Origin of the sequence: Methylobacterium sp. J-048 (assembly GCF_022829515.1) — a bacterium.
In the GTDB taxonomy this organism is placed as follows: Bacteria; Pseudomonadota; Alphaproteobacteria; order Rhizobiales; family Beijerinckiaceae; genus Methylobacterium.
Map to the genome: position 1 here is coordinate 1 of NZ_JAKSYL010000306.1, position 41,621 is coordinate 41,621.

The 41,621-nt window shown below is 64.9% G+C and carries 35 protein-coding genes and 2 pseudogenes; 11 read left to right on the top strand and 26 right to left on the bottom strand.

Annotated elements, in window-relative coordinates; all coding sequences use genetic code 11:
- Nucleotides 1-422 precede the first annotated feature (422 nt).
- From MKL09_RS31480 to MKL09_RS31505, 6 genes are all read right to left on the bottom strand, one after another.
- On the bottom strand, nt 423-1,172 hold the full coding sequence (locus tag MKL09_RS31480) for a hypothetical protein (protein ID WP_243962918.1): 750 nt from the start codon (nt 1,170-1,172) through the stop codon (nt 423-425).
- Between the two features lie 54 nt (nt 1,173-1,226).
- Nucleotides 1,227-1,652 carry a cupin domain-containing protein gene (locus MKL09_RS31485; protein WP_243962919.1) on the bottom strand — a complete coding sequence of 142 codons (426 nt, stop codon included), beginning with the start codon at nt 1,650-1,652 and terminating at the stop codon, nt 1,227-1,229.
- A 10-nt stretch (nt 1,653-1,662) separates the two neighbouring features.
- Complete coding sequence (locus MKL09_RS31490; RefSeq protein ID WP_244025876.1) at nt 1,663-3,174, bottom strand: FAD-dependent monooxygenase; 1,512 nt, start codon at nt 3,172-3,174, stop codon at nt 1,663-1,665.
- A gap of 48 nt (nt 3,175-3,222) precedes the next feature.
- Nucleotides 3,223-3,834, bottom strand: a complete 612-nt coding sequence (locus MKL09_RS31495; RefSeq protein WP_244025877.1) for a TetR/AcrR family transcriptional regulator — start codon at nt 3,832-3,834, stop codon at nt 3,223-3,225.
- Between the two features lie 520 nt (nt 3,835-4,354).
- Nucleotides 4,355-4,927: a Shedu anti-phage system protein SduA domain-containing protein gene (locus MKL09_RS31500; RefSeq protein WP_244025878.1), complete on the bottom strand. Its 573-nt coding sequence runs from the start codon at nt 4,925-4,927 to the stop codon at nt 4,355-4,357.
- Nucleotides 4,924-6,225 (bottom strand): Fic family protein, encoded by a 1,302-nt coding sequence (locus MKL09_RS31505; protein WP_244025879.1) that lies wholly within the window; start codon nt 6,223-6,225, stop codon nt 4,924-4,926. The genes MKL09_RS31500 and MKL09_RS31505 overlap by 4 nt, the downstream gene beginning before the upstream one ends.
- 505 nt (nt 6,226-6,730) lie before the next feature.
- Here MKL09_RS31505 and MKL09_RS31510 point away from each other — a divergent pair.
- Nucleotides 6,731-7,933, top strand: a pseudogene (locus MKL09_RS31510) (IS3 family transposase).
- Here the strand turns inward: MKL09_RS31510 and MKL09_RS31515 are convergent.
- The gene (locus MKL09_RS31515) at nt 7,901-8,356 is read right to left on the bottom strand and encodes a hypothetical protein (protein WP_244025880.1); all 456 of its coding nucleotides are present in this window, start codon (nt 8,354-8,356) and stop codon (nt 7,901-7,903) included. The pseudogene MKL09_RS31510 and the gene MKL09_RS31515 overlap by 33 nt on opposite strands.
- A 189-nt stretch (nt 8,357-8,545) precedes the next feature.
- On the opposite strand from MKL09_RS31515, the gene MKL09_RS31520 reads away from it, so the two are divergent.
- Both MKL09_RS31520 and MKL09_RS31525 read left to right on the top strand, forming a co-directional pair.
- The gene (locus MKL09_RS31520; protein WP_244025881.1) at nt 8,546-9,121 is read left to right on the top strand and encodes a hypothetical protein; all 576 of its coding nucleotides are present in this window, start codon (nt 8,546-8,548) and stop codon (nt 9,119-9,121) included.
- A 255-nt stretch (nt 9,122-9,376) separates the two neighbouring features.
- Nucleotides 9,377-10,132: an SDR family NAD(P)-dependent oxidoreductase gene (locus MKL09_RS31525; protein WP_244025882.1), complete on the top strand. Its 756-nt coding sequence runs from the start codon at nt 9,377-9,379 to the stop codon at nt 10,130-10,132.
- 101 nt (nt 10,133-10,233) lie between these two features.
- On the opposite strand, the gene MKL09_RS31530 is transcribed toward MKL09_RS31525, so the two are convergent.
- The 3 genes from MKL09_RS31530 to MKL09_RS31540 form a co-directional block, all read right to left on the bottom strand.
- Entirely contained in the window at nt 10,234-10,680 is a 447-nt protein-coding gene (locus MKL09_RS31530) for a hypothetical protein (RefSeq protein ID WP_244025883.1), read from the bottom strand.
- 61 nt (nt 10,681-10,741) lie between these two features.
- Nucleotides 10,742-11,920: a glutathionylspermidine synthase family protein gene (locus tag MKL09_RS31535; RefSeq protein ID WP_244025884.1), complete on the bottom strand. Its 1,179-nt coding sequence runs from the start codon at nt 11,918-11,920 to the stop codon at nt 10,742-10,744.
- Complete coding sequence (locus tag MKL09_RS31540; RefSeq protein WP_244025885.1) at nt 11,920-12,345, bottom strand: hypothetical protein; 426 nt, start codon at nt 12,343-12,345, stop codon at nt 11,920-11,922. Before MKL09_RS31540 ends, MKL09_RS31535 begins: the two co-directional genes overlap by 1 nt.
- Nucleotides 12,346-12,695: 350 nt before the next feature.
- On the opposite strand from MKL09_RS31540, the gene MKL09_RS31545 reads away from it, so the two are divergent.
- From MKL09_RS31545 to MKL09_RS31555, 3 genes are all read left to right on the top strand, one after another.
- Nucleotides 12,696-14,372, top strand: coding sequence for a methyl-accepting chemotaxis protein (locus MKL09_RS31545; RefSeq protein WP_409567029.1), 1,677 nt, complete (start codon nt 12,696-12,698; stop codon nt 14,370-14,372).
- Between the two features lie 211 nt (nt 14,373-14,583).
- Nucleotides 14,584-14,745, top strand: a complete 162-nt coding sequence (locus MKL09_RS31550; RefSeq protein WP_244025887.1) for a hypothetical protein — start codon at nt 14,584-14,586, stop codon at nt 14,743-14,745.
- 1,274 nt (nt 14,746-16,019) lie between these two features.
- Nucleotides 16,020-16,490, top strand: a complete 471-nt coding sequence (locus MKL09_RS31555) for a hypothetical protein (protein WP_244025888.1) — start codon at nt 16,020-16,022, stop codon at nt 16,488-16,490.
- Nucleotides 16,491-16,910: 420 nt separating this feature from the next.
- On the opposite strand, the gene MKL09_RS31560 is transcribed toward MKL09_RS31555, so the two are convergent.
- From MKL09_RS31560 to MKL09_RS31580, 5 genes are all read right to left on the bottom strand, one after another.
- Entirely contained in the window at nt 16,911-17,633 is a 723-nt protein-coding gene (locus MKL09_RS31560; RefSeq protein WP_244025889.1) for a sulfite exporter TauE/SafE family protein, read from the bottom strand.
- A 282-nt stretch (nt 17,634-17,915) separates the two neighbouring features.
- The gene (locus MKL09_RS31565) at nt 17,916-18,632 is read right to left on the bottom strand and encodes an acid phosphatase (protein ID WP_244025890.1); all 717 of its coding nucleotides are present in this window, start codon (nt 18,630-18,632) and stop codon (nt 17,916-17,918) included.
- 21 nt (nt 18,633-18,653) lie between these two features.
- Nucleotides 18,654-20,162, bottom strand: coding sequence for an MFS transporter (locus tag MKL09_RS31570; protein WP_244025891.1), 1,509 nt, complete (start codon nt 20,160-20,162; stop codon nt 18,654-18,656).
- Between the two features lie 92 nt (nt 20,163-20,254).
- A complete protein-coding gene (locus tag MKL09_RS31575; protein ID WP_244025892.1) occupies nt 20,255-22,123 on the bottom strand; it encodes an AAA family ATPase in 1,869 nt (622 codons plus the stop codon).
- Between the two features lie 699 nt (nt 22,124-22,822).
- Nucleotides 22,823-23,092 (bottom strand): hypothetical protein, encoded by a 270-nt coding sequence (locus MKL09_RS31580; protein WP_244025893.1) that lies wholly within the window; start codon nt 23,090-23,092, stop codon nt 22,823-22,825.
- Between the two features lie 232 nt (nt 23,093-23,324).
- On the opposite strand from MKL09_RS31580, the gene MKL09_RS31585 reads away from it, so the two are divergent.
- Nucleotides 23,325-23,807 carry a hypothetical protein gene (locus MKL09_RS31585; protein WP_244025894.1) on the top strand — a complete coding sequence of 161 codons (483 nt, stop codon included), beginning with the start codon at nt 23,325-23,327 and terminating at the stop codon, nt 23,805-23,807.
- A 1,080-nt stretch (nt 23,808-24,887) separates the two neighbouring features.
- On the top strand, nt 24,888-25,685 hold the full coding sequence (locus tag MKL09_RS31590; protein WP_244025895.1) for a hypothetical protein: 798 nt from the start codon (nt 24,888-24,890) through the stop codon (nt 25,683-25,685).
- A 521-nt stretch (nt 25,686-26,206) separates the two neighbouring features.
- On the opposite strand, the gene MKL09_RS31595 is transcribed toward MKL09_RS31590, so the two are convergent.
- The 4 genes from MKL09_RS31595 to MKL09_RS31610 form a co-directional block, all read right to left on the bottom strand.
- Nucleotides 26,207-27,832 carry a recombinase family protein gene (locus MKL09_RS31595; protein WP_244025896.1) on the bottom strand — a complete coding sequence of 542 codons (1,626 nt, stop codon included), beginning with the start codon at nt 27,830-27,832 and terminating at the stop codon, nt 26,207-26,209.
- Nucleotides 27,829-28,431 carry a DUF2924 domain-containing protein gene (locus MKL09_RS31600; protein WP_244025897.1) on the bottom strand — a complete coding sequence of 201 codons (603 nt, stop codon included), beginning with the start codon at nt 28,429-28,431 and terminating at the stop codon, nt 27,829-27,831. Before MKL09_RS31600 ends, MKL09_RS31595 begins: the two co-directional genes overlap by 4 nt.
- Entirely contained in the window at nt 28,431-29,030 is a 600-nt protein-coding gene (locus MKL09_RS31605) for a DUF3489 domain-containing protein (protein WP_244025898.1), read from the bottom strand. The genes MKL09_RS31600 and MKL09_RS31605 overlap by 1 nt, the downstream gene beginning before the upstream one ends.
- Before the next feature lie 123 nt (nt 29,031-29,153).
- Entirely contained in the window at nt 29,154-29,426 is a 273-nt protein-coding gene (locus tag MKL09_RS31610; RefSeq protein ID WP_244025899.1) for a hypothetical protein, read from the bottom strand.
- Nucleotides 29,427-29,930: 504 nt separating this feature from the next.
- Here MKL09_RS31610 and MKL09_RS31615 point away from each other — a divergent pair.
- Nucleotides 29,931-33,035: an SIR2 family protein gene (locus tag MKL09_RS31615; RefSeq protein ID WP_244025908.1), complete on the top strand. Its 3,105-nt coding sequence runs from the start codon at nt 29,931-29,933 to the stop codon at nt 33,033-33,035.
- Nucleotides 32,923-33,453, top strand: a pseudogene (locus MKL09_RS31620) (tyrosine-type recombinase/integrase); the annotation flags it as partial. The gene MKL09_RS31615 and the pseudogene MKL09_RS31620, both read left to right, overlap by 113 nt.
- Nucleotides 33,454-33,593: 140 nt before the next feature.
- Here the strand turns inward: MKL09_RS31620 and MKL09_RS31625 are convergent.
- Entirely contained in the window at nt 33,594-34,562 is a 969-nt protein-coding gene (locus MKL09_RS31625; protein WP_244025900.1) for an alpha/beta fold hydrolase, read from the bottom strand.
- A 271-nt stretch (nt 34,563-34,833) separates the two neighbouring features.
- Between MKL09_RS31625 and MKL09_RS31630 the strand changes: the two genes are divergently transcribed.
- The gene (locus tag MKL09_RS31630; RefSeq protein ID WP_244025901.1) at nt 34,834-35,454 is read left to right on the top strand and encodes a tyrosine-type recombinase/integrase; all 621 of its coding nucleotides are present in this window, start codon (nt 34,834-34,836) and stop codon (nt 35,452-35,454) included.
- 147 nt (nt 35,455-35,601) lie between these two features.
- Here MKL09_RS31630 and MKL09_RS31635 read toward each other — a convergent pair whose 3' ends face one another.
- The 6 genes from MKL09_RS31635 to MKL09_RS31660 form a co-directional block, all read right to left on the bottom strand.
- Nucleotides 35,602-36,288, bottom strand: a complete 687-nt coding sequence (locus tag MKL09_RS31635) for a zinc metallopeptidase (protein WP_244025902.1) — start codon at nt 36,286-36,288, stop codon at nt 35,602-35,604.
- Between the two features lie 376 nt (nt 36,289-36,664).
- Nucleotides 36,665-38,425: an ATP-binding protein gene (locus tag MKL09_RS31640; protein WP_409567030.1), complete on the bottom strand. Its 1,761-nt coding sequence runs from the start codon at nt 38,423-38,425 to the stop codon at nt 36,665-36,667.
- On the bottom strand, nt 38,406-38,738 hold the full coding sequence (locus tag MKL09_RS31645; RefSeq protein WP_244025904.1) for a circadian clock KaiB family protein: 333 nt from the start codon (nt 38,736-38,738) through the stop codon (nt 38,406-38,408). The genes MKL09_RS31640 and MKL09_RS31645 overlap by 20 nt, the downstream gene beginning before the upstream one ends.
- Nucleotides 38,735-39,088: a circadian clock KaiB family protein gene (locus tag MKL09_RS31650; protein WP_244025905.1), complete on the bottom strand. Its 354-nt coding sequence runs from the start codon at nt 39,086-39,088 to the stop codon at nt 38,735-38,737. The genes MKL09_RS31645 and MKL09_RS31650 overlap by 4 nt, the downstream gene beginning before the upstream one ends.
- A complete protein-coding gene (gene kaiC / locus MKL09_RS31655) occupies nt 39,085-40,776 on the bottom strand; it encodes a circadian clock protein KaiC (RefSeq protein WP_244025906.1) in 1,692 nt (563 codons plus the stop codon). Before kaiC ends, MKL09_RS31650 begins: the two co-directional genes overlap by 4 nt.
- Nucleotides 40,766-40,960, bottom strand: a complete 195-nt coding sequence (locus MKL09_RS31660) for a DUF6364 family protein (protein WP_244025907.1) — start codon at nt 40,958-40,960, stop codon at nt 40,766-40,768. Before MKL09_RS31660 ends, kaiC begins: the two co-directional genes overlap by 11 nt.
- Nucleotides 40,961-41,621: the final 661 nt, after the last annotated feature.

Here is a 41,621-nt window from a genome sequence, read left to right on the forward strand (position 1 = left end):
ATCACTGTTCACGGATCGTTGATCAAGCCGAAAACGTGTTGTATTTCACACACTTACAACGGTTCAAATCTGAAGAAATTCTAAGCTGGAGCTTTCCGATCACCCTCTGGTCATGCGCGAGACCAAGCTGCCCCAAAATGGAGCCCGGCCCTGGGCAATTCTTATAATACTAATTGCATTACCCCGAACAACGGAGCCAGGGGCGGAGCTGAAGATCCGCTTCCAAGCGTTGAGTTAATTTCCGCTTCCCACCCTTCACAAACCCTTGGAAGGTCCGCTTCCCGGCAGTTTGACGGACGGCGACTGAAGACCGGGCTGGGTGGGTTGTGACCACCTGCTTTTGATCGGAGAGTTGATGCTGCAGACGTTCGACGTCGATCAGACGGCTGGACCACATCTTCGGTCCGTCCGGTCTCCTCTCATCAGCCTCCGATCGTCTCGATGGCATGGCGCAGCGGTTCGACCGACAAGCGCAGGAGCCCGTCCAACGGCTGATCGAGTTCGAGGACCAGGAACACCGCCCCCGCCACCGACAAGGCGCCACACAGCAGCGCTGCAACTACAATTGCGTTCGCCCGCGCGAACAAGCCGAAGCTCAAGAACATCGCCGCCAGCCACGACACGAGCACAATCAGGAATGCGGGTGGGATCGACCCGCCGGGATCCTGGGTCATGAGCACGCGCGTGGCAGCGATGCCGTCGGCAAGTTGGCCTGCCCGATCCCGGGCAGAACGTTGCCCCTCGCTCTGCACGGTGAGCGCTTGGATGCGGTCCGGAAGACCGAGCAACCGGGCGTCACGCACGGGACGGGCGAGGCTCCCGTCCTCGTTCGGCTCTGCCGCCGCGCGATGTTGCAGTTCGTCGATCAGGGCCGCACGCAACTGGTCACGGATCTCTCGCGCGTCCACGCCGTAGCGGCCAAGCGCGCGGTCGAGCGCGACGACATCGGCGGCGATGCGGCGCAGCTGTCCGCTGCGCTCATCATAGTTCGACTTCGCCGCGGCGATCATCAGGCCGAGCACCAGCGCGGACAGGGTCGAGAGGAAGGCGGCCACAAGCCGGACGGTGTCGCGGGATTGCCCATCGATCTGCCCGGCCGGGAGGCGTTGGCCGAGGACGAGGCCGACGAGGCTTGCTGCACCGATGGCCGAGAAGACGATAACCGCGGTCACCAAAGCCCCCACGAGCCCGTTCCTCCGCCACTCCGGACCGATCTCGGATGATCCTCAGGTCGGCATCACCGGCACGAGGCCGTGGCGCAGCATCACCGCGCGCATGGCCTCGGGGTTGGCATGGCCCCCGTTCACGAGTGCGGCGGTCTCCTCGAAGTATGCTCGGCCAAGGACGCCAGGCGTTAGGATGCTGAGGAAGACCGCGGCTTGGTCCAAGCGGTTGGCAAAGCCATGCACGACTCCCCGGGGGATAAAGATGGACGCCCCTGGATCGACGGCGACATCCCGACCGGCGACCGTCCACGTCGTCGTCCCGGATAGGCCGTAAACGGTCTCGTCCCAGCTCTCATGGTAGTGAGCGATGGGCATGCCGGCGCCGGGTTGCACGGCGGTCGTGAACAGATCGAGACCGCCGCCAGTCCCCTGGCCATCTTGGAGGAAGCATAGCTCCAGGCCCCCGAAGCGAATGGGTGTCGGCATGGCGGCCTCCTCAGGCATGCTGTGCGCGCTTCGCAACTGGCGCTCGGTCAGCGTGCGTCGCGATCCGGGCGAGATAGGCTGCAATCGCTTCCGGCTTCGCGGCCGAGCAAGCGAGGTAGCCGTCAGGGCGCACAAGGGAGATCGTCCCCGCGTGCAGCGCCGGTCGAACGTCGGCCTCGACGAGGTCGCCGAACTCGGTGACGATGTCGTCGATCGCCGCGCTCGGTTCCGCGAAGAGAGCGAACTGTGGCGCCACCCCGGCTCCGACCGGCACCTGTCCGGCGACCGGGGGCACGCGCTCGCCCGGCCGCACGCCCTCGCGCGCACTCGGACCGTTGAGCGGGCTGTTGGCGTAGTGGATCGCCACCTCCGACATCGTGTCGGCCACGCCGTGCGAGACGCTCGGTAGGCCGAGCAGCAGACGCCCGACCGCGTTGCGAACGCCCTGCGCAACGGGGTTCTTCAGGGTGGCTACGCTCGTGAGCCGTTCGGCCGCCTTAAGTACCTCGTCGCCGACCGCGCTGCGCTCTGAGCTATAGCTGTCGAGCAGGGCTTCCTCCGCTCGACCGTGCACCACAAGCGCCAGCTTCCAGGCGAGGTTCACGGCGTCCTGCATACCCGTGTTCATGCCTTGGCCGCCCGCGGGGCTGTGGACGTGTGCGGCGTCGCCCGCGAGGAAGGCCCGCCCCTGGCGGTAGGCGGCGACCTTGCGGCCGTTGATGCGGAAGCCAGACAGCCAGACCGGGTCGAACAGCGTCGTGCCGGCGGGGCCACGTCGGTCGACGAGGGCTTGCACCTGTTCGAGCGTCGGCACCGGGGCGGTCTTTGCATCGGTGTAGGGCAGGTCCCCGATGATGCGGTAGCGGCCGGCCTGGATCGGAAAAATCAGGAGGACGCCGTCACTGTGCCAATGGATCGAAGCGTCCGTGTCGGTACGAGGATAGCCCGTCATGTGCACGTCGGCGAGGAACCAGTCGCTCAAGAGCGTCTCGCCTGCGAACGGCATGTCGAGCGCGTGGCGCACGGCGCTGTGGGCACCGTCGCAGCCGACCAGCCAGTCCGCCCAGACCGTCTCCTGCGTGCCATCGGCGCGCTGCAACGTGGCTTCGACGCCATCGGCACCCATCGTGAATGACGTCGCCTGCGTGCTACGCTCAACGGTGAGACCCTGCTCGACGAGACGCTCCTCCAACAGCCGTTCGGTCTCGGACTGAGGTATGGCCAGCGCGTAGGCATGAACGCTCGGGATGGCGTCCATGGCTACGCGACCAACGACTTCGTTGCCGGCCACGAACGTGACCCCCTCGACCTTGAACCCTGCGTCAACGAAGGACGCCGCACCTTGAGTACCGCCGCGGTCGAGGAGTTCGAGCGTGCGGCTCCACAGCACCATAGCCTTCGACTTGTCGGTGCGCTGCGCCGCCTGATCGACGATGCGCACGCCGACACCGTAGCGTGTCAGCTCGGACGCGAGCGTCATGCCGACGGGGCCGCCGCCGACGATGAGAACGGAAGGCGTCATGGGCTTCTCCAGATCGCAGTATCGCAGGAGTGCGCCCTGGGACGACCGCTAAGCGGGTCCGGAGCCTCCGACGATGAGGTGCAGCGCGGTCTTGATCATGCCGGCGGCGCGCTGCTTGCCGTCCGGACGTCCGGTTGCGAGGCTGACGACGGAGAGCCCCACAGACAGGGCGTGTAGGAACCGAGCTGACTCCTCGGCCACGGGTGAGCCGCTGATGCGGCTGAGGAACGCCGTCACATGGGAGGCGATACCGTCGACCAGTTCGCCGAAGAGTTGGCGCAGCTGCGGCTCCTCATCGCTGGCCTGAACGAGCGCCATGAGCACGCGGGTGTTTTCGTAGCGGGTGACGAGTTCGGCGATGGCGCCGGCTGCTTCATCGAGCGTGGTGAGGGAACCCAGCGTGGCATCGACCGCCGCGAGCTGGCGGTCCACCGCAGCGCGACCGACCGCGGCGAGCAGGTCGAGGCGGGTCGGGTGATAGTAGGTGATGTGGCTCTGGCGCAGGCCGGCGCGGGCAGCGACGCGCGGCTGGGTGAAGCCGACGTAGCCGTGCTCGCGCAGGGTGGCGAGGCCCGCTTCGAGGATCTGCTGTCTGCGCTCATTCACCGACTCGCCTTGGTTGGTAGACATACCAAACACCGATCCGCAGTACGACGTCAATGGCATTCCTGCGAGGCATGTACCCGAATGGCGGTGGGCAGGAACAGTTCGTCAGTGCGGTGGATGAGGTGACAGCGATATTTGCTGAGGAGGAGCGTTCGGACACGTCCCAATGGCCAACTGGGTTGAATGCTGAAGGTCCGCTTCGGGGCGAAAGGCCGAGGTCCGGTTCCCAACCGGAGCCGAAGTTGCCAGAGGGCTGGCGAACGGTTCCTTTGGAGAAACGCTGACGGCAGCTCAGGCGGCTGGGTTGGGTCGAGATCGGAAGGGCTGCTCGGGGTGGGTTTCTGCCGATCTGCTTTCGGGCGTCGAGGCAGGAAAGCGGACGTAGTTACTCCGCCCGCTCCCGATCCACCTAGGAGCTCAGAGGGCCCGATCTGCGGCAACTCGATACGGCTCGACGACATGTTCTGGCAGCAAAGCGACCTTTAGTTCAACGCGCTCTGCCTCGCCTAGGATATGTCTGCCGTACGATCTACTGCAGGACACGGTCATATTCCTTCCGAACTAGTGAGCCTCTTCAGGGCCGGACGTAATCAGAAATACGGTCCCAAGTCAAAACACGTAATTTTCTATTTGGATAGAAGTATTTCTCCCGCACTCTCAAAGCAGTTCGGGCAGCTGGCAAATTTCCCCCACCCCTGAGCAGGCGCCCAAGCGTTCCTATAATCACACCGCCAATGTGGATGTTGTCCTGATCAACGATATTCATGCGTTGACGGAACCGCGCATTTCCAACAGCCTCATCATAGTAATGCAATAATTGATTCTCGGCAGCTATAAAATCGCGGGTCGGCTGGCAACGATTTGCGGTGACCGTCTCAAAGAGGTGGCATTGAGGCGCTTTTAGCTCAAATATATAGGCATGACGAGAATTTTGATTTGTGTCATCAAGAATATCCGCCGCAATGATGAAGTCAGTGCGTCCAAAGAAATTACGTTCTTCCGTTGCTGCAACTATGCTCGAGGGATCACCGGGCAGGAGAAGACCAGCAGCGTGAATTAAATACGCTTGACACTCCAATTCCTTATGGTCGACTGGCTCGTCGATGAGCGCACGAAATGATGCCCATTCTGCAGTAGTCAACGTCACGACTTTAAGCTCGCGAGGTGGCGGGTAAGCAGAAGGTCGAATACGTCTCCGGCGGTGCTCGACGTCAGCTCCCGTCCAAATCGCAGGATGTATAGCGCGCCAACTGCTGACCAACCTTGCGCGGTTGACGCTTCCTCCCACCGTACGACCGGGTGCTCGACGGTCGCAGCAGCGTTATGCTCCAGCCCAAGTGCGAACTGTTCGCCTGAGAGAGAAAACTGATCGCGTAGAATGATCCCTCTTTGGTGTGCACCTACTTGGACAACTGCCCGACTTGAATGTGACGCGAGCAATCTCGGAAAGGCATTGTCATGTTCCCGGTGTCGACGTTCGGCGTCAGCTATCGCCGCCTCAGGCCCAAGTTGCAGTACAACATAGTCGTCGATCGTCCAGAGACGTTGCATGACGTCGTCGCCAAACACTGACGATGCAACGGCGTTCCTCCCACCTCGCAATCGCCGCTCGACGATGTCGTCGATCTGATGGAGTTCGTCCGCAGCGAACGCGGGAAAGGCTTCGAGTTGTCGTTGCAACATAGAACCAACGAGATCGCGAAGATTGGTTAGGTCCACATGCCCCGATTTTGCAGTGATATCTGCCCTTGCAAGTGCATCCAAATATTCAGCGCGTCGGTGTAGGAGTTGCTCGGGGATTGTTGGAGTCCCCGGCAGTACTCCGCCCAATTTGATATTAAGGACAAGATAACTAAGGGCGCGGGCAGTTCGGCCGTTGCCGTCTACAAAAGGATGGATCCAGTTTAGACGCCAAAGAGCGAAAGCCGCAAGTTCTAGCGCATCAAGCGTCCCCCATTCCGAATTTATTACATCACACATGCTATCTAGCTCACGGCGGAGCAGATTGGGGGCAGGTGGACCAAAGTTGCTGCCGCGAATCGTTACTTCTTCAGTGCGGATGCCACCGGTATCGCCCCGCGTGAGAAGCGCACTGTGCAGAACCTCAATGATTGAAGGATCGAGCATAAATTTGGGCGCGCCAGGCTCAGTAAAGCGACGAATCAAATCTAGGGTGGCATCAAACTGTCGAACGGCACCCTCTGCCTCGTGCCGGTGAGTGACAGAATTCGGCGTGAAGGTTGCTCCGATATTGGTCCCACCTACGTCGGTGATAGCCGGAACCACCACAGACATTGTCGCCCGTGAGAAGCCCTCTCCGTCGATGTTACCGTTTCCATAAGCGAAACTGATCCGTTGCTCTTGCACCTCATCAAGGTCAATCGCTCGCTGATTTCTTGCGGTGAGCAGACGCGCTACGGCAGGAATCAGTTCATCTCCGGCCATGTTTGAGCATCCTAAAAGGCCTCTATCGGTCTACCATCGGCGGCAAATTTCGCTGCGTTCATAGGCGAAACGCAGTTGGCTGGCACCTCGCAATTGCGCAACTGCCAACCAACGTAGCACGCCGTGGTCTAACATGCATCGGGACTGCCTATGGATGCCGCTGTGGCAGCGATTGACCGCAACCACAGACTGCACCGAACTCATTGGTCGTTGGATGGACACCGACAACAATGGAGACGCCATGTAGGCTATCGGCCTACCCGCGCCGTAGAGCTGGGTGGGGCAGGCAACCGATGCACTGGATCGAACGATACGCACGCTGAGCTGAATGGCGGCCTTCGGGAAGAATGCTAATGGTGGCAATTCACCCCGGGCCGAAGTTGCCGAGCAGTCGACGAGTGTCTGCTTCTGGGATGTGCCAATATTCGTCCGTATGGCGGCTGGTCAGCCCCCATTGAATTGGTCCGCCCTTTGGTATGGCTTTTGAGCCTGGAGGACGGACGAGATGGCAAAACACCCGAAGCCCGAGGAGATCGTCGCGAAGCTACGTCAGGCGGACGTGCTGATCTCACAGGGCCAGAGCGTGGCCGATGCGATCCGCGCGCTCGGTGTGAGTTCGGTGACGTACTACCGGTGGCGACGTGAGTTTGGCGGGCTGAAGTCAGATCAAGTTCGACGGATGAAGAGTCTGGAGACCGAGAATGCTCGGCTTCGAAAAGCCATCGCCGATTTGACGCTGGACAAGCTGATCTTGCAGGAGGCGTCCCGGGGAAACTTCTGAGCCCTGCGCGCCGACGCGCCTGTGTCGAGCACATCATGCGGACGATGACCGTCTCCGAGCGCCGCGCTTGTCGGGCGCTCGGACAGCATCCCTCATCCTGAGCCTGTCGAAGGATCGACACAGCGCAAGGTACCGCGGGGCCGCGATGATGAAGAGGCGCTGACGGCCGATCTCGTGGCGTTGGCCGAGAAGTACGGACGCTATGGCTACCGCAAGATCAGCGCATTGCTGAAGGCGGCCGGTTGGTTCGTCAACGACAAGCGCGTCGAGCGCATTTGGCGGCGTGAGGGTCTGAAGGTCCCAGCTAAGCAGCCCAAGCGGGGGCGGATCTGGGACAACGACGGCTCCTGCGTCCGTCTTCGCCCGGAACATCCCAAACACGTGTGGTCGTATGACTTCGTCGAGGCCCGCACGCATGATGGACGCAAGATCCGGATGCTCAACGTGGTCGATGAGTTCACGCACGAATGCCTGGCGATCCGGGTCGCCCGCAAGCTGAAGGCAACCGACGTCATCGACGTGCTCTCGGATCTGTTCATCCTGCGTGGCGTACCTAGCCATGTCCGTTCGGATAACGGCCCGGAGTTCGTTGCGAAGATCGTACAAGCTTGGATCACCGGCGTCGGAGCAGAGACGGCCTACATCACGCCAGGCTCACCGTGGGAGAATGGCTACGTCGAAAGCTTCAACGCACGGCTTCGCGACGAACTCCTCAACGGCGAGATCTTCTACACACTCAGGGAAGCGCAGGTCGTCATCGAAAGCTGGCGACGTCACTACAACGGCGTGCGCCCGCATGCATCGCTGAGATACCGGCCGCCGGCCCCGGAGGTGTTCGTGCCAGCCTTCACCGCTTGGCCGGCTGCGCTCGCCCGATCAGCTCCGCCGGCCAAGCTACCCGTGGCGGAGCGGCCCACCGTGCACTAACTTTACCCTTGGACCACCTCGTGGGGGCCGATCAACAACAAGGCGGGTGACCTCATCATGTTGAGGGATACCTATCGCAAAGAGCGCGCTCACTTCGAGTGTCGTCTGGACGACGGTTTTCTTGGCTTTCACGGTCGCCCGTCCAAGGCTTGGACCATGTTTCGCGAAGTCGCACAGATCGCGAATGATCCCAAGATCGGGATGCATCGCAGTGACCTGACTGCGATAGCTCGTGTGGTCGGGCTGGCTGTACACCTTCGACGGTACGGTGCCGTCGTATGTGCTGAACACGATCTCTGACAGGTGGTTAGTCCAGACACAGCAATTAACTTCAAGACGGATGCTGTCGATATTTTGTCGATATAGATTGCGCTCCTCAATGAGGATTTCGAGGTGTTGTCGTGGGGCCAGACCGAAGCTCATAGAACGATTGCCATCATCTCAGGTGACCGAATTAGCCTCGTAGAAATACCGTCTTAGCTGATCGCCCTATGTAGTGTAAGCCACTGATCTCACTACTCGGAGCGACCGATGCCAAGCCCGCTCAGAAAATCTGCTCTGGCACCTAGGCCCAGCCGTCGAGCGATGGCGGCTAAATCCGTGTCCGCGACCATGCAGAGGGTTCACGCCCCGCCGGATGCCACGATCCCGGCCGGCGCCGACAAGGAGCTGCGGGCGGAGCAAGACGTCAGCCGCGTCGAGATGCTGATGCTGAAGGGCGTGGTCCGGCCGGACATCATCGCCACCATGCTCGGGCTCGGGACCCGACAGGTGCAGCGGTATCAGGAACGCGTAGAGGCGCGCTGGACCATCACCGGGGGAGGGCGGAACATAGCCCGGTTCCGCGGCGAAGCCCTGGCGCGGCTCGATCTCGTGGAGAGCCAAGCCTGGGCGGCCTATGGCGCGATCGACAACCAGCGGGATCCTAGCGTCCGAGACCGCGTGAAGGTGCTCGCGCTGATCGCCAGCCTTCAGGATCAGCGGTCGGCCCTCCTAGGCTTGTCGCCCAAGGTCATCGAGCGGATCGGCACGCTGCCGGAGGCGTCGTCCGAGGTGGTGTCCCGGATGTCAGCGCAACGGGACCTCGCCACCATGGCGGCCCGGCTGTTTGAGATCCTGGCGGAGCGCCGGGCAGCCCTAGGCGACGTGATCAATGCGGAACCGGCTGACGCCGAGACTGCGAAGTGATCGTGCCGACCATTGAACCGGGGTTCAAATTCTGGTTCCGGCCGGTGTCTGCTTCGGGTGGCTTCCCGTCATTCTGCTTTCGGGCAGTGATCGATGGAAGCGGACATCGCCTACGCGCCCGCTCACGACCCGGAGCAGCCGCCCTGAATGTCTGCCTCTGGGCACGCTAACTCTGGTATCCGACGCCGACGACGACGACGCCGCGCTTTCGCCATTGGGTCCGAGGCCACATCGCCGCAGAATGGAGGATAGCCCTTGAGCCAAGCCCCTGATGATGAGCCGCCCGTCGCCCTTGTGACCGGGTCCACCTCCGGCATCGGAGCGGCAATAGCTCGTCGGCTGTCCAGCGATGGCTACGCGATCGTGTTGCACTCGCGCAATTCTGCGGACACGGGACACGCGCTCGCCGCCGAACTCGGGAAGGCCGCCTACGTCCAGGCCGATCTTGCCGATGACACCGACAGGGTCAGGCTGGTGCGGCAGGCCATCGCCCGCTGGGGTCGTCTCGATGTTCTGGTCAACAACGCCGGCATCAGCCGGGTCATCCCTCACGCCGACCTCAAAGCCGCTTCGCCGGCGGTCTGGCACGAGCTGTACGAGGTCAACGTGGTGGCACCGTTCCGCCTCGTGGCAGAAGCCGAAACCGCCTTGCGGGATGCCGCCCGGCGCGGTCGGCCGGCCTGCGTCGTCAACGTCAGTTCGCATGCTGGGGTCAGACCCAAAGGCGCATCGATCCCCTATGCTGCATCGAAGGCGGCGTTGAACCACATGACCCGTCTGCTCGCCGTATCGTTAGCCCCGGACATCCGTGTGAATGCCGTCGCCCCAGGCTTGGTGGACACCCCCCTGACGGCGGATTGGACGGCTGCCCAGACGCTGTGGCGGGAGCGTTCGCCCATGCGCCGGGCTGCCAAGCCGGAGGACATCGCCCAGGCCGTCGCACTGCTGGCGGCGTCGGACTATCTCACCGGAGAGATCTTGCTCTCGGATGGAGGTTTGAACCTCACGTAGTGGGAGTGGAGCCAAGGTCCGCTTTCCGGCCATGAGGTGAAGACCGCTCACCACCCGTTGCGGACTTCACGGGTGGGTTATCTAGCGTCAGATTTCGACCACTAGGGTCCAACCGGTTCGCTTTCGCCGGCCCGGGCCAGCGGAGCAGACGAAGCGAACTCGGCGGCAACCGCATGCAATCGGGCGAGGTCGTCCTGCAGCTGTTGCCAGATCACGGGCGCCTTCTCCTTGAGGCGGTCCGCTCCGGTCTCAAGTCCATCGACGGGCAGAACCACGATGCCACCCTTGCGGAGGCGGCCAACCAGGCGCTGAAACGCGGCCCGGCTCTCGGTGTAATAAGCGTCGAGGTCATCGTCGCTGAAGAAGGCGTCGACGAGCTGACTGGGAGATCGCCTCGTCGGGATGCCGACCGCGTTCGGCTCACCCCGCATCTCGTCCGGCCGGCCGCGCAAGCCACGACGCTCAAGATTGTCTGCGAACACATAGAGCCGATCTCGCTGGTCGCGGAGCATCATCCGCGTGACGCGCCCTCCCATGTAGATCGGCATTCCCGAGCGCCTCCTCCGTTCTCCCCTCGTTCGATAGGGGTTTTCATTCGTCTGCCACCGTTTATGGCTCGATGAAATGCGGCACGAGCTGCGCGGTGTCGTTGGAGATCGGCCCGGCACTCTCGCGCAGAATGATCCCGGCCGGCTCGTCGCCGACCACCCAGGAGCCGATCACGACGCGCCGGCCGTCGAATTCGGGGATCGGCGCCAAAGCCTGACGCACGTAGCCGCTCTCTGCATACGGCCCGTCCTCCGTCGCGGCGACCTGGCCGTCGGTGACGATCGTCACATTGGCGCCCTCGCGGCCGAGCAGCGGTTTGCGGGCGAAGCTCTTGCCGAGCTCGAACTTGCGCGGGTCGTCCTCGAAGTAGGCCGGCAGCAGGTTTGGATGGCCCGGGTGGCGCTCCCAGAGCAGAGGCAGGATGCCCTTGTTGCTCAGCACCATCTTCCAGGCCGGCTCGATGAACGTGGTGCCGGTGGCGGCGATCGCTGGTCCGAAGCCATCGCGCAGCATCCACTCCCACGGGTAGAGCTTGAACAGCAGGTGCACCGGCGCGTCGCTCCTGTCGACGAAGGACGACCGGTCGCCTTCCTGGTGCAGGCCGATGTCCGACACGTCGATCAGGCGTACCTGAAGGCCGGCTTGGGCAGCGCAGTCGGCGAGGTAGCCGACGGTCCCGCGGTCCTCCGGAAACTCCGTCATGCAGGTCAGGTGCAGCACGTCGCCGACCCGGCTTCGGATCAGGCAGAGTTGGGCCACCAGGCGCTCGTGGACCGAGTTGAACTGATCGGCGTCCGCCGGCAGTGCGCCGCTCGCGCGCAGGTCCTCCAGCCACCGCCACTGGAACACCGCCGTCTCAAACAGGGCGGTGGGGGTGTCGGCGTTGTACTCCAGCATCTTCGCCGGACCGGTGCCATCGTAGGCCAAGTCGAAGCGGCCGTAGAGGTGCGCGTCGCGGGCGCGGACGCTGCGCGTCACTAGGGCGTGCGCCCAATCCGGGATGCCGAGGCGGGTCATCAGCGCTGGGCTCTCGGAGATCTCGGCAGCCAAATCGAGGCAGAGCTGGTGCAGCGCGGCGGTGGGCGCCTCAAGGTCCTCCTCGATCTGCGCGAGGGTGAAGCTGTAGGCAGCCGACTCGGACCAGACCGCGTGCCCGTCCTCATCGGTGTGAAAGTGGAAGCCGCTCTTGTCGGCGAGCGCGCGCCAGCCCGGCCGAGGCGTGAAGCTGTGGCGCCGCATCACGAACCTCCACCGAACCTCGCCATGGCCCGTCCGATCGAGCCGAAGCCGCCGAACGACGTCGTGCCAGCTGGCGCTGCAGCACGCACCGCAGGTCCAGCCGCGGCATAGGCATGGGCTGCCGGCGTCGCCGGCCCGTAGGACGAGCCGCCGCCGTGAAAGAACCAGAAGATCCCAGCCCCGCCATGGCCACCTGAGGACGAGGCGTGCCCGGTGCTGGCCGCGGCGACCGGCGCTTGCGGGTCGTGGCATTCCGGACGCGGGAAATCCTCCGGACGGTCGCAATGGGGCTTCGGGACCGGAAGGGCGAGGCTCTCGGCGAACTGCTGCGGCGTCGGCTGGGGTGGGGCTGACCGATCGTCCTGACACCCGGCGAGCGCCGTCGTGCCGAGGAGGACGAGGGTGACGTGGCGGGAGCGCTTCATGATGCGGTTATTGTATCCGCGTGCCGCCCTCTTCACAAAGAAGTCAGCCGCATCAGACCGACGTCAGTCGGGGCCGAATGCTTGTGGGGCGGTAGGCCGTCTCGACGTGGCGCGGATGCCCTTCCGCCCGTCTTGCAAGCCGCGAAGTAGCGCCACCGACTGCGGAAGGGCAGCTCTCGGCCGGCGTATCCCGTCAGTGCCCGCTTCGGCGACCTATGGCAGAACGGCCTCGTCTGTCATTATCTTTCCTGGTCGAGTAGACCGCCGCCGAAGCGGATATAGCGATCGTCATAAGCATAATCTTAATCGTTACTTGAGATCAGACAGCAGCGGTAAGGGAGTTGGTCTTGTTGTCGAACCTCACCATCCGGGCCCGTCTCATCGGGGCGCTATCCCTGCTGTTCGTGTTGTCAGCTGGGCTCGGTGCCTTCTGCTATGCGAAGCTACAGCAGTTGAGCGTCGCCACCGACAGCCTTGGTGGCAATACGCTACCATCGGTTCGCATTCTCGGCCGACTCGGCGCCGATTTCGAGGCCCTTCGCAGCCGGCAGCTCGCTTACCTCGTGTCCAATCCAGAACGCCGACCACAGTCCCTGACGCGCCTGCGCGCAAGTCTGTCCGACGTCGCCAAGGATCTTGCGGAGTACGTGCCCTTCGTCAGTGCTGGCGAAGAAGCTCTCTGGAAGGCGGTTGCGACCACGGTTCCGGCTTATACGGCCATGACTGACGAGTATCTCAGGTACTTGGACGCCGGCGACGCCAAGGGTGCAAGCGACTACCTGTTGGACGGCATGCTGCCTGCCCTAAATGCCGCCCGCGCGGCGCTCAAGGCCGATGTCAGCTTCAATGAAGCCGCAGGAAAGCAGGAAGCCACTATAGCGGCCGAGCTTGGACGGAGCGGCCAGTTCGCGATCTTGGTCGTCCTCGGCCTGGTCGCTGCGATCACTCTCGCGGTCGGCTGGATGTCCGTGACCACGATCTCCGTCCCGATCCGCAGGATGGCGGGCGCGATGAGCAAGGTCGCGGATGGCGATACGGCGACCGACGTGCCGCACACGGGTGAGCGAAGCGAGATCGGCGCGATGGCGGCCGCGGTGCAGGTGTTCAAGGACAACCTGATCCACAGCCGCCAGCTCGAAGTGGAGACCGCCCAGGCGCGCCGCTCCGCGGAGGAGCAACGCAAGGCGGGCATGCGCCAGATGGCCGATAGCTTCGAGGCCGCGGTCGGTGGTGTCATCGGGATGGTGTCCGCCTCCGCCACCGAACTGCAGGCCACGGCCGGAGCCATGTCGGCCATGGCCGGAGAGACCTCTGCGCAGTCCGGCGCGGTGGCGGCTGCCGCCGAGGAAGCCGCCTCCAACGTCAACACCGTTGCAGCCGCTGCCGAGGAGCTGGGCTCATCCGTCCACGAGATCGGCCGGCAGGTCGCCGGCTCGGCGGATCTCGCCCGGATGGCGGTGGCCGAGGCTGATCAGACCGGTACCTTGGTGCAGGAGCTCAGCAGCGCGGTCGGTCGGATCGGCGACGTCGTCGGGCTGATTTCGTCGATCGCCGGCCAGACCAACTTGCTGGCGCTCAACGCCACCATCGAGGCAGCGCGGGCCGGCGCGGCCGGCCGCGGCTTCGCCGTCGTGGCCTCGGAGGTAAAGGCGCTGGCGGAGCAGACTGCTAAAGCCACGCAGGAGATATCCGGACAGATCGCCCGGATCCAGGCATCCACCGGACAAGCGGTGACCGCGATTGGCGGTATCACCGGCCGCATCCAGGAGCTCAGCGGCGTCGCCACGAGCATCGCGGCAGCTGTGGAGGAACAAGGCGCGGCGACTCAAGAGATCGTCCGCAACGTGACCCAGGCCGCCATCGGCACGGGGGAGGTGACCAACAACATCTCGGGTGTGGCGGGCGCGGCCGAGGAGACAGGCGCGGCGGCGACTCAGGTGCTGGGTGCAGCCTCGGAGCTATCCCGGCAGTCCGAGCACCTGGCGGCCGAGGTCGACCGCTTCCTCGCTACCGTGCGCGCGGCCTGAGGCCGGTGAGATGGCGTGTGGTGTCGCTGACGCGCCATCCCGGTCGGAGTACTGCTTTTTGACCCAGCGCAGCTTCTGCGCGACCTCCGGCGCCTTTTGAAAGTTCTCCGGTTCGACGTTCGCCCGACACCGCCGGTCGCAGCAGATAGGAACGGCGCACGATCGCCCGGCGTTCTTCGCCCGCCTCGCGACGCGGGTGGAGGAAAATACGATGAACCTCAGGATCCCGGCTCTCTTGACCCTGCTCGTCCTCGGTCTTGCAGGTTGCGATGATAAGCAGGCCCAGAACAACACACCCACGAAGCCGGCCACGGGGCAGCTCGAGCCGCAGACCGACCAATCGGCACCGGCGACGCAGAAACCCAAACCGTAGGTTCGCTCCCGACATTCACGGCCTTCAGCCGGGGCAACCCGGCCGCTGGGGATCCTGGGCGAAGCGCTGCGCAGGAACAGGCGCGCTAAGCTAGCGTTCCGGTAAAACCGGGTGGCAACGTCTAAAATCCGATCGCCCGGGCATAGGGAGATACGTGATGAAGGTCATTACGCTCGCCGTCGCTGGCTTACTGCTGGCAGGCTCATCGGCACTCGCTGCCGATAACAATTCTGCGCCGACGAGCCGGTCCGGGACAGCGAACAGCACCGGGGCAAACGATGCTGGGTCCGGCTCGACGCCGGGAGCGAACGGCAGCGGTCCGTCGACAGGCAATATGAGCCGATCCGGGACTACGAACAGCACGGGCGCCAACGACGCAGGTTCGGGGTCGAAACCCGCTGCAGGAAGCCGCTGACACGGATCTCAATTCTGTCCTGAGCAGCGAAAGAGACGAACTTGTACTGCTCAGGACACGTCATTCCGCCAAGTCCGCCGCCTGCCGCGCCCAGCGGATCGGCATCTAACCCGATCGCCTTCGAGATCTCTGACCGCTGCGCGCTGTAGGCCGCCGTCACGAGCGGTAGTCGACCACTGAGGCCCGCTTCGCCTGGGAGGCCTGCGCGAGTCCGTGTTCAGCGAGCTCTTCATCCAGAGGAGCACGTCGCCGCTCGTCCAGGAGGGCGTGTGACCGAGGCCTACGGGGAGTGGTGGACCTTCCTGGTGGGGCTGCATTGAACGCGGTGGCGCGGCCCACTAGGCCCGCTCTATCCTACACTTCGGCGACAAGCGGCAAGCCCGATCATTAGAAGCCAATGCCTGGGCACGTAGCGCCGAACGTTTGACTGCAAGCGTCGACCGGTGTGTTCGCCGCAGCGCTTCCGATGCCAGCTCCTCCCGTCGCTCCACCGCCCGTCCCACTCGTGGTCGTCGCGCGTGCCGCATTGGCGGCTTGGTCGGTCAGAGTCGCCGAGTTGCTGACGATAGCGGCCCCTCCCGTCGAGCCACCGCCGCTCGTCGTCTGCACGGAGTTGGCAGTTCCCACGCCCAGGATGGTTGAGTTGGTGGTTGCTCCCGTCCCGGAGATGGACGCTGTGCCTCCTGAGAAGCTGCTTCCCACCGCGGACGCCGTGCCGGACCCCGATGTAGTGCCGCCTGTAGAGCCTCCGCTAAGCCCAGAGCTGACCGTGGCCCTCACGCCCGAATTGATGAACCCAGTCTGATAGGCCGTCGTCGCTGCCTGAACGCCGTTCGCGCTCACGGCAGACGTCGTGCCCGTGTTCGATCCGGTGAGGCCGCTCGATGTACCGGTCCCCCCGGTCAAACCGCTTGAAAGACTGCTGGAGGTGGAGAGGCTCGTGAGCCCCGTCACGTTGAGACCGGTGCTGACGGTTGAGAGCGAGCCTGCTGGGGTGGACGTCGTCGATGAGCTGCCGGCCGGGTTCGGCACGCTCCCACCGCCCGAACCACCGCCACCGAAGCTGAGGGCACCGGCGTTGGTGATCCCGCCGGTCAGGCTCGAGATCGACGGGAAGCTACTGCCACTCAAGCCGCCGGCGTTCGCGATGGATCCGGTCGGCTCGATCGATGCGCTCGACAGCCCAACCGTGCCGGGCGTAGCCGGCGCTACGCTGACACTGGCGATGGAGGGTGAGTTGCCGTTGGCGCTCTGTGCCCAGGCTGAGCCGACGCTCATGATGAGAGCGGCTGCCGCAAAAAGGGTCCGCATGGAGCTCACCACTAGATGACGCCGGTTATCAGCCAATCTACTCCGATCTGCGCGGTTCCGGTTGCGGCTAACACACAGGCGTGAGCGGCATCACCCTGCGCGCGGCCGTGAGCCAATGCTCGAGGTCGGCGCGAGTCCCGAGCTCACGAGGGCAGTAGGATCTACCCGGCGAGCAGCAGCGAACGCGGGGGCGCGGCCCACATCGCCGCTTACGTTCCTAGTAATCCAAATTTGACTGATGGAACCTATACCTTGGGTCCGCTCCCGACCCTTCGCTGACCCTGGAATGTCCGCTCACGGGCAACCCGGCTGACTGTCGCCTGCAACCGGGATGGGTGGATATGTGCCGGTCCGCTTTGCGGTAGCAATGTACGGAAGCAGATGCCACTGCCGCGCGGCGGCTACAATCGCTAACGGTCCAGTACGCGCACTGCTTGAGCTACACGAAAGCTCCCCATAGCAGGCTTACGCCGGACAGTAGCAGCAGTCCGTCCATCACGTATCGGAACGTCTCTGGAGCTAGGCGCAGCACGAACGGCTTAGCGATGAAGGCGCCGATCATCAGCGAGGCTCCAACGACGAGCGCCCTGATGATCACTTCGATCGGCAGCACCCCAGAGCCGCCGAAGGTCACTACCTTGGTCGCGTACACCGCAAGTGATGCAGCGGCCTCCGTGCCGATGAACGCCCCCTTGGTCAGGCCATACCCAAGGAAGAAAGGCACGTCGGCCGGGCCGGTGGCAGCGACGATGCCTGTGAGAAACCCGATGACTGCTCCTGCGACGGCGAGGTGGATGAGCCGAAGACGCACGAGGTTGGAAGCCATCCAACGTCGCACCGGGATCATTGCCAGCAAGAACATCCCCATTGCCGCATCAACGACGTGTGGCGGTAGTGCCAGCATTGTTCGGGCGCCCAGGGCGGCGGCGGGCACGCCGGGCACAGCGTAGGCGGCGAAGGCGCGCAAATCGACCTCGCGCCACCACGCCAGAATGCGCGAGACGTTGGCCATGACGGCGGCGATTGCCATGATCGGCACAGCTTCCTTTGGCCCATAGACGTAGGCCAAGACCGGCACGAGCATGATTGAGGAGCCGGTGCCGATGATGCCGCTGACAACACCGGCAAAGAGTCCGATAGCGAGAATTAGAAGCAGTCCCATATGCACATCAGCACGATCAAATCTGGATCGTGCAAATCAAATTGTGGGATTGCTCGCAGGCCACACCCAGTTGGAGCAGCCGGGCAGACGGCGAATGGCCGCTTTTGCGAAGCCCTCGTAACTGCCTGCATGCCCGGCTTGGGTCGGGACCGGAATGGCTCCTCTGGGTGGGTTTTCGCCGTTCCGCTTTCGGGGGCGCATGCACTGAAGCGGACATCGCCAACGTGCCCGCCTCGCAACCCGCATCCCGCCTTCGTGATCCTGCCTGAGGCGGCCTTCGCCTTAACGACCAGGGGTGCTGCCCTGGGCCGCGATTTCCGCGGTCGCCCGGGCGAGATCCCGTTCGAAGCGTGGGTCCTGGAACAACGCTTCGGCGATGACGGCCGCAGCGATCTTCCCGGCTTCGAGGTCGGAGGGGAAATGGGTGCCGGCGATCATGCGGTTCTCCCCGTAGGACGCGGCGAACGCGAACAGCGCCTGGCGCTTCTCGGGCACGAGGCGCGACAGCACCGTGGCCGCGAGATACCCGAACGTGGCGTGCCCGCTCGGGTAGGACGTGCTGTCGGAGCGATGCCCGAACGTGGCGAGGTCCGGCTTCAGCGTGTAGGGGCGCGGCCGGGTGATGGCGGCCTTGGCTGCCAGCACGGCGAGTTCGCCGTCCTGGAACACGCGCTCGATCAGCGCCGCGGTGACCGGCATCGTCTCCGCGTTGAAGACCGGGCCGAGAACCCCACTGAAGCGGTCGAGGGTGCACGGCAGGTTCGCGGTGATGCGGCGCTCATCCTCGGGCGTGCGGGCACGGACGGCGGCTTCCACGGCCTGCATGTCCGCCTTGGCCGCTTCCGAACCGGCCTCGGGCGGGGGCGGTAGCACGCGCTGAAGCGCCATCGCCGCTGGGTCGATGTAGGTGCTGTGCAGCGTCCCGCCGGCGGCGGGCAGGGCGAGGGACAGAAGCACGGCCAGCGGCGCGATGAACCGCTTACGCACTCCACCGGACATCAGATGTTTCACCGTCCCTCCTCAAGCCACGCCGGGCCGTACCGCCCGCAGCCACGCACCCGGGCCGCCCCGAGGCCTCTCAGGGGCGGTCTCTGGCATCAGCGTCATGAGCACCCCGAGCGCGACCGCTGCCACGGCAGCACACGCGAGATAGGCGGCATCGAACCCCGCCTGCTGGACCAAGGTTCCGGCGATGACGAACGACAGCGAAGCGCCCGCGCCCTGCACGGTCCCGATCAGGCCGTGGGCGGCGTTGTAGCGGCCGGTCCCGCGGGTGATGTCGGCCATCACCAAGGGCTTCATCGCACTGAGCAGGCCGGCGCCGACGCCGTCGAGGCACTGAACCGCGATGAGCCAATACGGGTCGCGCCAGACTAGGTAGAGCAAGGCCCGCACGGGCAGCGCGGCGAAGCCGATAACGAGCAAGGGCTTGCGGCCCCAGCGCTCGGCCCGGCGGCCGACGATGAGCCCCATCGGCACCATCACCGCCTGCGCACCGACGATGCAGACGGAGACGATGACAGACGACCAGTCAGGGCGCGCCCGCCCGATCTCCTGCGCGACGAGGGTCAGTAGCGGCGCGTTGGCGAAATGGAAAAGCCCCACACAGGCTGCGAAGATCATGAGCGGCCGGCAGGTCAGCAGGGTCCGCCACCCCGCCGGGGCTTTCTGCCCATTACCCTCGCCGCCGCCTCGGGCCCGGCGCGCGTCGATGGCACCGCGCGGGATGGAATAGAGCGCCGCGGCCGAGACGATGGCGCAGGCCGGGACCAGGAGGAACACCGCCCGGTCCGGGAACAGCCAGCCGACGAGCCCGATCAGCACGGCGATTACGACGTTCCCGGTTCGCTCCACGGCCGCGTTGCGGCCGAAGCGGCGGGCGATTTTATCGGCCGGGAACAGGCCGAGCGTGAGCGTCGCGATGGTCGGGCTCAGCATGCCCCCAACGGCGGCCAGCACGCAGGACGCCGCGAGGACGGGCCAGAACTGCGGGAAGAGCGCGATGAGGAGCGTGGCCAGCGAGAGCGCGACCAGGGCGCCGAGCAAGATCATGCGCTTGTCGCGCACCGCGTCGATGGCGGTCCCGATGGGCGTCTGCGCCACGATGCCGACGATACCCGACACCGTGCTGACCAGACCGACCGAGGCGTCGGCCCAGCCACGGTGCACGTAGAGGTAGACGTTGAGGTATGGCTTGATCGCCCCATTCACGTCGATCAGCAGGAAGTTCAGGAGGTCGAGAGGTTTGGAAATGGACTTCCGCTTCGGAGCGGGAGGCCGCCCGTCACTTTCGCTGTTGTCTTGCCCCACTTGGTCGGCCTCCCTTTCCAGCCAACCTAGGGCAGGGCAGGACGGAACCGAACGATAGCCCACCTCGACCATGTCCGCTTTCCAGAAGCGTTCGATGCGACTGGCAAGACCGAGTTGGGTCGAAAGCGGTAAACAGCGCGGTCTAGCGAGCGGCGTGCTGCCCTGACCGGCGAGACGATCGACGCCGAGACCGCGGAGTGATCCTGCCGGCCAGTGCACCCCGGTGCAAAACGGCCCGAGGCTGCGCCGTCCTACGACGCGTCCTCGGGCGCCATCACCTTCCTCCAGGCGACATGACCGCCACCCGTCCATCAAGCGAACTTTCTGAACATGTCCGCCCAGGTTTTTAGGATGGCTTCGCCTGCATAGCGATCGGGATTGGCCAGTAGGCGGTTCTTGACGCCGAGCGATAAGGTGACCTTCCAGCCTTCAGCAAGCGTTATCCCGTTTGCCGTGGCCCATGCCTTGATCTGCGGGACGATGGGTAGCCCCGTCTTGTAAACATCCTCGAACTCATCCTTCGGCCGCCGTTCCATCTTGTCGACAACCTGAATGACGAGTTCTGGCGGCATTAGGTCCTCGATCTCAGTCTCCGTCATGCCCGTAATGAATTGATCCGTCGTGAAGACGATTTTTTGGAAGTGTTGGTAGAGAGTATCCTTTAGGTTCTTGGCCGCCTGCGAACCAGCGGTATCGCCGTCAAGCAGAACGTATGGCAGCGTGTCATCACGCCCCATGAGGATCGCCGCGATCAACTTCGCTGTCTTGGCTCCACCTGAGGGAGGAAAGACGAGCTCGCCACGCGGTTTGATTTTTCCTTTTCTGATCAGGATCGTTTTAATCGCTGAAAGGTAGTGCTGATCAGAGGGCCCCTCCACGATGACCGGTGTGCATCCAAGTAGGAGGCTTTCCGCAACCGAGAGGTTCAGGGCAGAGTGGACAGCGTAGGTGGCTCCGCTGCCGCGAGTACCTTCGGAGAGGTTCGCCGACGACTTGGTACCGCCTCGCTCATCGACAAAGACTTTCCGGACCCGATCGAGCCGGTCTGCATCGATCATGAATGGCGAATGCGTAGTAAAAGCTATCTGGTGCGTTTTAGCCAGACTGTCGAAAAAGCGCGTGAGATCTCGCTGAGCCATAGGGTGCAAAGAATGGCCGGGTTCGTCCAGAAGAACGATGGCATTCTCGTGTGTGTCTTCGCTCTCATAGGTAAATACGAGGAAAAAACTTAGGAACCACTGTAGACCGGTGCTACGGTTCTCCAGCTCAATTTCCTCGCTCCGCCGCTCGTCGGCCACCCAAATGCGGAAATAGTTGCCATCCGCCTGCAACCGAAAGCGATAGTCGCCTTGTTTCCACCAGTCCCGGAAGGTTCGCGTCAGCTTGGCCGAGGCAGACTGGAGGAGTGCCGCGCGGGTCCGCAACTGCTCGTCGTCCAAGACGATCTGCTCGTCGGATTTTTCATCGTCGGTCGTACGGTGACCATATTGGTTGATCCGCTCGGTAACGACGGTCGCCTTGGCAAGCTCCAAGATTTCCTTCGGGCTCAGGCTGACCAGATCGAAAAGCACCTTCAGAGTGCGCGTCTTCGCTGCTTCCTTGGCGCCCAGATCATCACGCCCAAGGTTGTCGACGACATGCGGCAGGTAGATCTGCGCGTCGAGGTTCCCATAGTTCGAATAGTACACGAATTTAGGTAGATGCCGCCGAAGCATCTGGTGAAGGGAGGGGCCCCTGTCGGCGTCGTTAGCCTCTCCCGCTTCGGAAATTTTCGCTATGCGTACCTTTTCGAACGCCTTCGGCACCGCGAAATTGTAATTTTCGAACGAGATCCCGTATCTGCCAGCGAAGTCTCGGAAGACCACGATGGTTTCGGTATGTGTGCGATCGGCGCCCCACCGCTCGCAGATGTCACGCTCGCTATCATTCAACCGAAAGATACAACGAATAAAGTCGTACCGCCCTGGGTCCGTGCGCATTTCCGCGTAGCGGGCGCGCGGCATGTCATCGAGATGACTGATCTTGCCATTGCCTGACGGGTTCAGCTTCCATAGCGGGAGTAGCAGATTAGTTTTTCCTGCCTCGTTTTCGCCGATGAGGGCCGTAACGTCCGAGACGTCTATCCATCCGCTGTCTTCTACAGATCGAAAGTTTGTAACCTGATATTTTACGAGTTTCATCCCACCCTCATGCCAACACGCTGGAGGCGAAGGTATTACGTTCGAGCTGTGCGTTCCAGCGTGCGTACGGAGCGAGTTTCAGCGTTCGGCTTCACTGGGACGCCGTATCACGCAGTTCAGCATGACGCTGGAGGTCTCAGTGTCAGTTAAACGGTGGGACCATCTCTGAAGCAGGCCGGCGGAAACCCAGCCCTTACACACGCTCCGGACCGTCTGTCGACGCTAGAGCTAGTGCCGAGAAGGGCTACCCTCAGCCTGTTGGCTGCACGCAGCACGTAGCGCCTGGAGCTGGTCCCGCATTGCCTGGGCGTGCAGCCCCACCTCACGGACGATCCCGAGAAGCGCAGCCGAGATCCCGTATCCTCCGGGAAGGCCCTCATAGTTTGCGGCCGTCTCACGCAACAGCTCGGCCTCCTGCTCGTTGACCTCAAGAGCAGCGCCGATCTCGTCTGCCGCCTGATCGATTTCTGGAACATTGCGGTCTCCAAGGGCTGTTTTGCACCGGGGTGCAATCGTTTTTTGGATCTGTGGACTTAGCGCAGGATCGGAACAGTATTACACTCACGCTCAACAATCGAGCGTCGCGCCATGACCATTTTGACCTCGCACTGGTCTCGCCACCTTCCGGCAGACCACATCAGAATTTCCGTGTCGCGGAGCTCGCCCCGATGGATGAAGCCCCAGCTTCGATTGGCCGAATTACAGCCTGGATCCTGGCTTTACACGACCGACGACCCCGAAGAGTACCGCATCAAGTACGTCACGCAGCTCGCCTGCGTTGATATGGGCGAGATCGTAGACCGGATCGACCAGATAGCCGGTGGGCGCACCGCGGTTCTCTGTTGCTTTTGCCGGCCGGGCGACGGGCGGTGGTGCCATCGTAGCTGGATTTCCGTGGCGTTCGCGCACCATCTCGGCCTGATAGTCGAAGAGTACGGGTGCGAGGGCCAGGGTTTTGCGGCCGAGCACCCTCTACTTCCAGCGCAGTTCCGGCGTCCGTTGCAGGCCGGCGCAGTGTCAGTGCGCCCGGTTCAGCTCGATTTGCTCTGACCGCTGCGAATAATCTTGATTAAGCAGGTTGAACCTGTCGATTTCTACAGGAACGACTTGCATCATTGAGAAGTAGTCGATACAGTGCTTGCATCATAGGGGGCATCAGGCTTCGGCCGGCAGTTCGCAGAGCAATGAGGCGTCACAACCCATGTCTGCGCGTGAAAATCCGCCGTGCCTCGTCCACGGACATGCCCGAAGCGGCCAAGTAAGTCCCGAGTTCCGGGCCTGGAACGACCTGCGCTACCGGGCGAGGAAGCAGGCCCGGTCCGACAGCGAGCCCGGAACCCTCACCCTCGGCGTGTGCGCGAGGTGGATGTCTTCGTTCCAGGCGTTCCTGGACGATCTCGGCCCCAAGCCCTCCCCAAGACACGAACTCCAGCGCAGGGATCCGCAGCTCGACTACGGTCCCGGCAACTGCGCATGGGGCTTGAAGGCAGGCGCCCGCAGGCGAGGCCGAAACACCACTCGGTATGTCGAGATCGACGGCCGCCGTGTGGCTGTTGTGGACGTGGCGGCAGCCCATGGGGTGCATCGAGACACCCTGATCAAGCGCCTGGACCGGGGCGTGCCACTCGCAGAGGCCATCCAGATCCCGGCCCGTACCTCCGCCAGCCGGGAGGCACGGTCATGACCCGCCGCCCTGGTCGTCCGCCTACCCACGGGCACACCTCGGGAGCGCGTTGGTCACCGGAATACACGGCGTGGGCCCATCTCATCCGCCGATGCACGAACCCGAAGGACCCCAAGTACCCCTCCTACGGCGGCAGGGGCATCACGGTCTGTAGCCGCTGGAGCAAGTTCGAAAACTTCATCGCCGACATGGGCCTGCGCACGTCACCGAAGCACAGCCTCGATAGGCGAGGCAACGATGGTCCCTACGCCGCCTGGAATTGCCACTGGGCAACGAAGGCAGAGCAAGATCGGAATAAGCGGACCAACCGGTTTGTCGAGGTGAACGGCAAGCGCCTCTGTCTGGCCGATGCAGCGCGCCTTGCCAGAATACCGCTCGGCACGTTCCAAATGCGCCTTGAGCACGGATGGAGTGAGGAACGGGCGTTCCACACGCCTGTGCAGCGCCGTCGCTCCAGCACCTCCACACCTTCCGCCGAACTCCCGAGACACCCGCGCAGCCGCATGGTGTGCGCGGCTCTGATCAACGGCCAGGATCCGGCACCGATCATCGACGGGGAGCGGAGCCAGCTTGGCCCGCCCTCCCAGAGCCCGCCTGTTGGCGCGTTCAAAGTAGCTTCGGCCCCTTTCCCTTCTCGGCGGCTCCGGCCAGGACGAGAGAGGACAGCCCCGTGCTCGCACCTCTGAACCCCGGTGCAAAGCGTGACGGTAAGGACTGGGAATAGTCATGAGCGCCCGAAAGGTCCCCGAGTTGCCCGACAACGTCGTTCTGCTCCGGCCCGACGTGTGGAAGGGCCCGAAACGGAAGGCCCCGGCGCGTCCGAGGCGTTTTCAGCGTAAGACCACACCGTCGCCCGATTTTCACCCTTCGACCACTGAGGAAAAACCAAGCAACGCTCAGGGCGACAACGGTTTTCACCCTTCGGCGTGGTCTTTCCAAGAACCTGTTCCGCAGGGGGTGAAGCCTAGCACTAAAAACCGTCGGGACGCTGCGCGTGCCGAGTTCGAACGGCAGGTCCAGTCCCTATCCGCGATGGGTCTACGGCATCGGTTCAAGGGTGAGGAGACGTCACACAGGCTGATGAAGAGCCGGCGTAAGACGAGCGGCGCTGTGATCCATCCGCTGTTCGAGGACTTCCGGTCGTTCCTCCTGATCGTCGGGCCGCGCCGTTCACCGGACCTGACCCTTGATCGCCTCGATCCGCTCGATCCGGAATATGGGCCAGGCAAAGTGGCATGGCGTGACAAGCAGGCGCAGGCGAACAACCGATCGACCACGCTGTTCCTAACGGCGCGGGGCAAGACGCTCCCCCTGACCGAGTGGGCTGCACTGACCGGCCAGAAGCCGAAGACTATCCGCCAGCGCCTGTATCGCGATGCCACGCATGAGGAAGCGATCTTCAAGATCGACGCGCCGCCTATAGCTCCAGAACGGGCCGCGCACGTCGAGGCGCCGACTGAAGCCGAGGCATCCTACTCGTGGCCGGGCAGCCGGCCGCACGCCTGGGAGCAGGGCTTTCGGGGGTTTGTGACGATGGCGAAGCGGCATCCGTACCTGCGGCTCTACCCGACACACGCCTTCACCCGCGATGTGTTCCTCGCATGGGTCGCAGGCAACATCCTTGCGGATGCCAGCCGGATCCTGCGCGAGAAGTACCCTGGCTTTGACGATCCCGAGTGGGACGAACCGCCCACAGCGGCCCTAGGCGATGAGATCCATCGCCGGATCGACGTGCTGACGCAGCCGCACGATCAGGCGATGCGCCGGATCCGCGGCGACAAGGTGGCCTACGATCTTTGGCTGCAAACGCTCCGGCGCTACTCGGCTGTGACGACGCTCCCACAGGACTGGGCTCACGTCTTCCGCAACCTGCGCTGACCGGGGGCATGATGCGCGCACGCACCGCCTCAAACCCAAGCGATCGGCGCCCCGCTTGCACCCGGTTTCACAGCCAGCCGTGGTACACCGCAGCGGTACACCGCACTGATCCGGATCCCATCTAAGTCATTGATTTTATTGGTTGGAAACTGACTGGGTTCGTATCCCCTCAGCTCCACCAGGCAGTTTTTGGAAACTGCGTGTCTGGTGGTCGAGACGAAAAACGCCGCGGTGTTCGCGGCTTAGCCGCGTTTCCACGACGATTTAACAGTCTCCACCCCGTCAGACCACGGATAGGCGCCTGAACGAGGCCGCCGTCTCCGCTGCTGCCAAACCCGTTTCCGCGCACTTGATTCGATGACCGATGCATAGGTCGTTCGCTGCGGGCGCACGGCGATGCGAACGCGAGCGGTCGCCGACGACGCAAGGATGGTAGCGCTGAAGTTCGGCTCCGACGGCAGGGGATCGGATCGCCCGGTGATGGACCCGGCGCGCGTCGATGCGGCGGCGCGGCGATGCGCTCACAAACCGAGGGCGCGCTCCTGCTCCGCCCAGGATACCGGCAGCCCGGCCAGGTGCCGGACACCGATGCCGCGCGGCAGGCGCCCATCGACGATGGCCCGCACGATGCGCGGAGCGAGATGGGCGAGCGGCAACATCATCCGCACCGCGCGCTCGCTGCAGCCCTCGCGCAGTGCGATGGCCGCGGTGCCCGGTGCCCGCGCCGCGACGAGGTCGTCGACCCAGGCGCGGCTGCGGGCGATGGCCGCGAGGATGCGCGCGCGGTCCTCGACCTTCATCGGCCGCAAGCCATCACGCTCCACCCCCGGGGGCACGACGATCTCCCGGCGCCGACGATACCCCGCGGGTGACCAGGGGATCCGGATCGGATCACGCTCGCGCCCATCGACCAGCTCGATCATCAGCGAATCAGAATGGACCGTCACCCCCGCGAGGTGGGTCGCGATCACTTCGGCGTCGCTGAGAACCTCGGGCACCGGAGAAGGTGGCGAGGCGGACGTGGCAGTTGCGAGAAGCGTCGCGCGCAGCGCCTGAACTACGCTGGCCTCGAGCGCGTGGGCGGCGATGCGCCGGACGGCGCAGGTAGGCCGCTCCCGGACCGCCGCCCGGCTAACGTAGTACCGGTAGCGCCGCGCGCCCTTGGCCGTGTGGCTCGGAGTCATCGGCTGGCCGCGCTCGTCCCGGATGCGCCCGGTGAGCAGATGCGCGCCTTCCCGCCGCCGGGCGGTGTGGGCGTGGTGATTGGCCGCCAGCTGCGCCTGCACCGCGTCGAACATCACCGGGTCGACGAGGCCCGCATGCTGACCCTCGTGCACGCAGCCCTGGTGGCTGAGCTGGCCGACGTAGATCGGATTGGCGAGGATCTTGTACAGATGCCCGCGGGTGAACGCCCCGCCCCCGAGCGACTTGCCCTTGCCATCGCGGCGCATGGGCACGCGGACGCCGCTGGCCTCCAACTCGGCTTGCAGCGCGCTGACCGTGCCGAGCGCGCGGTAGCGGGTGAAGATCGCGCGCACGACCTCGGCCTGCTCTTCGACCACGTGCAGCGCTCGGGCCTCGACGCGGTAGCCCAGCGGCACGACGCCACCCATCCAGATGCCCTTGCGCTTGGACGCGGCGATCTTGTCGCGGATGCGCTCGCCGGTGACCTCGCGCTCGAACTGGGCGAACGAGAGGAGGACGTTGAGGGTGAGGCGCCCCATGCTGGTCGTGGTGTTGAACGCCTGGGTCACCGACACGAACGAGGTGCCGTGCGCGTCGAACAGCTCGACGAGCTTGGCGAAGTCGGCCAGCGCGCGGGTGAGGCGGTCGACCTTGTACACGACGATGACATCGACCCGGCGCTCGCGCACCGCGGCGAGCAGGCGCTGGAGAGCGGGACGCTCGAGGGTGCCGCCGGAGTATCCACCGTCGTCATAGCGTTCGGGCAGGAGCCGCCAGCCTTCGTGAGCCTGGCTCCTCACGTAGGCTTCGGCGGCCTCACGCTGGTTGTCGAGCGAGTTGAACTCCTGCTCCAGGCCGTGCTCGGTCGAGACACGCGTGTAGATCGCGCAGCGCAGCGTCGGGCGGGCGCCCGAGGGGGGATGCTGTGCGGCATTCGCCGAACGGCGTGGTTTGGCGCTCACGCTGGGGCCCTCCGCTCACCTCTCTCCCGCCCAGCCCCCGTCGCCGCCTCGGCCCGTTCGCGCAGGCCGAAGAAGCGGGGGCCGTTCCACTTGGTACCCGTAATGGCGTGGGCGACGCGGGACAGGCTGGGGTAGGTCGCCCCGTCCCAAGCGTAGCCGGCGTCGAGCACGGTGACGGTGTGCATGCGCCCGCTCCACTCGCGCGACAGCTGCACGCCAGGGGTCTGCCCACGCCGGTCCGGCATCGGGACCGCGATGACGGTCGGGGTGGCCGCGGCACCGTACCTGGACCTGATCCGTCCGGCCCCCGTCCCCTGCCCGGCCGCGAAGCGGCCGAGAACCTGCGCGGTGTCGCGGTCGAGGTCGCCCAACGCGCGGACCTGGAGGCGGTGGGCGAGGATGCGAGCGCAAAGGGCGGGGGAGAGGCCGGGCGGGGCGGCGGAACCGAAGTCCCGCCGCCAGCGCCGGGCGAGGCCGGCGGCGTCGAGGCCGGCCAGCTCGTCGAGCGCGGCGGCGAGCCGGTCGGCGGTGTGGGCCGCCCTCGTCCCGCCTCCTGCCCTCCCCTTCTGCGCCGCGGCCGGCGTGCGCTCCGCGCCCATCAGGCTGCCGCCGCAGCCGCGACGGTGGCCTCAGCCGTGGGCGTGTGCCCGGGTTTGCGTACCTGGGGCGGGGCGGCGACCGGGGCCACCGGCGCGGGGATGCGGTAGGCGATGGCAGCGTCTGAGCGGGCGGCCTTGAGCAGCGACTGGCCGCCGGTGCGGATGCGCGAGAGGGCGGCGCGGGTGGTGTGAGGCAGCCAGCCGGTGGCCGCGATGAGCTCGGCGAGCGTCGCCCCCTGCTCGCGCCTCAGCAGCGCCACAACCTGCGCTTTCTTGCTCGAGATCGCAGTACCGGCGGGATCGGCCGGTGTGGCGGCAGGAGCACCCGCAACCACCTTGGCGCCGCGCGGCGGCTTGGGTGGGGCGAGGCCGATGGCCCGGTATCCGGCGGGGGTGAGGCGGTGCGGGCCACCCGCCTCGGCGGGTGCGATCACCAGGCCATCGCGCAGGAAGCGGCCGAGCAGCCGTGCGTGGGTGGCGGCCCTCATCGCGGCGGGGGGCGTCAGTCGGCCCTCGTCCGCTGCGGCGGCCTGCAGCTGGCCAGCCTCGGTCCGGTTCAGCGGGACAGTCGTCGGGGCGGTGGCATTCGTAGCGGTCATGATGATCGTCTCCGTAGCGGCGGGCGAGCCCCGCCACCGGCCCGACCCCGCGATCGGCCCTGCGACGGGCCGGCGGGGTGAAGTGAGGATGACCGCGTGTAGCGGCCGCGTGCGAACGGACGGTCAGTCGCGGGAGGCGAAAGTCTCGGCGGCCTTTCGGTTGATGCGGCCGATGAGGCAGATGGCGCCGTGCAGGGTCTGGGCCTCGCTGAGGGGGACGTCGAGGTCGAGGACGATGCGCACGGCCTCGCGCTCGGAGCCGGCGCGGGCGCAGACCAGGGCGGCCTTGGCGAGGGCGGCGGCGTCGGTCAGGCGGGCGCTGATGGCGGCCAGGGTTGCGGTCACGCTCAGGCCGGCCTCACTCGTATCCGTCCGGCCCGTGGTCGTCTCGCTCATACCGTCACCCCGTGCGAGTAGCTGCCTCGGCCCGCGGCTGCGTCGGGCCGGTCAACACACACGCTCTGTTGGCAGCGACAGTCCAGTCGAAAGTACCGGATCCCGCCGACATTCGCGTCGTAGTCCGGGAAGGCCTCCACCAACGCGAATCACTGACCCTTTTCTGCCATCCGGAAGGTCTGCTTGCTGGCGACTCGGTTAGCCTCGAATGCCCGGGTCTGGCCGAAAGCGACGTGTTTGCTTCGAGCAAGCTGCAAGAGCATCGCCGCTGCGTTATGTCTCGAACCCATGCGATTTACGGCAAACGGCCCTTCCATCCCCGACGAGCTACTCGTCGCGCGGGATGCTGGCGATGTCATCCTCTTCTGCGGCGCCGGGGTAAGCCAGCAAGAGGCGGGGTTGCCGAGCTTCGCCGGGCTCGGACGCGAAATGATCCGCCTTCTCGGCGCCGCGAAGGACAGCAGAGCTCGCCTCCTGCTCGAACAGGCGCTCGCCCTGGCTCCCATGCCGGGCGTGGGAGGCCTCGTGGCGACCGACCGGGTATTCGGCCTTCTCGAGCGCGAGTTCGAAGTTTCCGACGTACGTGCGGCCGTGTCAGAAGCTATCCGCCCACGCCCCGATGCCGGCCTTGGCGCCCATCGCGCACTGCTTGACCTTGCGACCGCCCGCGGCACAACCCGTCTCGTGACGACGAATTTCGACCTCCTGTTCGAGTCGTGCGATCCGACCCTGCCCAGCTCCGGGCCACCGAACTTGCCGGATCCGCGTAGCGACCACGATTTCCGGGGCGTCGTCCACCTGCATGGCCGCGTGGACGAGGGCTACCGGACGGCTCAGGACGACGAGTTCGTCGTCTCCAGCGCCGATTTCGGGCAAGCCTATCTCTCGCTGGGTTGGGCGACGCGGTTCATCCAAGCGCTGCTGTCGCGGTTTCAGATCCTATTCGTCGGCTACACCGCCGATGACCCGCCGGTGCAGTACCTCCTGGAAGGGCTCAATCTGAGGGCCGGCACCCGCAACCGGCTCTACGCGCTTCAGCATGGCGACGAGCGTTCCGCCGTGGCGCTCTGGGAGCACCGAGGCGTCCAGGCGATCCCATTTGACGACTTCGGAGGCCTTTGGGAAACGCTGGGGGCCTGGGCAGCACGCGCCCGCGATGGACGGGGATGGCACGAAGCGACGTTCGCCAGGGCGGCTTCCGGCCCCAAAGGGCTACTGCCTCATGAGCGTGGGCAGGTCGCTCACATTCTTTCGACCGCCGAAGGCGTACGTCGCGTCGTCTCGGCGGCAAAGCCACTGAACGCGGAATGGCTTCTCGTCGCCGATCCTTCGCAGCGCTACGCGCGCCCGAGCGGAAGCATCCCGGCCGACGACGGCGAGCCACCCTTCGACCCTTTCGATGCGCTCGGCCTCGATGACGATCCGCCGCCGGCGCCACCGGACCCGGAAAGCTTCCGGCGCGAACGGCCGGTGCCTGCGGACGCCATCGACCTCCTCCGATCGAACACCCTCGACCGCGAGCGAGGTGCGCGAAGCTCGGTCCTTTTGCTCTCAGGGCGAACGGGCGGGTTCGGTGCCGACCTGCCGCCCCGGCTACAGGGGATCGGGGTGTGGCTCCGACAAGTGGCGCACCAGCCCGTTGCCCTGTGGTGGGCAGCGCAACAGCCGGGGCTGCATCCGGCGGTGCTGGAAGGTATCGAGAACGCCCTGCTGCACGACGGAGGGCGCTTTCCCCCGCCCATCCTGCGCGGTTGGCGCATGCTGATCGCTGCTTGGGCCGATCGAAGGCCCGATCCGATGATGCTGAAGTACGACATCGAACGCCGGGCGAAACAGGAAGGGTGGAACGCCTCGCTGGTACGGGAGCTTGCCGCCCTCTATCGTCCGCGGCTTACGGCGCAGGCGGCCTACGGCCTCCCGCACCCAATGGCCTGGGATTCTGAGGATCGGACCGAAAACGTCATCCACGTCGACGTCGACTATCCGCACCCGCACGAGGGCATCGATGTTCCCGACACATGGCTTGCGTACGCGGTCTCGTGCTTTCGGGACAATCTCGATCTATCCATAGCTCTCGAGGAGGAGATCTCCGGGACGGATCGCCTGCATATGCAGACCAGCCGCGGGCCGGATGGCGGCCCCGATCCCTCGGACGACAGCTACGACATCACGGGCCCTGTCGTGCGCTTTCAGAGACTGATGGCCCGTCTGGCGGCCGTCGATCCTAAGGCGGCGAGGGAGCAGTTTCGTTCCTGGCCGACCCGCGACGAATACGTCTTCGCGCGGCTCCGCATCTGGGCAGCGGGCGCGGGCCTGCTGGACGGAGGGGCGGCGGGTGCCGTCTTTAGATCGCTGCCGGATCGAGTGTTCTGGGGTTCCACTCACGAGCGCGACCTCCTCTATGCCCTGCGCGACCGCTGGCGGGACCTTTCGGACGACGACCGAAGCGTCATGGAGGAGCGTCTCCTACGGGGCTCCTACCCGTGGGACACCGCCGTGCCAGGCAGGGAAGTCGAGCTGGCGGCGTACGACCGGATGAATCGGCTGCATTGGCTGTCCACCCAGGGGGTGACGTTCAACTTCGACGTGGGCGCGGCGATGGACGCGCAACGGCTCGCCGCGCCACAGTGGACGACGCAGGCGGGAGACAGGGCGGCCGACTCGAATGCGCCGCAGGTGTTCTCCATTGAAAGCGACACACGGCCGGATCCTCTCGACGGGGTTCCCATCGGCGACATTCTGTGCCGATCGGCGGAGCTTCGGGAAACAAACTTCGCGGAGCGGACCGAGCGCGATCCGTTCAGAGGCCTTGCCGCTTCGAAGCCCGTCCGAGCTCTCGCCGCCCTTGCCCATGCCGCCCGCTCCGGCGAGGCACCCAGATGGGCCTGGTCCGCCTTCCTGGGGACTGAGAACCGGCCCTCGGACCCGCCCCGCCTGGTCCGCTCGATCGCGGCACGTTTGTGTACCCTGCCGCCATCAGGGCTCCACAAGATCGCCTATCCGGTTTCCGTATGGATGGAGGCGGTAGGGGAGCGCTTCTTCGAAGATGTGGCGGATGCTCTACCCGGTCTGTGGCGGGCCATGATGGCCGCCCTCCGCCCGGAAGACGGGGATGGTCGGCGCAGGCTGCATCGGTCCTGGGCGATGGAGGCGCTGAATGCCCCAGTCGGCAAGCTGTTCGGCTTAGCGATGAAGGATCCCGCGACGAAAGAGCTGAAAGCTGGCGCGGGCTTCCCGTCCCATTGGACAACTCTACTCGATGACCTCCTGACGCTACCCGGTGACTTGCGCCGGCACGCGCTGGTCATGCTCGGATATCAAGTCACCTGGCTCTTCACCATCGATCGGAATTGGACCGAGGGGTGGATGCTTCGGCTCGTGGACGACGACGGCCCGGATGGCGACGCCCTCTGGGAGGGTCTGCTCTGGGCCGCTCGTTTGCCGCCGCGTCCGCTCTACGGACTGGTCAAGAAAGCTTTGTTGGAACGCGCCATCCGCGATCCGTACCCGCCTGCAGCACGAAGGCCGCACTCGCGACCTCGCGCTGTTCAACACCGCCATCGACAGCAAACTGCGTGGCTGCGATCTCGTCCGCCTGCGCGTGGCTGACGTCTACCTTGGCGATGGCGTCCGCCTGCGCACCACTATCATCCAGCAGAAAACCGGCCGACCCGTACCCTTTGAGCTGACCGAGACCACCCGCGAGACGCTTGCGGCCTGGCTGAAGCTACGAGGGCTGCGGGCCGGCGATTGGCTGTTCCCCAGCCGAAGCCGCCCGGGCGAGCACCTCACGACGCGCCAGTATGGCCGGCTCGTCGACGAGTGGGTGGCGCTGATTGGCCTCGACCCAGCAGGGTACGGCACGCACAGTCTGCGGAGGACGAAAGTCGCGCTGATCTACCGGCGGACCGGCAACCTACGAGCCTGCCAGCTGCTGCTCGGTCATACCAAGCTCGAGAGCACGGTACGCTACCTCGGCATCGAGGCAGACGATGCGCTGGAGATGTCTGAGCAGACCGACATCTGACACTCACCGCGGCGGCCCCTGCGGCCGTCGCACCTACCTCGTTCGTCCGAAAAGGGTGGCAATCGGACGTTGACCGTTCGCCGCGAAGCGGACGTTCTGTCTTCAACCCTTCTCCGACGTTCGGGGGAGTGGCCTCGGCACTATCGAGGTACGGATGATGGGGCTGTCGAGGTTCCAATGCTGCGGCCAAGAAAGTCTCGTGTCAGCCAAGCAATCCTGTCCGTCGCCTCGTCTAGCGCGAAATGGCCAGCATCGAGGATGTACAACTCTGCCTTCGGTGTATCGCGCAGATAGGCTTCGGCTCCTGGCACAATGAAGGAGGGATCGTAACGGCCCCACAGCACGAGGGTCGGCAGCGGATGAGCGCGCATCCACGCCTGCCAAGCCGGGTACGACGCCACGTTCGTGCGGTAGTCGTAGAGGAGGGCCGCCTGTATGTCCCGCTCACCGGGCCGGGATAGGATAGCGTACTCGTCCGCCCAGGTGTCCGGGTTGTACCGCTCCGGGTTCGGGCTGGTGCCAAGATGGCGCTGCTTGGCCCCTTCGAGGGACATGAAGGCGTCGACCTGCTCGGGATGGGCTGCGGGGTCGGCCCAGTACTGGGCGATGCCCTGCCACTTCGCTCCGAGCCCCTCCACGTAGGCGTTGGCGTTCTGGACGATCAGCGCGCTCACACGGTCGGGATGGGCGAGCGCCATGCGGAAGCCGACCGGGCCGCCGTAATCCTGCATGAACAGCGTGTACCGCGCGAGGCCGAGTTGCGCGGTCAAGCCCTCCATCGTCGCGGCGAGGTTGTCGAAGGTATAGGTGTATTGCGCGGGCGTCGGCGCATCGCTCTGACCGAAGCCAGGGTAGTCCGGCGCGATCAGGTGGTAGCGATCGGCAAGCAGCGGCAGCAGCGGGTCCCACTGCCGGGATGACGACGGATAGCCGTGCAGCAGCAAGATCGTGGGCGCATCGCGCGGCCCCGCCTCGCGGTAGAAGATGCCAACACCATTTACCTCTACCCGATGGTAAGTCGTCGTAGCCTGGGTGGAGGGAAGCGGCTGCGGCGTTCCTTGTCCAAGCGCCAGGGCCGTTGCAGCGGCCAGGACTGTCTGTGTCGGCATAACTCATCTCCTCTGCGGGGGAGAGATAGGACCTTCCCGTTGGAAAGGCCGCAACGACCACTTCCCACTCGATCCAATCGCAGGGCTCTCTGTCGTCGAGTGCCCCGAAGCAGACCTTCCGACCTTCCGCAAAGGGTCGACACCGGACGGACGGTCACCTGAAACTGAATGTCCGCTACCGGGCGTTCAGCTGATGTCCGCTCATGGCGCGCAGCTGCAGCGTAGGCGGATCGCAGTGAGATGCTGATGGCTCCTTAAACGGAGTTCCATCATGCCTTCAACCAGCAACACCACCCGCCGACCGTGGAACCTTGGCCGCCTGATCGGTCCCAAACCGCCGTTCAAGCCAAAGCACATCTGGGCGATCCGCACCCGCTTACAGCACGAGGGCCGCACTCGCGACCTCGCCCTGTTCAACACTGCCATCGACAGCAAGCTGCGCGGCTGCGACCTCGTCCGCTTGCGCGTGGCGGACGTCCACCTCGGCGACGGTGTCCGCCTGCGCACCACCATCGTCCAGCAGAAAACTGGCCGACCCGTCCCGTTCGAGCTGACCGAAACCACCCGTGAGACGCTGACTGCTTGGCTCAAGCTGCGGGGGCTTCGTGCGAGTGATTGGCTGTTCCCGAGTCGCAGCCGCCCGGGCGAACACCTGACGACGCGCCAGTATGGTCGGCTCGTCGACGATTGGGTAGCGCTGATCGGCCTCGATCCGGCTGGGTACGGCACGCACAGCCTGCGTAGGACGAAGGTTGCGCTAATCTACCGGCGGACGGGCAACCTGCGTGCCTGTCAGCTGCTGCTCGGCCACACCAAGCTGGAGAGTACAGTGCGCTACCTCGGCATCGAGGCAGACGATGCGCTAGTCATGTCCGAGCAGACTGACATCTAACGAACATCGCGGCGGCCTACTGCAGGCCGCCGCACCAAGTCCCCCGCCGTCCTATAAGGGCGCCAAACAGCGAATTTGGTCTGACTAAAAAGATGGTGCGCTTCCGAGTAAGCGCGGCAGGGAAATCCGCCGCTCGCCTCAGAGGTTTTAGAACGGGAAGAGCCGCCGAAAGCGGGCGATGTTCACGAGCGCAACGAGTGACGAGGCCACGTATGTGAGGGCGGCAGCGCGCAGTACGGTGTGGGCGCCGGGCATGTCGCCCACGTCGAGGAAGCGACCCGTCTCCAGTATGGGTAGGGCCCGGCGGAAGCTCGCATCGAGTTCGACGGGCAGCGTCAGGAAGTGGAACAGGAGGCGAACGCCAAGGAGCGCGATGCCGATACCTACCTGCAGGGCGAGAAGGGCAGGCGAATGGACGAAGGCGAGCACCACGGGCGCGGTCATCATCATTAAGGCCGCGGCGAACTCGAAGACCTGCACGATCGGGGCGAACCTCACCCGTGCCGCGAGGAGCCGGTCTCCCGCCGCGTGCTGGAGCGCATGGGCGACCTCGTGCGCCGCGACCGCGACCGCCGTGATCGAGCGGCCGTCATGATTCCCCGGCGACAGCCGCACGACGTTCGCGACCGGATCGTAGTGGTCGGCAGGCGCGATTTCGACGATGACGTGCTCCAGCCGTGCCAGGTCGAGCAGATGGCGGGCGAGCTCGCCGCCGGTCCCGGGCAAGTCCGGCCGCTCGGTGGCGTATTGCTGCATCGCCCGGCGCACCCACCACTGAGGGCCGAACACCAGACCGAACAGGAGGGCGGCGCCAAGCGCTAGGAGAATGGGCACGAAGGATATGTAGGCACGCGGCCGTAGACGTGGAAGCGCGGCGTCTTACCCGAGCTGTTCACCGTCCGACAATCGCGCCACAAGCGTCAAAGACCGGACTGGGTGGGGAGCGGGCCCTGACCTTTCGCCCGGAAGCGGACGTTCCGTCTCCGACCCAATCCAGCCGACTGGATCGCCAAGCGCGCCTCCCATAAGCGGCCATTCGGCATCTTCGGCTCAGGGTGGAAAGCCGATCCCAGCGAACGAGCCCTTTGACGTCCTCAAGCGCTTCGTAGCCGAACGCCGAAGGGCTCATTGTCTGTACGCCGTCTCCGAGACGGCGAGGTCGAGTACTTGGTGCAAGCTCAGCGGGAGTTGGACAAGGTCGAACGATGGCTCACGCCGGGGATGTCGAGATGCGCGACCGTCGGGTCATCACCTTGCGCAGCACGCGCGAGAGCTCCTCGACCGCATAGGGCTTGTGCAACAGCTCGAAGCCGTGCCGGCCGTCCTCTGCTAGGACGTGGCTGTAGCCGCTGGTCAACACCACCGGTAGGCCCGGGTACAGTCGGCGGATCTGGCGTGCCATCTCGACGCCGTTCATGCCTGGCATGACCACGTCTGAAAACACCACCTCGAACTCGCCCCGCCGCTCGGACAAAATCAACAGCGCTTCGTCGGCGCGCGCCGCCCAGGTCGTGACGTAGCCGAGGTCCTGCAGCAGCTGCGTCGAGAACGCACCGACCTCGGCGTTGTCCTCGACCACCAAGATGCGCTGTCCGCGCCCATTATCGCGTTGGACGCCGCGCGCCGGCAGCGCCTCCGGTTCGACCACGCTGATCGTGTTCTGCGCGTGCGGCAGGTAAATCGTGAAGGTAGTGCCCCGTCCGGTCGCGCTCTCGACCCCGACGTTGCCGCCGGATTGCTTGGCGAAGCCGAACACCTGGGACAGGCCGAGGCCAGTACCCTTACCCACCTCCTTGGTGGTGAAAAACGGCTCGAAGATCCGCTCCACCAGCTCCGGGGCGATACCGCAGCCGGTGTCGCTCACCGACACCGCGACGTACGTACCCGTATCGGCCCGATGTGATCGGATCGCCGGCATCCCAGTTCCACACTGAATGCGCAACGACAGCGTGCCCTCGCCGTCCATCGCGTCGCGGGCGTTGACCGCGAGGTTGACTAGAGCGGTCTCGAACTGGCTCACGTCCGCTTCGATGCAGCAAGGCTCTGGGTGAAGGTCGCGCTCGATGCGCACGCGGGCACCGACGATCGTGCCGAGCATGTCGGTCACGTGCCGCACACGCTCGTTGACGTCGAACACCTCCGGTTTGAGCGACTGCCGCCGGGCAAAGGCTAGGAGCTGCCCGGTGAGCTTGGCGGCGCGATCGACCGTGTCGGTTATGGCGTCGACGTAGCGGCGGCGGCGCTCTTCCGCGAGGTCGGGCCGGCGCAGTAGATCGGTCGACGAGCGGATGATCGTCAAGAGGTTGTTGAAGTCATGGGCGATGCCGCCTGTGAGCTGGCCGATCGCCTCCATCTTCTGCGCCTGCCGCAGTGCCTCCTCGACCCGCTCGCGTTGCTCGCCCTGCGCCTTCAACTGCGCGTTCGCCTCGGCCAGTTCGTGCAGATGCTGCCGCTGCTCGCTCAGGTCGGTGAACACACCGCACAGCAGGGCGACGCCATCGCCGCGGCGCAGTCGGCTGAATGAGACATAGGTCGGCAGGTACGCCCCGGCGGTCGTTCGCAGGCAGAGTTCGCCCCGCGCACTGCCGATGTCGTCAGCCTCAACGAGCAGCTGCGTCAAAGTCGGATGCTCACGTGGGTCGACGAAGCCGTGCAGCGGCTGCCCGATCAGCTGATCCGGCAGCACGCCGAGCATCGCCGCGACCCCCGGGTTGCAGTACAGCAGCGCCCCATCCGTACTCAGGGTGAACGCGCCCTCTTGGATCTGCTCGATCAGCACGCGGTAGGGTCGATCGGCATTCTCCAGCGTGTAGACCAGCCGCTCCTGGTTCGGTCCCTCAACGACGATCGCGTCGAAGTCGCCGCGCCGGATCGCTGCGAGCGTGTCGTCCTTCTCTTCGAGTTGCGCCTCAAGCTCGCGGATGCGGGCGTCGCGCGGATCGAGCGGGACCTCAGAGGCCGGGCTCATCATCATCTCCGGGAGGTGGGAAGATGCCGAGACCACGCAGAACGCGCCCCTCGTCCGAGAGATCGCCGATAATCCGGCGTACCGGGAGAGGTGTCAGTTTCAGCAGGGTCGGCGCGGCTACGACCTGATCGGCCTCAGCTAGTTCCGGCTGCTGGTAGATGTCGATGATCGCCAGCCTGAAGCGACCGGCGAGATGGTTGCGGCAGATCCGGCGCAGGTTCTCTATCGTGCGCTGCGACCGTGGGCTCGTGCCGGCGATGAACAGACGCAGCTGGTACTCGGCCGGGCTCGGCGCGTCTGCCCCGTCATGGCTCAAGGTGCGGTAGTCGTGGTGGGGCCACGCGGGCGGATGTCGAGACCGACCAACACTTTCTCAGTGTTGGACAGATCGCCGATGATGCGCTTCAGCGGTGCCGGCAACCGGCGCACCAGCGTCGGGATCGCCAGGATCTGATCACCGGCGGCGAGCTGCGGGTTCTTGAGGAGATCGATCACCTCGATCTCGTACCGACCGGCGAGGTGCTGCTCACAGACCCGCTTGAGGTTGGCCAGTGCGGCCATCGACTTCTGTGTCTGTCCAGCGACGTACAGGCGCAGGTGATACTGTCCGGGATCGAGGTCCGCCTCGGAGACTGGATCGCCGGCGGGTGAGGTCAGTTCGGTCATTCTGCGGCGCTCCGCCGGCGCCCAATCTCGACGCGCTCGGCCGTCAGCTGCGTCTCGCGCCGGGCGTCCTCGTCGACGAGCAGCGCCTCCTCATCCTCGGCCGTCTCCAGGCTAGCACGCAACTCGGCGATCTGGCGCTCGATCGACTGCCGCCGCCGTAGCACCTCGCGCTTGCGGCGTTCATTCTCGTGCCGGCGCCGTAGCGCTTCGGCTTCTTCCAGGGCTTCCTGTACGACCCGCGCGGTGCCGGTGAGCACGCCGGCTGGTCCGATGTAGGCGTCGACGAGCTTGAGCCCGACGGCCGACATCTGGAACTCGCGCACCTGGTTCGAGTGGCTCATGCCCCGGGCTTTGATCACGTAGAGCGTGCGCGAGCGCTCGCCGTTGGCCTCGACCTCCTGGAGCTTGATCCACACGTCCATCAGCGAGGACAGGCCGAGATCGCCAGCTTGACCGAAGGCGCCGTCGGTGCGCAGGCTGGTGAACACCGCGGTGATGCCCCTGCTCTTAAGCATGTCAACCATGCGCAGCAGCGTCGCTTGCAGTTCGACCTCCGGGCCGCGCAGAGCCGAGATCGGATCGATGACCACGAGCTGTGGCTGGAAGTGCTCGATGTCCCGGTGCATCCGGGCGAGATGCATCTCCAGCCCGTACAGGCTCGGGCGCGCCGCCTCGAACCGCAACAGGCCGGTCGCGACGTGGCGTTGAAGATCGAGCCCGACTGAGTGGGCGTTGCGGCAGATCTGTTCGCCGCTTTCCTCGAACACGAACGAGAGGCAGCGTTCGCCGCGCCCGCAGGCTGCGTCGACGAGGTGGGCGCCGAGCGTGGTCTTGCCGGTGCCGGCCGAGCCGGAGAGCAGTATGCTGGAGCCGCGGAACACGCCCCCGGGGCCGAACATCGCGTCGAGGCTGTCGATGCCGGTCGAGATCACCTGATCGGAGATGTCGTAGCTCAGGTCGGCCGCGGTCACCGGCAGGACGCTGATACCCTGCTGGTCGATCAGGAACGGGTACTCGTTGGTGCCATGAGCGGAGCCACGGTACTTGACGATACGCAGGCGGCGGGTGGTGATCTGGTCCTCGACCCGATTGTCGAGCAGCACCACACAGTCCGAGACGTACTCCTCCAAACCCTGGCGCGTGAGCTGGCCCTCGCCGCGCTCGCCGGTGATGATCGCGGTTAGGCCGCGATCCTTGATCCAGCCGAACAGCCGACGCAGCTCAGACCGCAGCACCGCAGCGTCGCTTAGGCCGGCGAACAAGGTCTCGATCGTGTCGAGCACCACGCGCTTGGCGCCGACGCTGTCCACCGCGAAGCCCAGGCGGATGAACAGGCCTTCGAGGTCGTACTCGCCGCTCTCCTCGATCTCGCTGCGCTCGACGCGGACGTGATCGACGGCGAGCTTGCCGGCAGCGACCAGCCCATCGAGATCGTAGCCCAGGGACGCGACGTTGGCCGCGAGGTCCTCAGCACGCTCCTCGAAGCTCATGAATACGCCAGGCTCATTGAACCGGATCGCGCCGTTGACCAAAAAGGTGGTGGCAAACAGGGTCTTGCCGCAGCCTGCCGCGCCGCAGACGAGGGATGGACGCCCAGCTGGGAGGCCGCCGTAGGTGACATCGTCAAAGCCGTCGATGCCGGTCGGCGCCTTCGGCAGAGTGGCGTGCGGCGTGGGATCAGTCTGCACGGGTCGATCCTTGGGTCGGCGCCTGTGCTGAGATGCAATCAGCTTTGACGGATGGAGAAGCCGCGATACGCTCGCGCAACAAGGTCTCGATCAGGTTGGTCAGAGTACGGTTGTCCTGGCGAGCGCACAGCTTCGCGGCGGCGAGGACCTCTCCGTCGATCCGGATGGCGAGCGGTCTCCTCAAGCGCTGATGTCCTTGGTGCCCGAGCGGGCTACGGGGCTGTCTTGCTGATAGCAATACACGATACTGTCAAGCTCGTGACATTGGCATCTCGTCACAGGTGTTCGCTGTCTTGGCGTTGCCGCGACGGTCCTGCTGAGAGCGAATGCGCCCCTCTGATCATCGACGAGGATTGGCTGATGGCGATGCGCCCTCGGGGATGCGCCACCATAGAACATCTGCTGTTGCCAGAAATCAGACCTATGGATGGATCTGGCCTGACGTCCGGAAGGGTCGTAGCCGGCCCCAAGGGTTATGTCCGCTTCGCCGCATCCGTCGTCCGAAAGCGGGCCGTCGCAAAACCACCAAACCCGATCTTAGATCGCCACCTATTACGCTGCCACGAAGCGGACGTTTCGAGGCTCTGTGAAGGGTGGGAAGCGGAAATTAACTCAACGCTTGGAAGCGGATCTTCAGCTCCGCCCCTGGCTCCGTTGTTCGGGGTAATGCAATTAGTATTATAAGAATTGCCCAGGGCCGGGCACCATTTTGGGGCAGCTTGGTCTCGCGCATGACCAGAGGGTGATCGGAAAGCTCCAGCTTAGAATTTCTTCAGATTTGAACCGTTGTAAGTGTGTGAAATACAACACGTTTTCGGCTTGATCAACGATCCGTGAACAGTGAT

Bases quoted from the DNA above. Each gene is read 5' to 3' on its own strand.
- MKL09_RS31485 (WP_243962919.1), bottom strand. From the start codon at position 1,652: ATGCCGACACCCATTCGCTTCGGGGGCCTGGAGCTATGCTTCCTCCAA.
- MKL09_RS31490 (WP_244025876.1), bottom strand. From the start codon at position 3,174: ATGACGCCTTCCGTTCTCATCGTCGGCGGCGGCCCCGTCGGCATGACG.
- MKL09_RS31560 (WP_244025889.1), bottom strand. From the start codon at position 17,633: ATGGGACTGCTTCTAATTCTCGCTATCGGACTCTTTGCCGGTGTTGTC.
- MKL09_RS31515 (WP_244025880.1), bottom strand. From the start codon at position 8,356: ATGAGCTTCGGTCTGGCCCCACGACAACACCTCGAAATCCTCATTGAG.
- MKL09_RS31615 (WP_244025908.1), top strand. From the start codon at position 29,931: ATGCCGGGCGTGGGAGGCCTCGTGGCGACCGACCGGGTATTCGGCCTT.
- MKL09_RS31530 (WP_244025883.1), bottom strand. From the start codon at position 10,680: ATGCCGATCTACATGGGAGGGCGCGTCACGCGGATGATGCTCCGCGAC.
- MKL09_RS31550 (WP_244025887.1), top strand. From the start codon at position 14,584: ATGAACCTCAGGATCCCGGCTCTCTTGACCCTGCTCGTCCTCGGTCTT.
- MKL09_RS31540 (WP_244025885.1), bottom strand. From the start codon at position 12,345: ATGAAGCGCTCCCGCCACGTCACCCTCGTCCTCCTCGGCACGACGGCG.
- MKL09_RS31585 (WP_244025894.1), top strand. From the start codon at position 23,325: ATGTCTGCGCGTGAAAATCCGCCGTGCCTCGTCCACGGACATGCCCGA.
- MKL09_RS31590 (WP_244025895.1), top strand. From the start codon at position 24,888: ATGAAGAGCCGGCGTAAGACGAGCGGCGCTGTGATCCATCCGCTGTTC.
- MKL09_RS31565 (WP_244025890.1), bottom strand. From the start codon at position 18,632: ATGTCCGGTGGAGTGCGTAAGCGGTTCATCGCGCCGCTGGCCGTGCTT.
- MKL09_RS31640 (WP_409567030.1), bottom strand. From the start codon at position 38,425: ATGATGAGCCCGGCCTCTGAGGTCCCGCTCGATCCGCGCGACGCCCGC.
- MKL09_RS31505 (WP_244025879.1), bottom strand. From the start codon at position 6,225: ATGGCCGGAGATGAACTGATTCCTGCCGTAGCGCGTCTGCTCACCGCA.
- MKL09_RS31605 (WP_244025898.1), bottom strand. From the start codon at position 29,030: ATGACCGCTACGAATGCCACCGCCCCGACGACTGTCCCGCTGAACCGG.
- MKL09_RS31610 (WP_244025899.1), bottom strand. From the start codon at position 29,426: ATGAGCGAGACGACCACGGGCCGGACGGATACGAGTGAGGCCGGCCTG.
- MKL09_RS31600 (WP_244025897.1), bottom strand. From the start codon at position 28,431: ATGGGCGCGGAGCGCACGCCGGCCGCGGCGCAGAAGGGGAGGGCAGGA.
- MKL09_RS31520 (WP_244025881.1), top strand. From the start codon at position 8,546: ATGCAGAGGGTTCACGCCCCGCCGGATGCCACGATCCCGGCCGGCGCC.
- MKL09_RS31535 (WP_244025884.1), bottom strand. From the start codon at position 11,920: ATGCGGCGCCACAGCTTCACGCCTCGGCCGGGCTGGCGCGCGCTCGCC.
- MKL09_RS31630 (WP_244025901.1), top strand. From the start codon at position 34,834: ATGCCTTCAACCAGCAACACCACCCGCCGACCGTGGAACCTTGGCCGC.
- MKL09_RS31575 (WP_244025892.1), bottom strand. From the start codon at position 22,123: ATGAAACTCGTAAAATATCAGGTTACAAACTTTCGATCTGTAGAAGAC.
- MKL09_RS31650 (WP_244025905.1), bottom strand. From the start codon at position 39,088: ATGACCGAACTGACCTCACCCGCCGGCGATCCAGTCTCCGAGGCGGAC.
- MKL09_RS31625 (WP_244025900.1), bottom strand. From the start codon at position 34,562: ATGCCGACACAGACAGTCCTGGCCGCTGCAACGGCCCTGGCGCTTGGA.